The sequence below is a fragment of the Marinobacterium litorale DSM 23545 genome (assembly GCF_000428985.1).
GTDB classification, from domain to species: domain Bacteria; phylum Pseudomonadota; class Gammaproteobacteria; order Pseudomonadales; family Balneatricaceae; genus Marinobacterium_D; species Marinobacterium_D litorale.
The window spans coordinates 115343-173013 of sequence record NZ_AUAZ01000002.1 but is presented as its reverse complement, the minus strand read 5'-3'; the positions used below and the strand labels follow the sequence as shown (position 1 = coordinate 173013).

At 56.6% G+C, this 57671-nt stretch carries 56 protein-coding genes (2 of these 56 running past the window's edge); 15 read left to right on the top strand and 41 right to left on the bottom strand.

Annotation, left to right across the window (positions count from 1 at the left end; translation table 11 throughout):
• From prpC to G403_RS0102350, 4 genes are all read right to left on the bottom strand, one after another.
• Window positions 1-411, bottom strand: the start of a protein-coding gene (gene prpC, locus G403_RS0102365; RefSeq protein ID WP_027852568.1) for a bifunctional 2-methylcitrate synthase/citrate synthase. It extends 720 nt beyond the left edge of the window; 411 of the gene's 1131 nt are visible here — the first part of the coding sequence; it begins with the start codon at window positions 409-411; its stop codon lies off the left edge, out of view.
• Window positions 412-477: 66 nt separating this feature from the next.
• The gene (gene prpB, locus G403_RS0102360) at window positions 478-1371 is read right to left on the bottom strand and encodes a methylisocitrate lyase (protein ID WP_027852567.1); all 894 of its coding nucleotides are present in this window, start codon (window positions 1369-1371) and stop codon (window positions 478-480) included.
• Window positions 1364-2086: a GntR family transcriptional regulator gene (locus G403_RS0102355; protein WP_027852566.1), complete on the bottom strand. Its 723-nt coding sequence runs from the start codon at window positions 2084-2086 to the stop codon at window positions 1364-1366. The genes prpB and G403_RS0102355 overlap by 8 nt, the downstream gene beginning before the upstream one ends.
• 129 nt (window positions 2087-2215) lie before the next feature.
• Entirely contained in the window at window positions 2216-3082 is an 867-nt protein-coding gene (locus G403_RS0102350) for an alpha/beta fold hydrolase (protein WP_027852565.1), read from the bottom strand.
• 128 nt (window positions 3083-3210) lie between these two features.
• Here G403_RS0102350 and pabB point away from each other — a divergent pair, with 128 nt between their 5' ends.
• On the top strand, window positions 3211-4584 hold the full coding sequence (pabB, locus tag G403_RS0102345; protein WP_036232248.1) for an aminodeoxychorismate synthase component I: 1374 nt from the start codon (window positions 3211-3213) through the stop codon (window positions 4582-4584).
• A gap of 85 nt (window positions 4585-4669) precedes the next feature.
• On the opposite strand, the gene thrH is transcribed toward pabB, so the two are convergent.
• Both thrH and G403_RS21895 read right to left on the bottom strand, forming a co-directional pair.
• Entirely contained in the window at window positions 4670-5287 is a 618-nt protein-coding gene (gene thrH / locus G403_RS0102340) for a bifunctional phosphoserine phosphatase/homoserine phosphotransferase ThrH (RefSeq protein ID WP_027852563.1), read from the bottom strand.
• A gap of 106 nt (window positions 5288-5393) precedes the next feature.
• A complete protein-coding gene (locus tag G403_RS21895; protein WP_036232245.1) occupies window positions 5394-6716 on the bottom strand; it encodes a DUF2252 family protein in 1323 nt (440 codons plus the stop codon).
• A 181-nt stretch (window positions 6717-6897) separates the two neighbouring features.
• Here G403_RS21895 and G403_RS0102330 point away from each other — a divergent pair, with 181 nt between their 5' ends.
• Both G403_RS0102330 and G403_RS21890 read left to right on the top strand, forming a co-directional pair.
• On the top strand, window positions 6898-7290 hold the full coding sequence (locus G403_RS0102330; RefSeq protein ID WP_027852562.1) for a GlcG/HbpS family heme-binding protein: 393 nt from the start codon (window positions 6898-6900) through the stop codon (window positions 7288-7290).
• Window positions 7290-8342, top strand: a complete 1053-nt coding sequence (locus G403_RS21890; protein ID WP_051298415.1) for an LLM class flavin-dependent oxidoreductase — start codon at window positions 7290-7292, stop codon at window positions 8340-8342. The genes G403_RS0102330 and G403_RS21890 overlap by 1 nt, the downstream gene beginning before the upstream one ends.
• 27 nt (window positions 8343-8369) lie before the next feature.
• Here G403_RS21890 and cysB read toward each other — a convergent pair whose 3' ends face one another.
• The 3 genes from cysB to rluC form a co-directional block, all read right to left on the bottom strand.
• Window positions 8370-9344 (bottom strand): HTH-type transcriptional regulator CysB, encoded by a 975-nt coding sequence (cysB, locus tag G403_RS0102320; RefSeq protein WP_027852561.1) that lies wholly within the window; start codon window positions 9342-9344, stop codon window positions 8370-8372.
• A 116-nt stretch (window positions 9345-9460) separates the two neighbouring features.
• Window positions 9461-10558 (bottom strand): DNA-binding protein, encoded by a 1098-nt coding sequence (locus G403_RS0102315; protein ID WP_169719876.1) that lies wholly within the window; start codon window positions 10556-10558, stop codon window positions 9461-9463.
• Window positions 10551-11546 carry a 23S rRNA pseudouridine(955/2504/2580) synthase RluC gene (gene rluC, locus G403_RS21885; RefSeq protein WP_051298413.1) on the bottom strand — a complete coding sequence of 332 codons (996 nt, stop codon included), beginning with the start codon at window positions 11544-11546 and terminating at the stop codon, window positions 10551-10553. The genes G403_RS0102315 and rluC overlap by 8 nt, the downstream gene beginning before the upstream one ends.
• Window positions 11547-12068: 522 nt before the next feature.
• Here rluC and rne point away from each other — a divergent pair.
• Window positions 12069-15272, top strand: coding sequence for a ribonuclease E (gene rne, locus G403_RS21880; RefSeq protein WP_051298412.1), 3204 nt, complete (start codon window positions 12069-12071; stop codon window positions 15270-15272).
• A 109-nt stretch (window positions 15273-15381) separates the two neighbouring features.
• On the opposite strand, the gene murB is transcribed toward rne, so the two are convergent.
• From murB to G403_RS0102265, 8 genes are all read right to left on the bottom strand, one after another.
• Window positions 15382-16395 (bottom strand): UDP-N-acetylmuramate dehydrogenase, encoded by a 1014-nt coding sequence (murB, locus tag G403_RS0102300; protein ID WP_027852559.1) that lies wholly within the window; start codon window positions 16393-16395, stop codon window positions 15382-15384.
• On the bottom strand, window positions 16392-16877 hold the full coding sequence (locus G403_RS0102295; RefSeq protein WP_036232242.1) for a low molecular weight protein-tyrosine-phosphatase: 486 nt from the start codon (window positions 16875-16877) through the stop codon (window positions 16392-16394). The genes murB and G403_RS0102295 overlap by 4 nt, the downstream gene beginning before the upstream one ends.
• Window positions 16877-17647 (bottom strand): 3-deoxy-manno-octulosonate cytidylyltransferase, encoded by a 771-nt coding sequence (kdsB, locus tag G403_RS0102290; RefSeq protein ID WP_027852557.1) that lies wholly within the window; start codon window positions 17645-17647, stop codon window positions 16877-16879. The genes G403_RS0102295 and kdsB overlap by 1 nt, the downstream gene beginning before the upstream one ends.
• On the bottom strand, window positions 17644-17841 hold the full coding sequence (locus G403_RS0102285; RefSeq protein ID WP_027852556.1) for a Trm112 family protein: 198 nt from the start codon (window positions 17839-17841) through the stop codon (window positions 17644-17646). The genes kdsB and G403_RS0102285 overlap by 4 nt, the downstream gene beginning before the upstream one ends.
• Window positions 17842-17855: 14 nt before the next feature.
• Complete coding sequence (gene lpxK, locus G403_RS0102280; protein WP_036232237.1) at window positions 17856-18842, bottom strand: tetraacyldisaccharide 4'-kinase; 987 nt, start codon at window positions 18840-18842, stop codon at window positions 17856-17858.
• A complete protein-coding gene (locus tag G403_RS0102275; protein ID WP_027852554.1) occupies window positions 18842-19261 on the bottom strand; it encodes an ExbD/TolR family protein in 420 nt (139 codons plus the stop codon). The genes lpxK and G403_RS0102275 overlap by 1 nt, the downstream gene beginning before the upstream one ends.
• Before the next feature lie 16 nt (window positions 19262-19277).
• Complete coding sequence (locus G403_RS0102270) at window positions 19278-19898, bottom strand: MotA/TolQ/ExbB proton channel family protein (protein ID WP_027852553.1); 621 nt, start codon at window positions 19896-19898, stop codon at window positions 19278-19280.
• Between the two features lie 80 nt (window positions 19899-19978).
• Window positions 19979-22210 (bottom strand): DNA internalization-related competence protein ComEC/Rec2, encoded by a 2232-nt coding sequence (locus tag G403_RS0102265; protein ID WP_027852552.1) that lies wholly within the window; start codon window positions 22208-22210, stop codon window positions 19979-19981.
• A 104-nt stretch (window positions 22211-22314) separates the two neighbouring features.
• Between G403_RS0102265 and G403_RS0102260 the strand changes: the two genes are divergently transcribed.
• Entirely contained in the window at window positions 22315-22827 is a 513-nt protein-coding gene (locus tag G403_RS0102260; protein WP_245578182.1) for a DUF2062 domain-containing protein, read from the top strand.
• Here G403_RS0102260 and lolD read toward each other — a convergent pair.
• Both lolD and G403_RS0102250 read right to left on the bottom strand, forming a co-directional pair.
• Complete coding sequence (gene lolD / locus G403_RS0102255; RefSeq protein WP_027852550.1) at window positions 22821-23513, bottom strand: lipoprotein-releasing ABC transporter ATP-binding protein LolD; 693 nt, start codon at window positions 23511-23513, stop codon at window positions 22821-22823. The two genes, G403_RS0102260 and lolD, sit on opposite strands and share 7 nt — an antisense overlap.
• Window positions 23506-24753 (bottom strand): lipoprotein-releasing ABC transporter permease subunit, encoded by a 1248-nt coding sequence (locus tag G403_RS0102250; protein ID WP_027852549.1) that lies wholly within the window; start codon window positions 24751-24753, stop codon window positions 23506-23508. The genes lolD and G403_RS0102250 overlap by 8 nt, the downstream gene beginning before the upstream one ends.
• Before the next feature lie 90 nt (window positions 24754-24843).
• On the opposite strand from G403_RS0102250, the gene G403_RS0102245 reads away from it, so the two are divergent.
• The gene (locus G403_RS0102245) at window positions 24844-25404 is read left to right on the top strand and encodes a PilZ domain-containing protein (protein ID WP_027852548.1); all 561 of its coding nucleotides are present in this window, start codon (window positions 24844-24846) and stop codon (window positions 25402-25404) included.
• A complete protein-coding gene (locus G403_RS0102240) occupies window positions 25401-25691 on the top strand; it encodes a hypothetical protein (protein ID WP_027852547.1) in 291 nt (96 codons plus the stop codon). The genes G403_RS0102245 and G403_RS0102240 overlap by 4 nt, the downstream gene beginning before the upstream one ends.
• 74 nt (window positions 25692-25765) lie before the next feature.
• Here G403_RS0102240 and sthA read toward each other — a convergent pair whose 3' ends face one another.
• The 10 genes from sthA to G403_RS0102190 form a co-directional block, all read right to left on the bottom strand.
• A complete protein-coding gene (sthA, locus tag G403_RS0102235; RefSeq protein ID WP_027852546.1) occupies window positions 25766-27166 on the bottom strand; it encodes a Si-specific NAD(P)(+) transhydrogenase in 1401 nt (466 codons plus the stop codon).
• An 86-nt stretch (window positions 27167-27252) separates the two neighbouring features.
• Window positions 27253-27501, bottom strand: coding sequence for a (Na+)-NQR maturation NqrM (nqrM, locus tag G403_RS0102230; protein ID WP_027852545.1), 249 nt, complete (start codon window positions 27499-27501; stop codon window positions 27253-27255).
• Window positions 27501-28532, bottom strand: coding sequence for an FAD:protein FMN transferase (locus G403_RS0102225; RefSeq protein WP_027852544.1), 1032 nt, complete (start codon window positions 28530-28532; stop codon window positions 27501-27503). The genes nqrM and G403_RS0102225 overlap by 1 nt, the downstream gene beginning before the upstream one ends.
• A gap of 5 nt (window positions 28533-28537) precedes the next feature.
• Window positions 28538-29770, bottom strand: a complete 1233-nt coding sequence (gene nqrF / locus G403_RS0102220; RefSeq protein WP_027852543.1) for an NADH:ubiquinone reductase (Na(+)-transporting) subunit F — start codon at window positions 29768-29770, stop codon at window positions 28538-28540.
• Window positions 29771-29808: 38 nt separating this feature from the next.
• A complete protein-coding gene (gene nqrE, locus G403_RS0102215) occupies window positions 29809-30417 on the bottom strand; it encodes an NADH:ubiquinone reductase (Na(+)-transporting) subunit E (RefSeq protein ID WP_027852542.1) in 609 nt (202 codons plus the stop codon).
• A gap of 3 nt (window positions 30418-30420) precedes the next feature.
• Window positions 30421-31080, bottom strand: a complete 660-nt coding sequence (locus tag G403_RS0102210; RefSeq protein ID WP_027852541.1) for an NADH:ubiquinone reductase (Na(+)-transporting) subunit D — start codon at window positions 31078-31080, stop codon at window positions 30421-30423.
• A 2-nt stretch (window positions 31081-31082) separates the two neighbouring features.
• Window positions 31083-31862, bottom strand: coding sequence for a Na(+)-translocating NADH-quinone reductase subunit C (locus tag G403_RS0102205; RefSeq protein WP_027852540.1), 780 nt, complete (start codon window positions 31860-31862; stop codon window positions 31083-31085).
• A complete protein-coding gene (locus tag G403_RS0102200) occupies window positions 31852-33060 on the bottom strand; it encodes an NADH:ubiquinone reductase (Na(+)-transporting) subunit B (RefSeq protein WP_027852539.1) in 1209 nt (402 codons plus the stop codon). Before G403_RS0102200 ends, G403_RS0102205 begins: the two co-directional genes overlap by 11 nt.
• A 12-nt stretch (window positions 33061-33072) precedes the next feature.
• Window positions 33073-34413 carry a Na(+)-translocating NADH-quinone reductase subunit A gene (locus G403_RS0102195; protein WP_027852538.1) on the bottom strand — a complete coding sequence of 447 codons (1341 nt, stop codon included), beginning with the start codon at window positions 34411-34413 and terminating at the stop codon, window positions 33073-33075.
• Window positions 34414-34759: 346 nt separating this feature from the next.
• Window positions 34760-36202 (bottom strand): glyceraldehyde-3-phosphate dehydrogenase, encoded by a 1443-nt coding sequence (locus G403_RS0102190; RefSeq protein ID WP_027852537.1) that lies wholly within the window; start codon window positions 36200-36202, stop codon window positions 34760-34762.
• Between the two features lie 224 nt (window positions 36203-36426).
• Between G403_RS0102190 and mfd the strand changes: the two genes are divergently transcribed.
• Window positions 36427-39882 (top strand): transcription-repair coupling factor, encoded by a 3456-nt coding sequence (gene mfd, locus G403_RS0102185; RefSeq protein WP_027852536.1) that lies wholly within the window; start codon window positions 36427-36429, stop codon window positions 39880-39882.
• A complete protein-coding gene (locus tag G403_RS0102180; protein ID WP_027852535.1) occupies window positions 39879-40451 on the top strand; it encodes a CsiV family protein in 573 nt (190 codons plus the stop codon). Before mfd ends, G403_RS0102180 begins: the two co-directional genes overlap by 4 nt.
• 7 nt (window positions 40452-40458) lie before the next feature.
• Here G403_RS0102180 and G403_RS0102175 read toward each other — a convergent pair whose 3' ends face one another.
• The 8 genes from G403_RS0102175 to sohB form a co-directional block, all read right to left on the bottom strand.
• Window positions 40459-40674 (bottom strand): hypothetical protein, encoded by a 216-nt coding sequence (locus G403_RS0102175; protein ID WP_027852534.1) that lies wholly within the window; start codon window positions 40672-40674, stop codon window positions 40459-40461.
• A gap of 97 nt (window positions 40675-40771) precedes the next feature.
• On the bottom strand, window positions 40772-42445 hold the full coding sequence (gene cydC / locus G403_RS21875) for a thiol reductant ABC exporter subunit CydC (protein ID WP_051298409.1): 1674 nt from the start codon (window positions 42443-42445) through the stop codon (window positions 40772-40774).
• Window positions 42442-44172, bottom strand: a complete 1731-nt coding sequence (gene cydD, locus G403_RS21870; RefSeq protein WP_036232231.1) for a thiol reductant ABC exporter subunit CydD — start codon at window positions 44170-44172, stop codon at window positions 42442-42444. The genes cydC and cydD overlap by 4 nt, the downstream gene beginning before the upstream one ends.
• Before the next feature lie 56 nt (window positions 44173-44228).
• On the bottom strand, window positions 44229-45335 hold the full coding sequence (locus tag G403_RS0102160) for a mechanosensitive ion channel family protein (protein ID WP_027852533.1): 1107 nt from the start codon (window positions 45333-45335) through the stop codon (window positions 44229-44231).
• A 15-nt stretch (window positions 45336-45350) separates the two neighbouring features.
• Window positions 45351-46358 carry a beta-N-acetylhexosaminidase gene (gene nagZ, locus G403_RS0102155; RefSeq protein WP_027852532.1) on the bottom strand — a complete coding sequence of 336 codons (1008 nt, stop codon included), beginning with the start codon at window positions 46356-46358 and terminating at the stop codon, window positions 45351-45353.
• Window positions 46359-46360: 2 nt separating this feature from the next.
• Window positions 46361-46840 carry a L,D-transpeptidase gene (locus G403_RS0102150; protein WP_027852531.1) on the bottom strand — a complete coding sequence of 160 codons (480 nt, stop codon included), beginning with the start codon at window positions 46838-46840 and terminating at the stop codon, window positions 46361-46363.
• A gap of 1 nt (window position 46841) precedes the next feature.
• Window positions 46842-47510, bottom strand: coding sequence for a TetR/AcrR family transcriptional regulator (locus G403_RS0102145; RefSeq protein WP_027852530.1), 669 nt, complete (start codon window positions 47508-47510; stop codon window positions 46842-46844).
• Window positions 47511-47549: 39 nt separating this feature from the next.
• Window positions 47550-48614 (bottom strand): protease SohB, encoded by a 1065-nt coding sequence (sohB, locus tag G403_RS0102140; RefSeq protein WP_027852529.1) that lies wholly within the window; start codon window positions 48612-48614, stop codon window positions 47550-47552.
• A gap of 103 nt (window positions 48615-48717) precedes the next feature.
• On the opposite strand from sohB, the gene G403_RS0102135 reads away from it, so the two are divergent.
• Window positions 48718-49050 (top strand): SCP2 sterol-binding domain-containing protein, encoded by a 333-nt coding sequence (locus tag G403_RS0102135; RefSeq protein WP_084403896.1) that lies wholly within the window; start codon window positions 48718-48720, stop codon window positions 49048-49050.
• Here the strand turns inward: G403_RS0102135 and nudC are convergent.
• On the bottom strand, window positions 49042-49899 hold the full coding sequence (nudC, locus tag G403_RS21865) for an NAD(+) diphosphatase (RefSeq protein WP_051298407.1): 858 nt from the start codon (window positions 49897-49899) through the stop codon (window positions 49042-49044). The genes G403_RS0102135 and nudC overlap by 9 nt on opposite strands.
• Window positions 49900-50033: 134 nt before the next feature.
• Between nudC and nhaB the strand changes: the two genes are divergently transcribed.
• Entirely contained in the window at window positions 50034-51542 is a 1509-nt protein-coding gene (nhaB, locus tag G403_RS0102125; RefSeq protein ID WP_027852527.1) for a sodium/proton antiporter NhaB, read from the top strand.
• A gap of 38 nt (window positions 51543-51580) precedes the next feature.
• Here nhaB and dnaQ read toward each other — a convergent pair whose 3' ends face one another.
• The 3 genes from dnaQ to G403_RS21860 are packed head-to-tail and all read right to left on the bottom strand — an operon-like array spanning window position 51581 to window position 53597.
• Window positions 51581-52306 (bottom strand): DNA polymerase III subunit epsilon, encoded by a 726-nt coding sequence (gene dnaQ / locus G403_RS0102120; protein WP_027852526.1) that lies wholly within the window; start codon window positions 52304-52306, stop codon window positions 51581-51583.
• Window positions 52303-52743 carry a ribonuclease HI gene (rnhA, locus tag G403_RS0102115; RefSeq protein WP_027852525.1) on the bottom strand — a complete coding sequence of 147 codons (441 nt, stop codon included), beginning with the start codon at window positions 52741-52743 and terminating at the stop codon, window positions 52303-52305. Before rnhA ends, dnaQ begins: the two co-directional genes overlap by 4 nt.
• 59 nt (window positions 52744-52802) lie before the next feature.
• The gene (locus tag G403_RS21860) at window positions 52803-53597 is read right to left on the bottom strand and encodes a class I SAM-dependent methyltransferase (RefSeq protein WP_036232222.1); all 795 of its coding nucleotides are present in this window, start codon (window positions 53595-53597) and stop codon (window positions 52803-52805) included.
• Window positions 53598-53826: 229 nt separating this feature from the next.
• Between G403_RS21860 and gloB the strand changes: the two genes are divergently transcribed.
• The 4 genes from gloB to G403_RS0102090 all read left to right on the top strand — a co-directional run.
• The gene (gene gloB, locus G403_RS0102105; RefSeq protein ID WP_027852524.1) at window positions 53827-54600 is read left to right on the top strand and encodes a hydroxyacylglutathione hydrolase; all 774 of its coding nucleotides are present in this window, start codon (window positions 53827-53829) and stop codon (window positions 54598-54600) included.
• A 72-nt stretch (window positions 54601-54672) separates the two neighbouring features.
• Window positions 54673-56010 carry a LysM peptidoglycan-binding domain-containing protein gene (locus G403_RS21855; protein ID WP_051298406.1) on the top strand — a complete coding sequence of 446 codons (1338 nt, stop codon included), beginning with the start codon at window positions 54673-54675 and terminating at the stop codon, window positions 56008-56010.
• A gap of 22 nt (window positions 56011-56032) precedes the next feature.
• Window positions 56033-56287 (top strand): hypothetical protein, encoded by a 255-nt coding sequence (locus G403_RS21850; protein ID WP_036232219.1) that lies wholly within the window; start codon window positions 56033-56035, stop codon window positions 56285-56287.
• 34 nt (window positions 56288-56321) lie between these two features.
• Window positions 56322-57671, top strand: partial view of an extracellular solute-binding protein gene (locus tag G403_RS0102090; protein WP_245578181.1) — the 5' portion only. The gene runs 459 nt beyond the window's last position; the window shows 1350 of its 1809 coding nt (coding positions 1-1350); the start codon lies at window positions 56322-56324; its stop codon lies beyond the right edge, outside the window.

Below are 57671 nucleotides of genomic sequence, written 5' to 3'. Positions count from 1 at the left end.
CCAGTAGTTAATGATGGACGGGAACACCGCCAGCATCCGGTCGATGTGGTCGCTCTGCTCGTCAAAGCTCTCTTCGGTCTCCAGGTTGCCCAGCATAGAGCAGCCTGTGCGCATCACATCCATGGGGTGGGCGTTGGCCGGAATCTGCTCGAGTACGGTTTTCAGCGCATCCGGCAGACCACGCATGCTCTTGAGCTTGGCCTTGTACGCATCCAGTTCAGCCTGGTTGGGGAGCTTGCCGTAAAGCAGCAGGTAAGCCACTTCTTCGAACTGAGCGTTATCAGCCAGTTCCTGAATATCATAACCACGGTAGGTCAGACCGGCACCGGTCTTGCCAACGGTACAGAGTGCGGTTTCACCTGCGGACTGTCCACGCAGGCCGGCACCACCGAGTTTCTTCGCTTCTGCCATTGTTATCTCCTTTCGTTATGTCTCGGGCCTCTATCGAACCCGTTGATAGCGGTTTGGACGTGGTTGTTATTTGTTTTTGCCTTCAGCGAAGAGCGCGTCCAGTTTCTGTTCGAAATCGTGATAGTTGAGGAAATCGTACAGCTCCATGCGCGTCTGCATGGTGTCGACAACCGCCTTCTGGTCACCATCTTTCAGCAGGTGTTCGTAGACATTCAACGCGGCCTTGTTTGCAGCACGGAACGCTGAAAGCGGATACAGCACCATGGTTGCGCCGGCCTCAGCCAGTTCCGCTTTGTTGAACAGCGGGGTAGCGCCAAACTCGGTGATGTTCGCCAATAGGTGGGCACCGTTGATACCTTTGGAAAACGCCTGATAGTCCTCCAGGGTATGAACAGCCTCAGCGAAGATACCGTCTGCGCCAGCTTCCAGGCAGGCCTGAGCGCGCTCAACGGCGGCGTTCAGCCCTTCCATCTGGAACGCATCGGTGCGTGCCATAATAAAGAAGCTGTCGTCGGTCTTGGCATCTACCGCTGCCTTAACGCGATCCACCATCTCCGCCAGGGAAACAATCTCTTTATTGGGACGGTGACCACAGCGCTTTTGCGCAACCTGATCTTCAATATGAACAGCAGCCGCGCCCCCTTTGGTCATCTCCTTGATGGTTCGGGCGATATTGAACGCGCCACCCCAACCGGTATCGATATCGACCATCAGCGGAGTCTCGACCGCGCTGGTGATACGGCACACATCTTCCAGCACATCGTTCATGGAGGTCATGCCCAGGTCGGGCAGGCCGTATGAGGCATTGGCCACGCCACCACCAGACAGGTAGATCGCCTGGTGTCCGACGCGTGAAGCCATCATTGCGTTGTAAGCATTGACGGTACCAACGATCTGCAGCGGCTGGTTCTCAGCCAACGCTTTACGGAAGCGTGCACCCGCAGTCAGTTTCTCAGCCATTATTTTCCCCTTGAGGTTTAGTCACGGCGTTCAGCTTATCCTCGATATTCTGGCGGGCCGCGCTGATATGGCGACGCATCAGCATCTCGGCCAGTTCTGCATCGCGGGACTCAATCGCATCGATAATCTGGCGATGTTCTTTAAGTGCCCGCTTGGGACGCGAACTGGATACGCTGAACTGGTATCGGTACATCCGTACCAGGTGATAGAGATCGGCACCGAGCAACTCCTGCAATTTCGCATTCTTGCTGCCCTGTACGATCCTGTAATGAAAGTCCAGGTCGCCCTCTTTCTGAAAGTAGGAACGCCCTTCCTGTTGTTCGATAGACAGCTCATGGCTATCAAGCAGCGCCTTGAGACTCGCGATCTCCTCGGCCGTCATATGCTCTGCTGCCAGACGGCATGCCATACCTTCAAGTGCTTCCCTGACCCGGTAGATCTCGATCAGCTCTCGCGCAGAGAGTTGCACCACACGAGCCCCCACATGGGGTTTTCGCTCGATCAGACGCCAGCCTTCGAGACGGCGGATTGCCTCACGCAAGGGTCCGCGGCTGATGCCATAAAGCTTGGCAAGGCCGGGCTCACTGATTTTCTGGCCGGGTAGCAATTCACCGGTAACGATAGAGGTGACGATCTGTTTACATACCCGGTCCGCCAATGTGCGGCTTTCCTGGTCGATCTCGAGTGCTGTGGTTTGCTTTACGTCGGTGTTCATCGCAACCCTTCAAGATTGTCGACAATGTTAGATTGTCGACACCTTACAATCGCGAATTAGGGCCGTCAACCGAACATGCCGGAAAAATTGTCAACATCATACAAAAGTCTAGCGGATAAAAACGCGCTGTCATCCGTGAACGAGGTAACGTTCCAGCTCCTGGTTCATGATGCGCGCTATCTGCCGCGGTTTTTGAAATGGCAGTGAGTGATCCGTGCCGGAAATGGCAAAGTAGTGCCAGTTCGGCAGCCGCTCGGCCAGCCCCAGATGCAGCTGATGCATCAGTTCCACGCTCTGACCGCCGATAAAGCTGGTGACATCGCCCTGAGCCGCCAACACCCTGTCGCGATCAACGGTTCGAATCGCCCGCGTCACGGCATCGAGCGCATGAGCAAAACCCATAGGGCGCTGCCCCAGCCGATTCACAGTCAGACGTTCGGTTTGCGCGCTGACTTTTCGGTTGGGTGAGATAGTATCGAGAAACTGGCGTATTCCGGTCTCTTTGTCTTCGGTTTTCAAGAATACGGCGGCTTCAGAGTAGCGCTCACGTAATTGAACCGTGCTATGCCAGTCGGGCCGATCCAGCGCGGCCGACTCAAGCAAAAACTGTTTCTGCACCCGGTCCGGATGCTGTTGTTTGAAAAGCATGCAGACCAAACCGCCAAGGGAGTAACCACCCAGATCAAAGGTCCACCAGCCAAGCTGGTCGACCAACCGGTTCAGATCACCCACCAGATCAGTGACGGTAAAAGGGGCCTCTTCCCCGTCAGGGTACTGCGTCTCTCCGGTCCCCCTCATATCCGGCACCAGAATCTCCCCCCAATGAAGCAAAAAGGATTGCAGCATCTCCCAGGTATCCTGGCCGCCTACACCTGCACCGTGAACTAACACCAACCGCCGGCCGTTGCCCGCGTCGGAATGACGGTAAATCCGGTATTTCAGATGCTGATCCGGCAGATTCAAGGTCCGCTGCTCGACACTGTAATTCGGCTTCATCCTCTCTCCATGAAGGCATCAATAAAAGAAAAGCCGCATTATAACGCTGCTGTCGCGCTCGGGCTCGCACGGCTGAGCGCGCATCGGTAAAATGTCCGTTTCTCGAACCAGCCAGGAAGCAACCCGGTTTGACCACCATCTATCCGCTGCCCTACCCACTTGATACTCACAACGCGCTTGAGCAACTGCGCCCGCTGGGCGATGCTGTTTTACTCGACAGCGCCCACCCAAAATCGGACCTGCGCTTTGGCCGGTATGACATCATCAGCGCGGCACCGGACCGCGTGCTGAAGTTTAATCGGGGGGAGGTCAGTCTGCGACTGGACGGTCTCTGGCAACGCCTCACGGGAGATCCGGTCGAGCATTTAAAATCACTTCAGCAAGAGATCGCCATCCCGGCGGATAACGCCAACCTGCCCTTCTGCGGCGGCCTTATCGGCTATTTCAGCTACGATCTGGGCCGTGCCTTCGAACAACTCCCCGTCATCGCTGACGATGATTTAGGACTCGCCGAACTGCGCGTGGGTCGCTATCTATGGGCCGTGGTGATCGACCATCAGTGCAAAACCAGCCAATTGGTCGCCCATGAGCGTGCCGACGCTGGCCTTGTCCAACAGTTGCACAGCCTGTTAAATGACTCTCAATCAGGCAGCCAGGCGGCCCCCTTCAAACTCAAAGCCGATTTTCTGAGCAACCTCTCACGACCGGCTTATATGGCAGCGTTTGATCAGGTCCAGGCCTACATTCTTGCCGGAGATTGCTACCAGATTAACCTGACTCAGCGTTTTAGCGCCCCATGCGAAGGTGATCCATTCGCTGCTTTTCGCGCTTTGCGTGCCCGAGCGACCACCCCCTTCAGCGCCTACCTGGAATCGGAAGAAGGCGCGTTACTCTCGCTATCGCCTGAGCGCTTTCTCAAGGTTTCGGCGCTGGGAGACGTGGAAACCCGTCCAATCAAAGGGACCCGCCCACGCGGATCAGACTCGGCCGAGGATCGTGCACAAGCCGAGGCCCTGGCGGCTTCAGAGAAGGATCGCGCTGAAAACCTGATGATTGTGGATCTGCTGCGTAATGACCTGGGTAAAGTCTGTGAGCCCGGCAGTGTCCGTGTCCCAGAGCTTTTCGCAATTGAGACCTACCCTAACGTCCACCATCTGGTCAGCGCGGTCACTGGACGGCTTGCCGATAACTACACAAGCCTGGATCTGCTTAAACAGTGTTTTCCGGGCGGTTCGATTACAGGGGCTCCAAAGATCCGCGCGATGGAGATTATCGATGAACTCGAACCCCATCGTCGCTCCATTTATTGCGGCTCCATCGGTTACATCAGCGCCGACGGCTCAATGGATACCAGTATCTGCATTCGCACTCTGCTGGTTCGTGATGGCAAGATTCACTGCTGGGCGGGCGGTGGTGTGGTGGCTGACTCAGAGGGTGAAGCGGAATATCAGGAGTCATTCGACAAAGTCGACAATCTGCTTAACACCCTTCGCGACCTCTAAACTGGCCGAGCACAGTTCGGCACCGGTAGACAAAAAAAGCCCAGGCAGATCGCTGGGCTTTTTTCTTGATAAATGCGCAGGCCGATCAAAGAGTCAGGTCGCGGTTACTCGCCTTGATGAACTCTTTTTTCAGATCGTCATAGCTGTGCACCGCCGGGAACTGCGGAAACTCGGCGATCACGTTATCCGGTGCGTGAAACAGGATGCCCGCTTCGGCCTGCTTGAGCATGGTCGTATCGTTATAGGAATCACCGGCCGCAATAACCCGGTAGTTTAACAGTTGGAACGCACGCACCGACTGGCGCTTGGGATCTCGCTGACGCAGGGTGTAATCGGTGATGCGACCCTCGCCGTTGACTTCGAGTTTATGGCACAGCAGCGTCGGAAATCCGAGCTGCTTCATCAGCGGAGCCGCGAACTCGTAGAAAGTATCCGACAGAATCACCACCTGGAAACGTTCCCGCAGCCAATCAACAAACTCAGCCGCACCTTCTAGCGGGCTCAGCCGGCTGATGGTGTCCTGAATCTGCGGCAGCGTCAGTCCATGCTGGTCCAGAATCGACAGCCGCTGCTTCATCAGCACATCGTAATCGGGAATATCGCGGGTCGTTGCTTTGAGGGCTTCAATGCCGGTTTCCTCGGCAAAAGCGATCCAGATTTCGGGGATAAGTACACCTTCCAGGTCAAGACAAGCCAGTTCCACGCTCTATTCTCCGCTATTGTTATGAAATCGGCGGAAACTGTACCCCGAAGGCCCTACCCTTTCAACGGCCATGCATGCCGACACCGGGAAGGGCCACACCGATGGTTCAGGATGTTCCCTGTTCCCGCCCGCGCTCCAGATAGACACGCAGCGCTTGATAATCCTGCTCAACGCAGTCGGCATAGGCGCGCGACAAGTTCAGCAGCAGCGCCTTAAAGTCGTCACGACGCTCACCGACCTGCTCGCAGACCGCTCGGGCAAACGGCTCGGCATCCCCGTCATTCAGCGCACGGGCACCGCGCAAATGGGACGCAGCCAGAATGTACCCCCAGTTGTTTGCCATCTCCTCCCAGTGTTTCGTTTTGGTGAGCTTGTGAACGGGGAAATCTGCTTTAAAGGGAGAGCGTTCGCGCACGGAGAACACCTGATTATCCAGCTCCAGCCAACCCACGTACGGGTCCGGGTGGCGGGCCAGCGCCTGAAAAGCGCGACAGTGACGTTCACCCTCATGCTGGAACAGATGGTTGTACTCGCTTTGCTCCCGGTCGGTCATGGCATGCCAGGCCGCCGGTTTTTGCTGGGCCTTGATATCCAGGATCACATCGTCGTGATCGTCAGTCGCAGCGCCCTCGATCAGCGCATAATAACGGTCACAGCCCAACGAGCCGGTACCCGCGTTGACGCGCCGGGCCACCGCTTTAACCCGAAAATGTTGATGGCTGTGACCCGGTACATGATCATCCAGGGTGGCTTGATAATCACTCAGCGCTTCAGTCAGCGCGTCGCTGGTTACACTGTCGAGCACGGCAAGCTTGGGATGGCCCGGTTTGAAAACCCGTTCACCGGAGCCATCAAGATCGGTCCACTTCTCCAGCATTTTTTCCCGGCTCTTTTTTCGCTCTGTCTTTTCGAGAAATTTACGCAGAAGCCCATCACTGCTATCAGGGCGCGCCACCCAATCCGCGACCCGCTCTATGTCCTGAGAGAAGGCACCAAGATATGCGTCAGCCAGGGTATCAATCACTTGATCCGCCTTTTTTCGCTTTACCTTTTGCTCACGGAGGGCCAGCTCAAGGCTGATGGTCAGGCGCCACAGGTCATACTGATAATCACCGATCACTCCGTCGTCAAAATCATCCAGCCCAAAGCGAAGCACCCGGTCGTGGCTACCGTAAGCGCCGTAATTGTGAACATGCACATCCCCCAGCAACCAGGTTTGCGTATCCTCTAAGCCACCAAACAGCGAAAACTGCCAGTCTCGATACACGTCGTGCCAATAGAGGTGATTACTCCCCCGGTAGAAACTGAACGCCGACTCCGCCATCTTGGTATACTTTTCACATTTCAAATTTTGCGTCAGGTCTGCGTTAAATCGCTCCAGTGACTGGATAACCTGATCCGCCCTGTGATGCGCTGTGCGAATTTTCATCGGCTCTTCTCCCGTCGCATTTGAGGTCCGGCGATTGTTTACAACACCTTACGGATCGTCGAAAGCCGTGTCGATAGGCTCCCATTAGCGGGATTTGGTCTTCCTGTTATAGAGTGCAGGCAAATCACAAGGAATCACTTAACATCTTCACAAGACAACCAGAGAACCGGACTTAGTAGCTATGGTATTGGATACAGCGACCTGTGATCGCCTGATGGCTGCCGCCCGTGAGGCCGCAGCGTCTATAAACTGCCGTATGAGCATTGCCCTGTGCGACCCCGGCGGCCACCTTCTTCAATTCTGCCGCATGGATGGCACCTTCGCGGGCTCTGTCGATATCTGCCAACGCAAAGCCCACTGCTCCGCCATGTTTCGAGCCCCCAGTAACGCCATTGGCGATATTGTGAGAGAACGCCAGCTGACCGGTTTTGAGTTGAGCAATGGCGGGTTGATGATGTTTGGCGGCGGCTTCCCGATCGAGGTCGACGGTGAACTGATCGGCGCTATTGGCGTATCCGGAGGCTCGGCAGATCAGGATGTCATCGTCGCCAAGAAAGCACTGGAGGCGCTGTAATGAGTCAAACACTCAGGATCGGTGTAGTCGATCAGTCACCGATTCATGATGGCCGACCCGGCAGTGATGCGTTATTACGCAGCCTGGAACTGGCCCAGTTCTGTGATCAGGCTGGCTTCAGCCGTTACTGGATCGCTGAGCATCACAACACGCCGAGCTATGCCAGTCCCGCCCCAGAGATTCTGATCGCCGCTATCGCTGCTAACACCCAACAGATCCGCGTCGGTTCCGGTGGCGTCATGCTCTCCCACTACAGCCCACTGAAGGTTGCCGAGACCTTTAGCTCACTTGAGGCGCTCTACCCCGGTCGAATCGATCTGGGCGTAGGCCGTGCCCCGGGGGGGAGCAGCCTCTCGACTCACGCGCTGGCCTACCCCGGATACCCATCCGGCGCCGAACTCTATCCCGAGCAGCTCAACGACTTGCTCTCGATGCTTAAAGGCCGGTTACCGGAAGGGCATCAGTATGGCGGCCTGATGGCCATGCCCGGAACCAACCCGCCACCGGCACCCTGGGTTCTCGGGTCAGGTAGCGGTTCCACCGAGCTTGCCGGTGCTCTGGGGGCGGGGTTTGTCCTGGCCCTGTTTATCGGCACAGACCACCGCGGGCCGGACATCATCCAGCATTACCGCAAGTGTTTCCGTAGTGGCGGCTTCAGCCACCGACCCGAAGCGATGATTGCCAGCGCCGTCATCTGTGCCGATAGCGAAGAGGAAGCGCGTTTTATCGCGGGGACCCATACCTACTGGAAACTGCAGTCAGTTTTAAAAGGTAACCGGGAATCACTGCGCAGCCCCGAGCAGGTGGCCGACCTCTATCAAAAGCTCTCACCCTCCGAGCAGAGCTACTTTGATCAGACGCGTAATTCAATGATTCTGGGTACACCAGAGCAATGCCGGGAGCGCATAGAGCAGTTAGCTGGCTATCATGGCGTGGAGGAGGTACTTGCGATCAACGTGACATATCGGTTCCAGGATCGGATCACCAGCTATCGCAAGCTTGCCCGGATTATGGAGCTTGAGCAGCCCGCGCTGAACGCAAAAGCAAGCTGATCTAAATGGAACAAAACGGAGCGCCGGTCAGTGTACCGGCAGCTCTAAGCCCTCGAACAATGCATCAACCTCCGCCCGGTTGGCGCACTCCTGAACTCGATGCACCATATCGGGGGTGAGATGGGGCGCAAACAAGCGGATGAAGTCGTACATATAACCACGCAGAAAGGTTCCCTTGCGAAACCCGATCTTGGTGGTACTTGGCTCAAACAGATGGCTTGCATCCAGCGCCACCAGGTCATCATCAACACCCGGTTCATGGGCCATGCTGGCGACAATCCCAACGCCCAGACCAAGACGTACGTAGGTTTTAATCACGTCGGAATCCACCGCTGTAAACACCACCTTGGGCTCCAGCCCTTGCCGACGGAAGGCCTCATCCAGCTTGGAGCGACCGGTAAAACCGAACACGTAAGTGACAATCGGCCAGGCCGCCACATCTTCCAGTGTAAGCCTGGAAACCTGCGTCAAGGGATGATCCTTGGGCACCATCACCGCTCGGTTCCAGCGATAGCAGGGCATCATGATCAGATCATTAAAGTGCTGCAGTGCTTCGGTCGCGATAGCGAAATCCACGCTACCGTCAGCGGCCATCTCCGAAATCTGCATCGGCGTCCCCTGATGCATATGTAGAGACACATCCGGATACGCCTTTATGAATTCATTGATCGGCCCCGGCAACGCATAGCGCGCCTGGGTATGGGTGGTCGCCAGGGTCAGACTGCCCTTCTTTTCGTCGCTGAACTCCTGTGCGACCTGACGAATACTGTCCACTTTCTGCATGATCTCACCGGCGATACCCAATATCGCCTCCCCCGCCGGCGTAATGCGCGTCAGGTGCTTTCCACTGCGGGCAAACACCTCAACACCCAGCTCATCTTCCAGCAGACGTATCTGCTTGCTGATGCCGGGCTGCGAGGTAAACAGGCTCTGTGCAGTCGCGGAGACGTTGAGGTCGTGACGGGCGACTTCACAGATGTATCGGAGTTGCTGGAGTTTCATTGCAGCGTTCTACCTGATCCTTGTAATCAAAACCTTGGGCCGATATAACCTTCATCTATATATAGCAGGCGCCTTTCGCGGCGTCCATCGACAGCGCGGATTCCTTGGGAATCACTTCAAAGCCTGGCACTCAGTCGGCGAATCTCTTCATCCTGTGTCACCAACCGCTTCTCCAGCGCGTTGTTACGGGCCTGAAGCTTCAGCATCGCCTCTTCACTCTCTTTCAGCTGGGTGCGCAGCGCATTTTCTCGCCGGGTGGAGTCTGCAGAGGCGGTCATCGCGCGTTGATTCAACCGCTGAATCTCCTCATTCAGCTCCTTCATTTTATCCTCCAAGCGCTTGTTTTTATTACGCTCTGAAAGAAGATTGCTATTGATTTTTGTGAGATCTCGATGCTGTACACCCACATCCTGCTTCATGGCAGTGATCTCTTCTTCGAGCCCTTTGATCTGGTTTGCCTGGGTGTCCAGCTTCACATCCCGGCGCGCCAGCTGCGCCTGAAGATCATGCAAATCACGCGTCAGCGCCGCCTCTTTGCGACCCGCCTCGTCCCTGACCTTATCGAGCATGCTGCGGTAATGGCGAACCTCAACATCAGCTTTCGCGGCTGCATCGATACTGCGACGCTGCTCGTCCTTGAGACGCTGCTCGGCCGTGCGGCGAAAATCGTCGAACTGTTTGCGGAGCTGGTTCAGATCATGCTCAAGATTGGAGCGCAACTGCTCTTCACGTTTGCGCTCATTGGTCTCGGAAGATAGATTGTTCTTCAAGACCGCAATCTCGGCTTCGAGTGACTTGGCTTGCTGTTTCGCTTCATCAAGTTTGGCTGTCTGCTCGCGGTAGCGGCTTTCGAGCTCTTGATACACCCCCTGAGACTGTCGCAGCGCCTCTTCATTGATTCGACGCGACTCCTCTTCACCGACATCATGCTGCTGGCGGTAAAAATTGACACTTGATTGCGCCTCCTGCACCGCCTGCTGCCAGATCCGCATAAACGACTGAGCCAGTGAGTCCGGAATGTCAGGCAGTGCAGCCTGCTTGCTGGTGATATGAATCCGGCCCGGCAGCGCCTGCCACCATTGTTCAAGCCCCTCTTCCACCGCATCCGGTGAAAGGTCCAGCTGTGCCGCCAACGCATCGGTCCGCGGCATTACACCGGTCATCAACTGGGTATCAGCGGTCGAAAAAATGCGGTTAAGATCCCGCTCACTCACATTCAGCATCCTGGTCCTGTTTCACTCCCGTCGTGGATGACAAGGTATTCAATGCACGTTCGATTTCCGGCTCCATCGGCGCTTCCACCCGAAGCGGCGATCCATCCGGCAAGTCAAATTCCAACGCTGCGGCATGCAGCATCAGGCGACGAAAGCCCAGCTCTCGAAAGCCACTATTAACTTCATCACTGCCGTATTTTGGATCGCCGATAATGGGGTGCCCGGTAAACTGTGTGTGAACCCGGATTTGATGGGTACGCCCGGTCCTTGGTCGCGCTTCCACTAGCGTAGCGGAGCTGCCAAAGCGCCTCAATACACGGAAGTCGGTTTGTGATGCTTTGCCATCCTCTGCCACTCGCACCATACGCTCGCCCGATTTAAGTTCAAACCGCTTCAAGGGCGCATCCACACGCTTGTCTTTAGCCTGCCATCGCCCCTGCACCAAAGCGTGATAGATCTTCTGTACCCGCCTTTCACGCAGAATCTCATGCAGATAGCGCAGCATGGAGCGTTTTTTTGCCAGCAGGATACAGCCCGAGGTATCCCGATCCAGTCGATGAACAAGTTCGAGAAAACGCGCGTCCGGGCGTAGTTTGCGTGCCGCCTCGATCAGCCCCAGAGAAACACCGCTGCCGCCGTGGACCGCGAGGCCCGATGGTTTGTTGATAATAAGAAGTTTGTCATCCTCATACAGAATTGCCTGTTCGAGGTGCTCCAGCAACTGCTGCCCGACGACGGGGCGATCCCCTTTTTCCGGCAGGCGCAGCGGAGCAACGCGGATCACATCCCCGCCGTTGAGTTTGTAGTCAGGTTTGGTGCGCTTTTTATTAACCCGGATTTCGCCTTTGCGCAGCAGACGATAGATAAGGCTTTTAGGCGCACCTTTCAGCGCCGTGCGCAGAAAATTGTCGATTCGCTGCCCACCCTGATCTTCGTCAACGGTAAAAAACTGCACGCCATTCTGGGTGCCGGTGCGTTGTTCTGCCATCTGTTACAAGAGTGTCCGTTCGTTGATGCGTATAGGGTTAGCTGTTATATTCTACCGATGCCGCAGGCGGTTGGCTTTAGCAATTTGAAAATCCATGTCGCCGGCCCCTCCACATACACTCCGTAGCGTGGCCGCGCACGATCCGACCGACGGCATTTTTGATGGTTTCATACGAAATCAAACCTGTTTTTACGTAACGCTTTCACGGCCTTCGCCCGACAGTCGAAGGCCCAGTTGCAGATGGAGACGCACGCTGACCCGGAACCTGCCAGTTGATTGGCAGCCACAGCCAGCAAGTATAACGACAGAGGTCTGCGTTTCCTCCATCGACGATATTCGTACTACCGGTGCCGTTTGTTCCGGTGGTCACGGCTCGCTGAGAGCCCGGTCAGGCGCATTTGGTCGCCGCCCGCAGGCTGTACACAGCGAGTAAACAATCAGAAAGACTGGGCGTCATGTTACCACTCCAGACCGGTGCTCTGGTGGTGAGGCGTTGCGTTTTTGTTGAGAACGCAAAACAACATGAAAAGAATGCTCATCAACGCAACTCAGCGAGAAGAGTTGCGCGTTGCGCTGGTCGATGGCCAGCGTCTGTTCGACCTGGATATCGAATCCGACAGCCGGGAACAGAAGAAAGCCAACATCTATAAAGGCCGCATTACGCGTGTGGAACCCAGCCTTGAAGCGGCCTTTGTCGACTATGGCGCCGAACGCCACGGTTTCCTGCCCCTTAAAGAGATCTCCCGCGAGTACTTCAGCAAGCAGCCTGAACGTGGGCAGCGTCCCAGTATCAAAGACGTTGTCAAAGAAGGTACTGAGGTTATCGTTCAGGTCGACAAGGAGGAACGTGGTAACAAAGGCGCGGCGCTGACCACCTTTGTAAGCCTGGCCGGCCGTTACCTGGTCCTGATGCCGAACAACCCGCGCGCCGGGGGCATCTCCCGTCGCATTGAAGGCGACGAACGCACCCAGCTTAAAGAAGCGCTCGCCGGCGTCAATATTCCCGATCAGATGGGCGCCATCGTGCGTACCGCAGGTATTGGCCGCAGCAGCGAAGAGCTGCAGTGGGATCTGGATTACCTGCTTACTTTGTGGGATGCCATCACAGGCAGTAGCAAAGAACGTACAGCGCCCTTCCTGATCTATCAGGAAAGCAACGTGGTTATCCGCGCGATCCGTGACTATCTGCGCTCGGATATCGGCGAAGTACTGATCGATGACCCCACCGTCTATGACCAGGCGCAGCTATTTGCACGCCAGGTGATGCCAAGCTACGAGAGCCGCATCAAGCTCTATAAAGAGCAGGTACCGCTGTTCAACCGCTTCCAGATCGAAACTCAGATCGAGACCGCGTTTGAGCGCGAGGTCAAACTTCCCTCCGGTGGATCCATCGTGATCGACCCGACCGAAGCACTGGTCTCCATCGATATTAACTCGGCGCGAGCGACTCGCGGTGGTGATATTGAGGAAACGGCCCTCAACACCAACCTGGAAGCGGCTGATGAGATCGCCCGCCAACTGCGCCTGCGTGACATTGGCGGCCTGATCGTTATCGACTTTATCGACATGACTCCGATCAAGCACCAGCGCGAAGTGGAAAACCGTCTGCGGGATGCACTCAAGCTGGATCGCGCCCGCGTCCAGATGGGCCGCATCTCCCGCTTCGGTCTGCTTGAGATGTCCCGTCAACGTCTACGTCCGTCGCTGGCAGAGTCCCGCGGCCATGTGTGCCCGCGCTGTAGCGGACAGGGTACGATTCGCGATACCGAGTCCCTCGCCCTTTCCATCCTTCGCTTGATCGAAGAGGAATCGGCCAAGGAACGGACCGCTCAGATCCGCGCAATTCTGCCGGTCAGCGTCGCCACCTTCCTGCTCAACGAGAAGCGCCGGGAAGTACATGCCGTTGAGTTGCGTCATGATGTTCGTGTCGTGATCGTCCCGAACCCGAATATGGAGACACCTCACTATGAGGTTGTCCGTCTGCGTGATGACCACACCGTTGCCACCACCCACGACCCGAGCTACACCCTGCAGCCCGAAGCAGTCGAGGAGGAGGAAGAAACAGCCAGCCAGCCTGTGAAACGGGAAAAGGCGGCTGTCGAAGCCGTTATTCCGACGGCTCGCGCGCCTCAGACGGTGGAAGCCGAGCCCGCAGCACAGGATCCAAAACCGACGACTGCGCCTGCACAGACGAGCAAACCCAACCAGCCGGCTCCGTCCTTGGGTGAGCGCATTATCGCCTCCCTGGGTCGCCTGTTTGGCAAAAAAGATGTGCCTCAAGCGGGCACGCAGAACGACGCCAAAAAACAGGATGCCAGCGATACGGATAAGGAGCGTTCTGAACGTTCCGGCTCTGAGCGTAACCGCTCGCGCAATAACAACAGCAACCAAAACGGACGTCGCTCGCGCCGTCGCGATGGTGACCGTCGCCGCTCCGGCCGTGATAGTGACGAGGTGATCACGGTAGAGCAGGAAACCGCCCTGCCCCCGATTGGCGATAAGGACACAAAAGAGAACGCCAAGGATAGCCAGAAAGACAGCGCTAAAGAGAGTGACAAGGAGAACCGCGACAAATCTGAAGGCCGCTCCCGCCGCCGCCGTCGCAGCCGCCGTCGCAGCAACGATTCTGACAAGCAGCAGTCAAACGATCAGAATCAAAGCACCGATCAGTCAGAGGGTAGCTCAAACAAGAGTGCTCAAAGTGACGATGACCGCAATAACGGGCGCCAAAAGCGAAAGCCAGAGCAGGATTCAGACTCCAGTTCAAACAACGCCGAGTCTGATGAACAGAAGCAGAGCCGGGGTCGCGGCCGCCGTCGTCGCGCCAACTCCGAGCGCGTTGCCACACGCACTCCGGTCGAAGATACCGCGAGCGCAGCGGCAAATACACAGAACGACGACGCTCAGGAGCGGGCCACCCAGTCTGCACCAGACCAAAACGCCGAGCCCGAAGTAAAAGCCGAGGCGAAACCGGAGACCCCGGTAGCGGAGCAGCCCAACGTTCAGGAAGACGCAACTGAACAGCAGAGCGGCGCCGATAGTCGCCAGGAAGGCGAACAGCCGGCACCGCAGTCTTTGGATGAGAGCCTACCCAAAGTCGAACCGGCGGCTGACCCGGCTGAAGCGGCGGACAACAAAGCCGATGCAAGCTCAGATATCGGTGATCGCTCAGCGCAGGATGAGCAACCCGCTACTGATAATGCCGCTGTCGCTCAGTCTACTGAGTCCGCTGAAGAGCAGGCTCAAGTGACATCCGAAGAGAAGAGCACTGCGACATCAGTGGCGGAACAGAGCGCAGAGGACGCGGCCGACGAGCAGCCTGCAACCGAATCGGTCGATACCGAGACTACAGAGGAAAGCGCTGCTGTTGATGCAACCAATCAGGAGAACGCGAACTCTGGCGATCAGCTACCGTTATTGGAAACTGAAGAGTCTGCCGCCTCGACTGAACCGGCAACGTCTGAGCCATCCAAGTCAGCCTCTGCGGAATCCGAGGCGGTAGAAACCGGCGCGGATAAAGCGGAGGACGGTACGCAGGATAGCGATACGTCGGACTCAGACACACCGGCAGAAGAACCGGCCAAGCCGGCGCGGCGCCGACGTGCACGCCGAGCGCCTAATGACCCCCGTGAGGTGCGTCGTCGAGAGTTGCAGGAAGAAGCTGACCAGGCAAGCGGCGCTGACGCGGATAAGCCAGGCTCCAATGCCAGTGAAAGTGACAACTAAGCGCATCTCCTGAACGGGAAGGCGCCCCATAAAAAACCCGGCACTGAGCCGGGTTTTTTTTATATCCGCGGGTTAACTGACAGTCGGATTTACCTGATTCAAGCCGAACTTATCGGGGATAGAAAACCGGTTCTATCTCAAGCATCACCCCGAATGCCCGATCCACATCACTCCGAATCGCCTGAGCCAAGGCTTCAACGGCGGCGCGATCCGCACCGCCATGATTAACCAGAACCAGTGCCTGCTCCTCATGGACACCCACAGGTCCAATCCGGCGACCCTTCCAGCCCAGATGATCGATTAACCACCCTGAGGCCAGTTTGTAACCGGCCGGATCAGGAAACGCAACGATATCCGGATAACGCGACTGTAGGTGTTTGTAGTGATCGACACTGATAACCGGGTTCTTGAAAAAGCTTCCGGCATTACCAAGTCTGGATGGATCAGGCAGCTTACTGCGCCGTATCCGGCAGACAGCCTCAAACACAGCCCGATGATCGACAACCTTACCCTCAAGCGCTTCACGCAGTGGTCGATAGGTCACCACAGGCTCGATGTGACGGGAAAGCCGAAAGCGTACCGCCAAAATCAGGTAGCGCCCGGACAGACGCTTGAAAACGCTATCGCGATACGCGAACCCACACTGCGCCCTGGATAGCCACTCGTAACGCCCCGCTTGCCAGTCGTAGACCTCAACCGCATCGATAAACTGCCCCGCCTCAACCCCGTAAGCACCGATATTCTGTACCGGGGCCGCACCGACGGAGCCGGGGATCAACGCCAGGTTTTCCAAGCCATGAATCCCTTGCTCGAGCAACCAACACACTGTTTCGTGCCAGTTTTCACCGGCCGCGACGGTAACGCCTACCCTGTGATCACCGAGCTCTTCCAGCTCAATGCCGGTCAATGCGACTCTGGCCACAAGACCGGGAACCCGGGGCGCGAGTAAAAGATTGCTGCCCCCACCGATAACCAGTAACGCCTCTCCATTGCGGGCCTGCCGGGCGATCAGCGCTTCTATATCCGCTCGTTCCCTGAGCTCACAGTATTGCCGGGCAATCGAATGAAAGCCGAAAGTATTGTACGCCTGCAGATCAACGTCGTTTCTGATCAGCAGACTCAATCCAACAGCTCCCGACGCAGATGCGTGATCAAGCCATCGGAGGCCCGTTCAACCAGATCCAGCACCTCCTCAAAACCCGCTTCGCCGTGGGTGTAGTAAGGATCAGGGACCTCCGCATTATCGAGGCCTGCAAAATCCAGGAACAGACTCAGGTGGCCATCAAATGACGACGGACAGCCTGCACGCAGGTTGGCAAAGTTCTGCTGATCCATGGCGAGGATGTAACGGTATCGTCGATAATCCTCAGCACTCACCGCCCGGGCGCGCAAGGCGCTCAGATCATACCCGCGACGTCCGGCAATTTCCGCACTGCGCGCATCGGGCGGATTGCCCACGTGATAGGCGGCCGTTCCGGCCGAATCGACCTCCAGCTGCTCAGCCAGGTCGGGATGCTCCGAGAGCTTTTTCAGAAATACACCATGAGCCGTGGGCGAACGGCATATATTCCCCAGGCAGACAAACAAAATGCCGGTCTTCTCCATCAACCGTTCTCCAATATTTTCTGCAGCCTCTCCAGATCCTCAGGGGTATCGACACCCGCCGGCGGTGCCTCAAGGGCAGGCTCGACATGGATCCCCACGCCATTATGCAGGGCGCGCAGCTGCTCGAGACACTCAGTCAGCTCCAGCGGTGCAGGTGCCCAGGAGACGAAGTCATTGAGCAGCTTGACGCGATAGGCATACAATCCAATATGTCGCTGCCAGTTAAATCCTTTGGGCAGCGCGGTCATCGCCTCCCCTGCGGCCAGGGCGGCATCGCGGGGCCAGGGAATCGGTGCGCGGCTGAAATACAGCGCCATACCCCGGTGATCCGATACCACCTTGACCACGTTGGGATTTAGCAGAGCGTCAACGGTCTCTATCGGCTCAGACAGGGTCGCGATGCCCGCTTCGGGGACCGCCATCAGGTTGTGCGCCACCTGATTAATGATCTTCGGCGGGATCATCGGCTCATCGCCCTGAACGTTGACCACAATATCATCCGCATAAAAGCCCAGGGTTTTGACCACTTCCTGCAGACGATCAGTGCCCGAGGGGTGGTCCGGCGAGGTCAGGCAGACCTCGGCACCAAAGCGCTCCGCGGTTGAAGCGATACGCGCATCATCCGTTGCGACGACCACACGCTTCGCTTCGCTTTCACACGCCCGCCGGTAAACATGCTCCAGCATCGGCTTACCTTCAAGAAGCGCCAGCGGTTTACCGGGAAAGCGGCTCGACGCGTACCGGGCTGGAATCACGATAGAGAAGCTCATGACTTGCGCTTCTCCGGCAACCGCTCCTCGGCAGTCAACGTGCGCGCTTCACTTTCCAGCATCACAGGAATATCGTCGCGAATCGGATAAGCCAGGCCACTGGTCCGACAGATCAGCTCATTGGTCTCCCGGTTCCACTCCACCGGCGCCTTGGATACCGGACAGACAATAATATCTAACAGCTTCTGGTCCATTCTCGGACTCCCGTTCATGTTTGTTTCAGTTGCTTGAGCCGTGACGACAGCCAATCACGGAATGCTGGGTCCGGACAGGCATCAACGCGCAACGCCCAGCCTTCACCTAAAGCCCCAGCGGGACACTTAACCGCGTCTTTTTCGGTCATGATCACTGGACGTTCATCGCTGAATTTTAACATCTCCGGCCCAAGTTCGGCGTGATCTGGTAACGGATGTTCGATGGGTTCAAAGCCGAGCTGTCGCAATGTCTCGAAAAAGCGGGACGGATTACCGATACCTGCAATCGCATGCACCTCACGCGGGCCTTTCCAGAGCGAGGGTGACAACGCGCGACCATCGCTCAGGGAGACCAGAGCCCCCGGTTTCAGCTCAAAACGAAACGCACCCGGATAGTCGAAACGACCCCGCCCATTGATGATGACGGCGTCCACCTCCTCCAGCCGATCCGGCGGTTCTCGCAGCGGTCCTTCCGGCAGGCACTGGCCGTTTCCCAGACCGCGAGCACCGTCGATCACAGCCAGCTCCAGGTCTCGACCGAGCGCATAGTGCTGCAAGCCGTCATCACTCAGGATGACATCACAGTCGGTCTGACTCAGAAGCGCCTGGGCGGCCGCGACACGGTCCGGGTCAATATAAAGCGGAACGCCGGTGCGCCTTACAATCAGCAGCGGTTCGTCACCACCTTCGTAAGCCGTCGAATCAGGATCAACACGAAAAGGAGTTTCAGGCGGGTGGGCGGCATAACCACGACTTACGACGCCCGGGCGATACCCCTGCTCCCGGAGCCAGTCGATCAGGTACAGGGTCAACGGGGTTTTTCCGCTGCCGCCAACACTGATATTGCCAACGATGATGACAGGAACCGGCGCTTTCCAGATACGTCCTGACCGCGCAAAACGCCGACGCCGCCGAGCTGCCAGGTAGCGAAATAAACGTGAAAACGGCCGGAGCAATAGCGTCCAGCGGCTGCCATCGTACCAGTATCGCTCCAACCCCATCAGCGCGCTTCCGGCTCCCGGGTAGTTATACTCAATTTGGAAAAGCCAAGCTGGCCAGCCACATCCATGGCCGTTACGACCGACTGATGCGGTGTGCTTGCATCCGCAGTGATCATCACCGGCAGGTCGCTTTTGCCGCCGGCTAACTCTTTGATCGCACGCCGCAACGTATTCGCCTGGGTATTAACCAGCGACTGACCGTTGACGCGATAGTGCCCATCAGCAGTGATCAATATGTCGATCCCCTGACTATCGCTTACCGCCTCACCGGCCGCCGCCTCGGGAAGATCGACCTCCAGGTGGGTTTCCCTGGTAAACGTGGTGGAGACCATAAAAAAAATCAGCAGCAGGAAAACCACGTCAATCAGTGGTGTCAGGTTAACGTTCACCTCTTCCCGCTGACGGCGATGAAAGCGCATCTGTTTCTCCTGCCGTCTACCGGAAATCCACGTCGCGTTCGCCGTGAACCATTTCCACGAGTTTGATCGCCTCCTGCTCCATAGTCAGCACCAGAGTATCGACCTTGCGCTGAAAATAGCGGTGTAATACCAGGGCCGGGATCGCAACGGAGAGACCTGCTGCGGTGGTGATCAGCGCTTCTGAAATCCCACCGGCAAGCACGTTGGCATTTCCGGTCCCTTGGATCATGATCTCGGTAAAAACCTTGATCATTCCAATAACCGTACCCAGCAGGCCCAGCAGCGGGGTGATTGCGGCGACAGTGCCGAGGCTGTTGAGGAACCGCTCCAACTCATGCACAACCAATGTCGCGGCTTCCTGAATGCTTTCCTTCATCACCTCGCGACCATGACCCGAACTGTTCAAGCCCGCCACAATAATACTGCCCAGCGGACTCTCCTGCTTTATCGCCCGCATCCGCTCAGGTGTCATTTCGCCACCGCGGACCAGCTCCCACACCTGAGCCAGCAGGCCTTTCGGAACAACACGGCTGTCCCGCAAGGTGATAAAACGCTCGATCACAATGGCTAATGCCAGAATGGAGCAGCCGAGAATCGGCACCATCAACCAGCCACCGGCCTGTATCAATTCGAACACGACTGTTACTCCTTAAGTCGAGGGCTTACTCTACCACACCCCTGGCAAAGCTGAGTAGCGGCGGCCCGCACCGTCAGCTGTCATGGGACCTGCCAATAGCGCCTATGCGCAGCCCGATATCCTGCCACCGGACACCCTGGCCTGTCTGAAAGCCGTAGCGCGCCCTCCAAGGCAGTATCGCGCACGTTAGCGCCCTGCGCTTTAACACGGGCCAGCACCTCGGGATGGGGGTGACCAAAATGATTGAACCGGCCCCGGCTGACAATCACGGTTGACGGTTCAAGGGCGTCAAGCCAAGTGTCACCGCTGGAGGTATTACTGCCATGATGACCCGCAACCATCCAAGTAACAGGGCCGATATCATACTGCGTGAGCAAGGCGCGCTCGCCACCTCTCCCCAGATCCCCCGTGACGACCAGGCTACAGTGTTTCCCTCGCACGACCATAACGCAGGAGCTGCCGTTATCATCCTGACCGGTCAATCGATAAAGTCGGAAGGAGACACCATCTGCCACGAAGTGTTTATCATGACAGGATTGCGCCGAAAGCGTCTTCGTCATCCGTCCGGGTTGGCCCGCAAGCACCTGTTCGGTCTCCACTTTCTTGAGTAGCGCCGAGACTCCGCCGGCATGATCAGAGTCACTGTGGCTGATTACCAGCCAATCCAGCCTTTGCAGGTTCTTCGCATCAAAGGTAGGTGCAACGGTGTATGAGAAAGCCGAGCCACCATTACGATAACCGGGCCCGGTATCGTACATCAGATAATTGTTCTCCGTTTCAACGAGCATCGCCAATCCCTGCCCTACATCGAAAACCTGCGCCTGAAAGGAGTGATATTCGGGCCGGTCACTGTTAGCGGCCAGCAGAGGCAGAATCAGGGCTAGCGCAGCCCAGCGCCAATAGCTCGGCCCCGGCAAAAACCACCCCATCAATCCCGCCAGGCATAAAACGAACGCCAACGGCACAGGGCTTGCCACATCGATCATCGGATTCCAGGCCCGATCGACACTCTGTAGCCCCAGCCACATTGACTGGACCACCCAATCCACCCCCATCACGACCCAGTCGGCCGGATAAAGCAGCAGGAACGGAAGCAAGGCCGGCAGTGACAGAACAAATAATGAAACGACTGGGATCGCGACCAGATTGATGATCGGCGCAAGCGGAACAACACGGTTAAACAGTCCAACCGACAGGGGGAGCATGCCCACAAACAAGCTGACCTGAACCCGGCCCCAAAGTCGCCAAGGTTCACGCCGGGGCCCGCCCGATCCACCGATCCAAAGCAGAAGGGCTACCGCGGTGAACGACAACCAGGCCCCGGGTGCGAGCAGCGCCAGGGGCTGCCAGGACAAGACCGCCACGAGCGCCCAGCGCCATCGCGTCCAGCCGGACACCGGCTGCAACATCCACTCCCCGCCCAGAAATACCGCGACCATCAGCAGTGCACGTTGAACCGGGACCCCCATTCCAGCCAAGGCCGCATAGACAACTGCAAAGACGAGCGACAATAGAATGGCAACACGCCGTCTCGACAACGCGCCGACACCCAGCACGCCCAAAGGCAGTGCGATCAGCCGGGCAAGCAGAAATCCCAGCGCCGACAGCACAGCGACGTGTAATCCGCTGACTACCATGAGATGAGAGGTGCCGGTGCTCGCCAACAGCTCCCACTGCCATGATTCAAAGTCGGTCCGCGTTCCCAGGACCAATGCTTTAAGAGTGCCCGCCGCCAGCGATGATAAAGTACCGTCCAACCGGTCGGCCATGCTCTGGCGCACCTGTGCCAGGCTAACGCCCCCCGGACTGTGCTGTATGAGCTGACGGATATAGCCTCTGGCATCAAGTCCGTCGACCAGCGCGGCACGTTCAATATCATAAGCATGAGGGTTACTCAGCCCCCGCACCGGGAATAAGCGTACCCGGGCCTGTATTCGGTCACCCGCTTTTAATAAAGGCTCGGTAGCGTAAAAGGACAGGTTTATGCGCCGCAGTTTTTTCAAAGCACCCGTTGTGCTGTTAACCTCATCCACTGAGAGAATAAACCGCTGACGGTGACTTTGAACCTCGACCAGGCTATCGATTTGGCCAACCACTTCGACATCCGTGCGGGCCAGCGAGTTAGGAAGACGGTGGGCAAGCTGCCAGGCGCCCCAAACACCTGAAACGGAAGCACCAAGGAGAAACAACAGCAGCGTGCGCCGCCAGGTTGCAACAACCAGCAACGGACATAGTGTCGCCACCATAAGCGGGAGATATTCAAGCCTGGGCAGCAATACAACTGCACAAAGGCCCAGCAGATATGTGATCATCCTTGATCTGAATTATTGGCTTATACGGGTTCACCCGGCATAATTGCCCCACCAGAACGGAGTCAAACGCCAAACGTATGCCGCGCAAAATTTTTAAGAAGTACATGCCGGATCAACACAAATTGCGCGAACATCGCTCACTGCGTTGGTTGGGGGAACATCTGCATAACCCGAACCTGTGGCACTTGACTCGAAAGTCCGTCTCGCGAGCATTTTTCATTGGTGTGTTCTGCGCATTCCTGCCTATCCCTGGGCAGATGTTTGTGGCGGCAGCACTGGCTTTTTGGTTGGCAGGCAATCTGGCCGTTTCCATAGGGCTGGTTTGGCTGACCAACCCGATTACCATACCACCGATATTCTATTTCACCTACCGTATAGGAGCCTGGCTGCTGGACGACCGGGTCCGAGAGGGGGTCGCCTTCCATTGGGACCTGGCATCGCTGCAAAGCGAAATTTCGGCGATCTGGTGGCCCCTGCTGCTCGGGTCTCTGGTGTGTGGAATCATTCTGTCCACGATCAGCTATTTCGCCATACGCTGGTTCTGGATCTGGCACGTCAACAGGAGCTGGCGCAAACGAGGCGAACGGCGATCTCGCCTGCGCCGTAAGCGTCACTGAGCGACTGTAACCGGCTCCACACACCCGTCACGTATCTCAAGCACCCTGTCCATCCGCTGCGCCAACGCCATATCGTGGGTTACCGTCACGAAAGCCGTACCCTGCTCACGATTAAGCCGCTCCAGCAGCCTCTCCACCTCTTCCGCGGTATGCCGGTCAAGATTCCCGGTTGGTTCGTCCATCAACACACAGGCAGGCTCACATACCAGCGCCCGTGCAATCGCAACGCGTTGACGCTCACCGCCGCTGAGTTGGCCCGGTTTATGGCTCAGGCGATGCTCCAGACCGACCTGCGACAACAGATGACAGGCTCTTTTCCGGGCCTCTTTAGGCGCGGTCCGGGCAATCAACAGGGGCATGGCTACATTTTCCAACGCCGAGAACTCATTAAGCAGGTGGTGAAACTGGTAGACAAAACCGAGCGCCCGGTTGCGCAGCGCCGCTCGACGCCGTTCCGACAGCATGTAGAGCGAATCGCCGGATACGCTCACCTGCCCACTGTCAGGTTTATCCAACCCGCCAAGGATATTGAGTAACGTACTCTTGCCGCTACCGGATGCACCTATAATAGCCACCCGCTCACCGGCAGCCACGCTGAGCGAAACCTCATCAATAATTGTCATGGTCTGCCCGGCCTCGACGAAACTTTTCCGGAGCCCTTGAGCGTCTAACACCACTTTATTCATACCGAAGAGCCTCCGCTGGCTGAGTTCGAGATGCCCGCCAGGCCGGGTAGATCGTCGCCAGAAAACTAATCGACAATGCAGCCGTGGTGATGAGCGTCACATCCGGCCACTGTAACTGCGAGGGAAGATAACTGATGAAATAAACATCAGCCGAGAGGAACTGTATGCCCAGCGCCTGCTCAAGCCAGGCCACCAGATCGGTGACAGTCAGCGCAAGAACCACCCCAAGCGCCGTCCCCAACAGCGTACCGACAACACCGATTACCACACCCTGAACCATGAATATCCGCATAATCAATGAAGGCGTCGCGCCCATGGTACGTAAGATCGCGATGTCGGACTGTTTATCGGTAACAACCATCACCAGTGTTGAAACTATGTTGAAAGCGGCCACAAAGACGATTAAAAACAGCAGCAGACCGATCATCCGCTTTTCCAGCTGAATCGCCTGGAACAGATTTCCGTGAGTGCGTGTCCAGTCACTGGCACTGATCGGCTGAGACTGTTGACTGGCCAGTTCCCTGACTCGCATCGGGGCACTGAACAGATCATCAAAGCGCAGCCTGAGGCCCTCCACACTCCCGGCCGGCAGGCGTTTAAGGCGGGCTGCATCGGCAATGTGGATATAGGCGAGGTTGGCATCAAGCTCCGCCCCCACAGAAAAAATCCCGCTGACCGTGAAACGTTTCAGACGGGGCGTTATACCTGCGACACTGACCGACGCCTCTGGCAAAACCAGCGTGACCTTATCGCCGACACCAATGGCCAGATAGCGCGCCAACAGCGAGCCGAGGATGATGTTGTAATCCCGGTCGGCCAAGTCGTTAAGCGATCCACGCTCCAGGTGCTCCCCGATGATGGAGACCCGGGGCTCCAGCTCGGGTTCGATACCGTTGACAAGTACTGCCCGGACCCGACCCGCATGGGTCAGCATACCCTGCGCCTGCACAAAGGGTGCGCTACCTTCCAGTCCCTCACTCCCTGAGATACGCTCGGACAACGCCTGCCAGTCTCTCAGCGGCTCGCCATAGGCCTGTAACATCGCATGGGGAACCATGCCAAGGATGCGCTGCTTCAGCTCCCGGTCGAAACCGTTCATCACCGACAGCACGACGATAAGCGCCGCCACGCCAAGCATTAAGCCGAGCATCGAAACCAGAGAGATAAAGGAGATGAAATGGTTACCGCGTTTGGCGGCGGTATACCTTAATCCAACGAAAACCGATAACGGCTTGTACATGAAAGACTCTTAATCCGGTCGATCGGCTAAACCCCGATCGTTTCTTTGTTTATACTCTGCTGACGACCCTGAGCGAACAAGGAGCCCGCTGTGGAACAGGAGCGCCGACAATTCTACCGTATCGACCAACCCGTTGTACTGGACTACCAGATCGTCTCCGAAAACGACGTCAAACGTTCTTCGCAGCCCCACCAGTTCAATGTATCCCCCTATTTCCTGCTGCAGAGCCAGTTAGCGGAGATTGATTCGGAGTGCCAGCATCTGATCTACAAGATCGCAGAGTCTACCCCACATCTGGCCACGTATCTGCAACACCTGAACAAAAAAATCGACCTGATCGGCAGTGCACTGTCTGACAAGCAGGTCGATAGCGATACCAGTCGTCAGCAGACTATCAACCTGAGCGAAGGGGGCCTTTCGTTTTTTGCCCCCGAGAAACTCGACCTTGGCGTCTGCCTGGCGATCAAACTGATCTTCCCGGAGAACGGTATGGGGCTGCTTTTATACGCCCGCGTCCAACGCTGCGAAGCGGTTGCCGATCACTATGAGATCGGCATCGAGTTCCTAAAGATGCCGGAGAGTTGCCGGACCTTACTCGCCCGCTTGATTCTTGAAGCGCAGGCAAAAGAACGACAGGCCCACCTGGAATGAGCAATCAGCAGAAATGCACCAATTTCCTCCACCACCTGGGGGTTGGTGGCGCTGTTTTGGGCATGATCATCTGGTTCTGGTTTGTGCGTGAGCTGGGCTTTCTGGATTGGGCGACGGCCCTGGCTCCGGAGAAATATGCCGGTGCAGCGCTGATGGTGGCGATTATGGTTATGATGCTGCCCGCCCTGTTGGCGTGGAAACTGTTTAACCGCTGGCTTGAGAAGCGCCTGGAAATAAAGGGACGCTACTACGAAGACGACTTCTACAAGAAAGAAGGCGATCGTTAGCAGGCATGTCAAGAAGGCGATAAAAAACCGTGGCCGAGCTTTCGCTGCCACGGTTTTTTAGGTGAAGAATAACGTTACAGGTTATCGATGCGGTTTAGTCCGGCAATGGCGGCTACGCGATACGCTTCTGCCATCGTCGGGTAGTTGAAGGTGGTATTGATGAAGTACTTCAGGGTATTTGCCGAACCTTCCTGCGCCATAATTGCCTGACCGATATGAACGATCTCAGACGCCTGGTCGCCGAAGCAGTGGATACCCAGGATCTCGAGGCTTTCACGATCGAACAGTAACTTAAGCATCCCCACCGGCTCACCGGAGATCTGTGCCCGCGCGGTGTCCTTGAAGAACGCCTGCGCAACCTCATACGGCACCTTCTCAGCGGTCAACTCCTCTTCGGTTTTGCCCACTGAACTGATCTCGGGAATCGTATAGATACCGGTAGGCACTTCGTTGATATAACGGAAGTCTTCACCGTTCAGCATATCCGCTGCCGCTGCGCGCCCCTGATCCAGAGCCGCGGACGCAAGGCTTGGCCAGCCCACGACATCGCCCACCGCGTAGACACCCTCACACTCGGTACGATAGTGCTCATCAACCGCCAGCTGGCCACGCCCGTTAGCGGTCAGTCCGATATTCTCCAGCCCCAAGTGTGCCGTATTGCCGGAACGCCCGTTACACCACAGAAAGGCGTCCGCGCGCATCCGCTTACCCGACTTCAGGTTGATAATGACCCCATGAGCGTCACCTTCGACTGATTCATACTCTTCGTTGTGACGAATTTTCACGGCGTTGTTGCGCAGGTGATAGCTCAACGCATCGGAAATTTCCCCATCCAGGAACGACAGCAGGCGATCGCGGTTATCGATCAGGTCAACCTTAACGCCCAGCCCGCTGAAGATCGATGCATACTCGCACCCGATAACACCCGCCCCATAAATCACCAGGGTCCGCGGCGTATGATTGAGCTTGAGAATGGTATCGGAGTTGTAAATGCGCGGGTGGTCAAAATCGATATCGGCTGGTTTGTAGGGGCTGGAACCGGTCGCGATCACGAAGTTTGGCGCACGCAGCACCTCACGCGCATCAGAACGCCCCTCGATTACAATCTCACCCTTATTCTGAAATTTGGCACGGCCGAAGAACACATCCACGCGGTTGCGCGCGTAAAAGTTGGTGCGCAGCATCACCTGATTGGAGATAACCTTTTCGGCGCGATTGAGCACCTTGGGGAAAGAAAACCAGCGTGGTTCACCAATGTCACGGAACATCGGGTTGGTGTTGAACTCGATGATCTGCTTGACCGAGTGTCGCAGTGCCTTGGAGGGGATTGTCCCCTTGTGAGTGCAGTTACCCCCTACGGTGTCCTGCTCCTCTACAACCGCAACGCGCTTACCCTTTTTGGCCGCGCTCATTGCCGCGCCCTCACCGGCAGGCCCGGAGCCGATTACCACGACATCATAGTCATATACAGCCATTCATCTCCCCTTAATTGCATCCAATCGCGAGCAAATAAAGGGCGAGGATACGCCTCCCCGCCCAACACGCCCATTACCCTTTAGATTTAACTTTTCGTACTGACTTCGTAAGCCAGCTCTTCCTCAATCTTCTTGCGCTTGTCACAATCGTCGCGACGTTTCTCTTTCTCGCAACGCTCTTTATCACCGCCACAGATATCACAAGCGGTATCCATGCCCAACGCGCTCATGCCGCCGCAGGAACCCGCAATCGGTTTACGACCGAGCAACACGCCCACAGACATCGCGATGATGATGATCAACAACGCTACAAAAGTCAGGATCATAATGTCCATCAGTTACCCCCTTGCAGGTATTTATTAAATGCCGGGGTTGCACGATCCACAAACCCCTCACCCTGCTTACTGATAAAAAATGCGGCAATTCCCTGTTCGACAGCGAACGCATAGCCCGCCTCGTCGCCCATAACCATAATCGCCGTTGCCAAGGCATCCGCTTCGGCACAGGTATCACGCAGGACCGTAACAGACGCCAGGCGGTGATTGATCGGATACCCGGTTCGAGGATCAATGGTGTGAGAAAAACGTCTGCCATTCTCTTCGAAATAGTTCCGGTAATCACCGGAGGTCGCGACACCGGCACCACTGACGCTGATCACGCGTTCAACGGCCCGCTCCCCAGCCCTGGGTGTCTCAATGGCGATACGCCAGGGATCTCCATTGGGCTTGAGACCGGATGCTCGGAGCTCTCCCCCTATTTCCACCAGGTAACTTTTGACGCCCTCGGCTTCCAAAAGTGCCGCAACACGGTCAACACCATAGCCTTTGGCTATTGCGGACAGGTCAACGTATTGATCACCTTTCTTGGCAATTCGATGACCTTCGACACTGATATTGCTGAACCCGGTTAACCCCTTGAGCTCATCAATCTTTGCCTCAGGCGGCGCTTCCATGATACGCCCGTTAGGGCCGAACCCCCAAAGGTTAACCAGAGGACCGACCGTGACATCAAAAGCGCCCCCGCTGACTTCGCTGATCCGTAGGGCTTCGCGAACGACTTCGGCCAAACCCGCCGAAACCTCCATCTGCGTACCCGCGGCAGCCTGATTAAACCGGGACAGCTCAGAGTCCTCAATATAGGTGGACATCTGCTGATTGATTGCCGACAACAGCGCACCGACTTTGGGACGCAACACTTCAACCTGCGCAGCATCGGTACCGATCCATTGCAGGCTGAAACTGGTTCCCATGGTTAAGCCATTAAACCCGAGCATTTTGGGCTCAGGAGCCTGCTGGCAACCCGTCAGAACGAAAACGGCCAGCAGCAGAGCTGCCGGCCATTTCATGTAGTGTTTAACTACGGCCATCCTGATTAACCACCGAAGTCGTCGAGCAGGATATTGTCCGGTTCAACACCGAGGTCTTCCAGCATCTTGATGACCGCAGCGTTCATCATGGGAGGCCCACACATGTAGTACTCGCAATCTTCCGGCGCGTCGTGATCCTTCAGATAGTTTTCGTACAGTACGTTGTGGATGAAGCCAGTGTAGCCGGTCCAGTTATCCTCCGGTTGCGGATCGGACAGAGCCAGATGCCACTTAAAGTTCTCGTTTTCTTCCGCCAGCTTATCGAACTCTTCCACGTAGAACGCTTCGCGCATCGAACGAGCGCCGTACCAGAACGAGATCTTGCGCTTGGAGTTCAGACGCTTGAGCTGGTCGAAGATGTGTGAACGCATCGGTGCCATACCGGCGCCACCACCCACAAAGACCATTTCGTTATCGGTATCCTTGGCAAAGAACTCACCGAAGGGGCCGTAAACAGTGATCTTGTCGCCCGGCGTCAAGCTGAACACATAGGAGGACATCTGTCCCGGCGGAATACCCTCGCTGCCCGGAGGCGGCGACGCGATACGGATGTTGAATTTAACAACACCCTTCTCTTCCGGGTAGTTTGCCATGGAATACGCACGGATCACCGGCTCGTCGACCTTGGATACATACTGCCAGAGGTTGAACTTATCCCAGTCGCCCCGGAACTCTTCCTGGATATCGAAATCCTTGTAGTGCACTTCATGAGGCGGCGCTTCCAACTGAACATAGCCGCCTGCACGGAAGTCAACATTCTCGCCTTCCGGAAGCTTCAGAGTCAGCTCCTTGATGAAGGTAGCCACGTTCGGGTTGGACTCAACCGTACACTCCCACTTCTTCACACCGAAAACATCGTCTTCGACATGGATTTTCATATCCTGCTTTACGGATACCTGGCAGGAGAGGCGCCAGCCTTCCTTGCCCTCACGCAGCGTAAAGTGAGACTCCTCGGTGGGCAGCATGGAACCACCCCCTTCGGTTACCTGACACTTGCACTGCGCGCAGGTACCACCACCACCACAGGCGGAGGCCAGGAAAATACCACGATCGGCAAGTGTCTGTAGCAGCTTGCCACCGGCCGGCACGGTGATCGACTTTTCGGGATCTTCGTTGATCTCGATGGTCACATCACCGGAGCTGACCATCTTGGCGCGAGCGGCGAGGATCACGGCGACCAGTGCAAGCACCACCACCGTAAACATCACCACGCCCAGAATAATCACTTCAATATTCATCGATTTATTCCATCCTTTAGCTGTTCATGCCCGCCGAATTACAGCTGAACACCGGAGAAGGACATGAAGCCCAGGGACATAAGGCCAACAGTGATGAAGGTAATACCCAGACCACGCAGACCTTCCGGCACATCACTGTACTTGAGCTTCTCGCGGATACCCGCCAGAGCGGTAATTGCGAATGCCCAACCTAGGCCGGCACCGGCACCGTATACAACGCTTTCACCGAAGGTGTAGTCGCGCTCAACCATGAACAGAGCCGCACCCATGATTGCGCAGTTAACGGTGATCAACGGCAGGAACACGCCCAGCGCGTTGTACAGCGCAGGAACGAACTTATCGAGGAACATCTCCAGGATCTGTACGATCGCCGCGATTACGCCGATGTAGGAGATATAACCCAGGAAGCTCAGATCAACGTCAGGGTAACCGGCCCAGGCCAGCGCACCTTCACGCAGCAGATAGTTAAAGATCAGGTTGTTGACGGGGACAGTGATGACAAGCACCACAACAACGGCAACACCCAGACCGATGGCGGTCTGAACCTTCTTGGAGATCGCCAGAAACGTACACATCCCCAGGAAGAAGGCCAGCGCCATGTTTTCGACGAAAATCGCCTTAACAGCAAGACTGATATACTGTTCCATGACTTACGCAGCCCCCTTCTTGGAATTCGGCGCCATCACGTACTCCGGCTTTTCTACCTGTTCCTTGCGCAGTGCGCGCAGACCCCAGATAAACAGACCGATGATGAAGAACGCACTCGGCGGCAGCAGCAGCAGGCCGTTACCCTGGTACCAGCCACCGTTGTTGATCAGCGGCAGGATTTCGATACCGAACAGGGAACCGGAGCCAAACAGTTCGCGGATAAAGCCGACAAACATCAGCACCAGCGCATAACCCAGGCCGTTACCCACGCCATCAAAGAAACTCGGGATCGGCGGGTTCTTCATGGCGAAGGCTTCCGCACGGCCCATAACGATACAGTTGGTGATAATCAGACCAACGAATACCGAGAGCTGCTTCGAGATTTCGTAAGCAAAAGCTTTCAGGAACTGGTCAACCACGATTACCAGAGAGGCGATGATCGTCATCTGAACGATGATACGAATATTACCCGGAATGTGGTTGCGGATCAGCGAGACGAAGAAGTTCGAAAACGCTGTGACCGTAATAACCGCAAGGCTCATGACAAATGCGGTTGCAAGGTTAGACGTTACCGCCAGAGCAGAACAGATACCCAGAATCTGCAGTGCGATTGGGTTGTTCTTCAGGATTGGCGTCGTCAGGACATCTTTAGTCTGTGACATGATTAAGCCTCCCCGGCACGCAGGTTTTGCAGGAACGGCGCGTACCCGTTTTCACCCATCCAGTAATGGATCAGGTTGGTTACACCGTTGCTGGTCAAAGTGGCCCCTGACAGTCCGTCCACCTTATGCTCGGCATTCGGTGTTTCCGGGCCAACGCTACCCTTGATCAGCTGCAGCTGCGGATCAGTTTTATCATCTCCGTACACCTCTTTACCGGGCCAGAGTGCTTTCCAGGCGGGGTTATCAACCTCGCCGCCAAGACCCGGTGTTTCGGCGTGGGAGTAAAAGCCCAGCCCCACCACGGTGTTCAGGTCGCCTTCCAGCGCCAGAAAACCGTACAGTGTAGACCAAAGCCCATAACCGTGAACCGGCAGGATCACTTTCTCGAGGTCGCCGCTGTCCGTGCGCACTACATATACCGGCATCACGTCTGCCTGATATTTGATTGATGCGATATCCTGGCTACGCGGAACAGCTTCGCCCAATTGAGGATCTTTAGCCGCTTTGCGCGCATCGTAGTTGGCAACAGGCTCTTCCACAAACTTGCCACTGTCCAGATCCACGTAGCGTGTTTCGATCTGCGCGAACAGTTCGTCAACCGACTTGGACGGATCGGAAATACCCGCCGCTGCCAGAATATTGGACTTACGGTCCAGCTCTTTGTTGGCAACCTGCTTGGGTTTGAGTATTACGGCCGCAGCCGAGACCACAACGGAGCAGATCACGCAAAGCAGAACCGTCACCGTAATGGTTTTGCCGATAGAATCGTTATTAGACGACATTGCGCTTCATCCTCCGTTTTATGTTCGCCTGAACCACGAAGTTATCGATCAGCGGCGCAAAGAGGTTGGCGAACAGAATCGCCAGCATCATCCCTTCCGGGAACGCCGGGTTGACCACGCGGATCAGAATCACCATGACACCGATCAGGGCGCCAAATACCCATTTGCCGGTATTGGTCATGGACGCGGAAATGGGATCCGTGGCCATGAAGAACATACCGAATGCAAATCCTCCCAGCACCAGATGCCAGTAGAAGGGTACGGAGAACATGGGATTGGTATCGGAACCGATCATGTTAAGCAGGGTCGACATCGCCACCATACCCAGGAACACCCCGGTTACAATGCGCCAGGATGCGATACCCGCAAACATGATAATGGCACCACCGATCATGATTGCCAGTGTGGAGGTTTCGCCCACGGAACCCTGAATGGTGCCCAGGAAGGCATCAAACCAGGTCAGGTTATTGGCAAGAATGTTATCGACACCCCCCATAGCCGCGAGGCCCAGCGGCGTAGCGCCGGAGAAGCCGTCAACCGCAGTCCAGATAGAGTCGCCGGACATCTGTGCCGGGTAGGCGAAGAACAGGAACGCACGCCCCGTCAGAGCCGGGTTGAGGAAGTTCTTACCGGTGCCGCCGAACACTTCCTTGCCGATCACCACACCAAAGCTGATACCCAGCGCTACCTGCCACAGCGGAACTGTCGGCGGAAGAATCAGGGAGAACAGGATGGAGGTAACGAAGAAGCCTTCGTTGACTTCATGGCCGCGCTTCATCGCGAACAGGACTTCCCAGAAGCCACCCACGATGAACGTTGTCATGTAGATCGGCAGCCAGTAGGCCGCACCGTGGATGATATTATCCCAGACGCTGTTCGGGTCAAACCCGGTTAGTGCAGCGGCTATTGCACCCTGCCAGGTACCGGGATCGGTGATGCCCAGATCAGCCATCGCCGTGTTGGCCTGGTAGCCCACGTTATAAAGCCCGGCGAATACGGCCGGGAATGTGCACATCCACACCAGGATCATGATCCGCTTGAGGTCAACGCCGTCGCGTACATGCGCCGCGCTCTTGGTCACAGAACCGGGTGTGTAGAAGATGGTATCGACCGCTTCGTAAAGCGCGTACCAGTTCTCGTATTTACCGCCCTTGTGAAAGTGCGGCTCGAGATTATCAAGAATAGATCTCAAACTCATGGCCAGCCTCGCTTACGCCTCTTTCTCGATGCGCGTCAGGTTGTCACGCAGGATCGGACCGTATTCATACTTACCCGGGCACGCGAACGTACACAGGGCGAGGTCCTCTTCATCGAGCTCCAGACAGCCCAGTTGCATCGCCGTGACGATATCGCCAGTGACCAGTGCACGCAGCAACTGGGTGGGCAGGATATCCAGCGGCATCAGCGATTCGAACTGACCCACCGGAACCATGGCACGCTCGGAGCCGTTGGTGGTGGTGGTGAAGTCGAACTTCTTGCCCGGAGACATAACAGAGGCGAACATGCGCAGAACAGAGAATTTGTTGCCGCCGGGGGCAACCCATCCCATGAATTCGCGCTTATCACCCTCTTCCAGCACACTGACCTGAGCGTGATAACGCCCCAGATAGGCAAGCGGTCCACCGGCATTGCGGCCATTCCATACGGAACCGCTGATAACACGGTTATTATCTCCGTTGAGGCGACCTTCAGTGAGTTCATCCAGTGAAACACCAACGCGAGTGCGCAACAGCGTCGGCTGTTTCACCTGAGGACCACCCAGAGCAACGACGCGATCTACAGCGAGTTTCCCGGTGGTAAACAGCTTACCAATAGCGATGACATCCTGATAACCGACGAACCACGCGGTTTTGTTTTGCGAAACCGGGTCGAGGAAATGGATGTGAGTGCCGGGGTTACCGGCCGGGTGTTTACCCGCAAACTCCTCAGTGGTCACGCCATCAACGCTCGGCACATCCGCACCGGACGCTTTGCACAGGAAAACCTTGCTCGCACCCATTCGGGTCAGAACAGTCAAACCCTGCTTGAACGCTTCCGTATCCTCCTGAATAACCAGGGCGGGATCGGCAGCCAGCGGATTGGTATCCATAGCGGTGACGAAAATGGAGCTCGGCATACTGCCCAGTTGCGGTACACGGCTGAATGGACGAGTCCGCAACGCGGTCCACAACCCCGATGCGACCAGATTTTCTTCAATCTGCTCACGGGTCAGACCGGACAGTTCCGAAGCCGGGTAGCTGGCGAAGGTCTCTGCCTCTTCTTGTTCATCCAGCTCGATGACGACCGACTGCAGTACTCGGCGTTCACCACGATTAACGGCGCGAACAACGCCCGCTCCCGGCGCGGTGTGCTGGACACCCGGTGTTTTTTTATCGGTAAAGATCACCTGCCCGAGTTTGACCCGGTCTCCCTCTTTGACCATCATCGTCGGCTTCATGCCCACGTAATCCAGGCCAACAAGGGCTACAGTACGCGCATTCGCGGTCGCCGAAACAACCTGCTCAGGTGCGCCTGTAATAGGTAGATCCAGACCTTTATTGATCTTGATCATACGCCTCACCTAATAGAGTAAACTTTTCTGGCGCCTGAATGCCGATCTGAACGCTCCCCCCTTCTCCGGTCTTGCCCAATCGGCGACCGGAACGTCTTTCAGATTTGCTTCCCAGGCCCCACCTAAAAATCCGCACAAGTATAACTGAGCAGGCTGTCATTTTTCTACAAAGTACCTTTACGATCAGGTACTTTCAGTGGCAATTAACCTGCCTGCCTTCACTTTCAGTTACTTTCTTATTCCCATTCGCTATAACTGATTAGGCCTGCGGTTGCTACATCCACCGCCGCTGGCAAATCACAGGCATAAAAAAACCGCCTCGAGGGCGGTTTTTTTACAGGTGCAGTTAAGCCTCAACCGGGTAGGCCGGCAAGGTGCACTTGGCCAGTCGCTGCGCCATGCGAACAACCTGACAGCTATATCCGTACTCGTTGTCGTACCAGACATAAAGTACACAGCTATTACCACCACTGGCGATGGTAGCCAGGCCGTCAACGACACCGGCAGCGCGCGAGCCAACAAAATCGCTGGATACCGCTTCCGGAGAGTTACTGTAGTCCACTTGCTTCTGCAGCACAGAGTGCAACGCAACATTACGCAGGTAGTCGTTAAGCTCGTCTTTGTTTACATCCCGACCCAGGTTCAGGTTCAGAATGGCCATAGAGACGTTTGGCGTCGGCACGCGAATGGCGTTACCTGTCAACTTGCCTTCCAGTTCCGGCAACGCCTTGGCCACAGCTTTGGCGGCACCGGTTTCTGTCAACACCATGTTGAGGCCGGCAGCGCGGCCACGACGATCACCTTTGTGGTAGTTGTCGATCAGATTCTGGTCGTTGGTGTAGGAATGCACCGTTTCAACATGACCGTTAATCACACCGTACTCATCATTCAGCGCTTTCAGCACCGGGGTGATGGCATTGGTGGTACAGGATGCCGCGGACAGGACCTTGTCCTCGTCCGAGATATCACCGTCATTCACGCCCATGACGATGTTCTTAACACCTTTGCCCGGAGCCGTCAGAATAACACGGGCAACGCCCTGGGATTTCAGGTGCAGGGAGAGCCCTGCCTCATCACGCCACTTACCGGTGTTATCGATAACCAGCGCATCTTTGATGCCGTACTGGGTGTAATCGATGGAATCGGGGGAGTCGGCGAAGATAACCTTGATCAGGTTGCCATTAACAACCAGCGCCTGTGCTTCCTCATCCACCTGAATGGTGCCTTTGAAGGAACCGTGAACCGAGTCACGACGCAGCAGGCTCGCACGCTTCTCCAGATCGTTCGGGGCGCTCCCCTTACGAACGACAATCGCTTTCAGACTCAGGGAATGACCAGCGCCGGAACGGTCGATCATCAGGCGCGCCAGCAGACGTCCGATACGACCGAAGCCATACAGCACCACATCAGTGGAGGGCGTACCCTCATCTTCTTCGCTCAGGGCGCCAGCGAGCTCCTCGTCCAGGAATGCCTGCAGTGTGCGGCCATTACCTTCGCTACGGAATTTAACCGCGAGCTTACCGATATCGACGTGAGCATTGTTGACGGTCATTGCACTGACCGCCTCCAGGACCGGGAAAGTGTCCACGACGGACAACTCTTCACCTTCGACCTGGCGCACGAAACGGTGGGATTTAAGAATATCGATTACGGAACGCTTGACGATCAGGCGGCCGTAGATAGATATTTCAACGTTACGATCACGGTAGAGACGACCAACCAGCGGCACCATCGCTTCAGCAATCGCTTCACGGGCATTCCAGTCGGCTAAAATCAGTTCTTGGCTCACGGGTGGCAACTCCGAAATTGTGTCAGCTCAATTTGGGTGCGCGTATTATCCCTGTTTAAGGGGTGCTGGGCAAACTAACCCCGCTAGACTTTTGTACCAACCCGAAAGAGTGGATACAAAAAACGGTGCACGACCACGAACCTCCCCCACTAACGAGGCTGCGTTTGCCGTCATTGCTCGTTAGAATAGCGACCCTCCAATAAAGTCGATAAGGAGATTATCGCGTGCCCAGCCGTCTCAAGCCGACACTTCCGAACGGCCCCGGTGATATAAAACGGGTCGGCCAAGTAACCGGCAGCGCCACCGGACTGTTTATCGAACGCCTCAGTGCAACGTGCGACGCACCCATCGTTCTTATCTGCCAGGACAGTGAACGCGCCGCTCGCGCGTGCAGCGAAATCGGCTTTTATACGGATGACAGGCTCCCGCTGCAGTTGTTTCCGGACTGGGAAACCCTGCCCTACGACAATTTCTCGCCTCACCAGGATATTATCTCAACGCGCATTGAGACGCTGTATAAGCTGCCAGAGATGCAGCATGGGGTTCTGGTTATACCGGCGACGACCCTGATGCAGCGAATCGCCCCTGCCAGCTTTGTCAGCGGCAACTCGCTCTGGCTGGAAAAGGGCCAGACGATTGATCCCGACAAGATGCGCGAGCGGCTGGTCGACGCGGGTTACCAGCTGGTCGATACGGTTTACGAGCACGGCGAGTTTGCGATTCGAGGTGCGCTGATCGACCTGTTTCCCATGGGCAGCGATCACCCGTTCCGGATTGACCTGTTTGATGACGAAATCGATACGCTGCGCACCTTTGATCCGGAAACCCAGCGCTCCATCGATCATATCGACCGAATCAGGCTTCTGCCTGCCCGGGAATATCCATTCCAGAAAGAAGCGATCAACCGCTTCAAGCAGCGCTGGCGTGAAACCTTCGACGTGGACTACACCCGCTGCCCGGTGTACCAGGATATCTCCTCGGGCATCACGCCGGCCGGCATCGAATACTATCTACCCCTGTTTTTTGACCACAGCGCGACACTGTTCGACTATCTGCCTGAAAACACGATTGTGGTTCAGGAGGCCGGCCTGAATGAGGCCGCTCAACAATTCTGGCAAGAGATAAATACCCGGTATGACGAGCGTGCCTTCGATGTACAGCGACCGGTTCTCAAACCCGACTCGCTGTTCCTGCCGCCCGATCAGCTCGCCATCGCGCTACGCAGTTATCCGGCCGTTCGACTCAATGAGCAACCTGAAGAGCCGCGGCCGGGCCGGGAAAACCTGCCCTGCGATCCTCCCCCTTCACTGACGGCAGCACCCGGTGCCACGGACCCGCTCAAGCCGCTGGCGCAACTCGCGACACACACCGAGCAATCCCTGCTGATCTGTGCCGAATCCGCCGGCCGACGCGAATCTCTGCTTAATCTGGCTCGCCGGGCCGGCATAAAGCTGAAAGAGTTTGACAGCTGGTCTCAGTTCTGTGCATCACCTGCGCCGCTGGGTATCACCACCTATCCGCTGGAACGTGGTTTAAACCTGACCGGCTCCCTCCAGGTCATTACCGAGACCCAACTGTTTGGCCAGCAGGTATTCCAGCGCCGTCGCCGGGAACGAGAGCAGACGGATAGCGACCAGGCGATCCGGCACCTTTCCGAGCTGAACATCGGCTCGCCTGTGGTTCACATAGACCACGGCGTGGGGCGCTACCTGGGCCTGCAGACCATCGAAACTGAGGGCGAAGTCAACGAATTCCTGACGCTGGAATATGCCAACAACGCCAAACTGTATGTTCCGGTTTCATCGCTTCACCTGATCAGCCGCTATTCCGGCGCACCGGACGAGTCGGCCCCCCTGCACCGCCTGGGCACGGAGCAATGGAGCAAAGCGCGCAAGAAAGCGGCCGAGAAGGTCCGCGACAGTGCCGCAGAGCTGCTCGACATCTATGCGCGACGCGCAGCACGGGAGGGTTACAGCTTTGAGTGCCCGGACGAGGCTTACCAGCAATTCGCGGCAGGTTTCCCGTTTGAGGAGACACCCGATCAGGCTAACGCCATCGACTCTGTGGTACGGGATATGCGCTCCGGCCAGCCAATGGACCGCCTGGTGTGCGGCGACGTGGGTTTCGGCAAAACCGAAGTCGCCATGCGCGCCGCGTTTATAGCGGTCCAGGCCGGACGCCAGGTGGCGGTACTGGTGCCCACCACACTGCTCGCCCAGCAACATTTCGATAACTTCCGCGATCGGTTCGCTGACTGGCCGGTCAATGTCGAGCTGATCTCCCGGTTTCGTAGCGCCAAGCAACAACAACAGATCGCCGACCAGGTTCGTGAAGGCAAGGTCGACATTCTGATCGGCACCCATAAACTGCTGCAGGGCAGCCTGACCTACAAAGACTTGGGGCTGGTCATTATCGATGAAGAGCACCGTTTTGGCGTTCAGCAGAAAGAGCGGTTGAAATCTCTGCGGGCAGAGGTGGATATATTGACACTGACCGCAACGCCAATCCCTCGCACGTTGAACATGGCGATGTCCGGCATACGCGATCTCTCCATCATAGCGACGCCACCTGCTCGCCGCCTCTCTGTGAAAACCTTTGTGCGGGAATCTGACAAGCCGCTGCTTAAGGAAGCGATTCTGCGTGAACTGCTGCGTGGCGGCCAGGTTTATTACCTGCACAACGAGGTCAAGACAATCGAGAAAGTTGCCCGGGAGGTGAGCGAACTCGTGCCGGAGGCCCGCGTGGCGATAGGCCACGGACAGATGCGCGAGCGGGAGCTCGAACAGGTGATGTCCGATTTTTATCACAAGCGTTTCAACGTACTGGTCTGTACCACAATCATTGAAACCGGTATCGACGTCCCCAATGCCAACACCATCATTATTGAGCGCGCAGATAAGTTTGGTTTGGCCCAGCTCCATCAGCTACGCGGGCGCGTGGGGCGCTCGCATCACCAAGCTTACGCCTACCTGCTGACGCCGCCGCCCAAAGCAATGACCCCGGATGCAGTCAAACGACTCGAAGCAATCAGCGAATCCAGCACACTGGGCGCCGGCTTCACACTGGCCACCCACGATCTGGAGATTCGCGGTGCCGGGGAGCTCCTGGGCGAAGAACAAAGCGGCCAGATGCAAAGCATCGGCTTCAGTCTTTACATGGAAATGCTCGACCAGGCGATCAAGGCGATCCGAGAAGGCAAAACCCCCAACCCGGACCAACCGATCAATCACGGCAGCGAAATCAACCTGCGGGTACCGGCCTTGATACCGGACGATTACTTGCCGGATGTCCATAATCGGCTGATCATGTATAAGCGGATCGCCAGCGCCGAAAACAAACGAGCACTTGAGGAGCTTCAGGTCGAGATGATTGACCGGTTCGGTCTCCTGCCGACACAGATTCAAAACCTGTTTCGCCTCACCGCCATCAAACTGGATGCAGAGCAACTGGGTATCGCCAAACTCGAAGCAGCCGATAAAGGGGGCCGCATTGAATTTGAAGGTGATACCTGTGTCGAGCCACTGACACTGGTCACACTGGTACAGCAGCAGCCTAACCGGTATAAACTGGACGGAGCCAATGCCCTTCGCTTTACCCTGCCAATGGTCACACCGCAGGAGCGCTTTAACTGTATCGAGGGACTGCTCGAACACCTTTCACCAACCGAGAGTAAAGGATGAAAAAGACACTGCAGAGCTTGCTCGCCACACTGGCCGTCGCCGCCAGCCTGAACGCTGCGGCTGCCGAGGGCGACTACACCATAGAATTGGTGATCTTTGATCAAAATGTACCCGGTGCAGGCGCCCTGCCCTTTGATCGCACAGCGTCAGAGGATGCTTTACAGATCGACCAGGGGCGAGGGCTTAGCTCCTATAACGGCCAGCCACTGACCCAGCTCGAAGCACTGCCGGCCTCCAAACTGACATTGGGCAACGAAGCCGCCCGACTGCGCCGACAAGGGTATCAAGTTCTCTGGCACGGCGGCTGGTTTCAGAACGTAAGCACGGGCAGCAATCCCTCTGTGCGATTGGTTACCGCCGATGGACGTGTAGAAGGGGTTGTGCGCGTGGATCGGGGGCGCTTCCTGCATCTGCGACCGGACCTGCTGCTCAGCCATCAAAGCGCGGTGGAGACAGCGGTTCCGCAATACCGCTTCCAGCAGTCACGCCGGATGCGCTCGGAAAAACTCCATTATCTCGACCACCCTCACTTTGGCATTCTGGCGATCATAAACCCCGTGGATTCCTGAACAGGCATCAATGAGCGGTACTTTGCCGCTCATACACCTGCTGCGCCACTTCATCGAAGATCAACTCAAGATCAGGCCGATATTCATCGCCGGGATAGTAGGTTTGATGGCGATAGCCGCCGGCGACATAGTCAACTCTGAGAAACTCCATCTCCTCAACGTACCGGGTATGAGCCTTCAGCAACCGGTTCAACTCGTCCAGCAGGTGATTACTGGTTTCCATGATGGCCCTCCCTGGGCATCTAAGCGCGCCAACATCAAATCAAACAACCGTTTAACGCTCTCAATAATGGCACCAGTCCACGGAAGGAACAAATGATTCAGGACAAATTATTTTCAACCAGCCGGCCCCTATCTAGCGTCACGACACGATCTGCCCAGCGAGGCGGCTGTCGGTGATGGGTGATTAACAGGAGCGTTTTTCCTTCTGTCGCCTGATCAATCATTCCGAGTACCGATTCAACCCGCTCCGGATCGAGACCTTCGGTGGGTTCATCCAGTATCAACACAGGCGCTTCCCGCAGCAGCGCGCGGGCCAGCGCAAGCCGTTTTTGCTGACCGCCGGACAAACGACAACCGGATTCGCCGATCCAGTATTCAAGACCCTGCCCATCCAGCTCCGCAGGCAAACCAAGCTGTACGAGCACATCCAACAGCTCTTGATCATCGGCATCCGGTGCCGCCAGCTTCAAATTATCCCGTAGCGTGCCAGCGAAAAGCTGGACCGGCTGCGCCATGACACTAAGCTGGGCACGCAGAGTCGATTCGTCGTACGCTTCTATGGGCTGGCCGCTCAGCTCAATCTCACCACAGTCAGGCGCCCAAAAGCGCGCCAACAGATTGATCAGCGAACTTTTTCCACTTCCTGAGTGCCCCTGAATAATCACCCGCTCACCGGCACCAATCTCCATGCTGAGCCGATCCAGCGCCGGAGATGCGCGGCCGTAACTGAGACTCACTTCATGAAAGCGGATCGCCCCCGGGGTTAGCGGCACAACGCCCCGGTCGGGATACGTGATAGCTGGCGATGCCTGAGCGACTTCATTGATCCGCCCGGCGGCGGCCAGCGTTTTCCCCATAAACTGGTACGCCTGCGGCAGCGGTAAGACCGCTTCGAACGCGGCAAACAGGCAGAAGACCACCATGACGATCTGGGCCGGCTCAAGCCTGCCATGGTGGAATAAATTCAGCGCCGGCACCAGTATCAGAATCAACGCTAATGCACTGAGGAACATCATCAAACTGGCGGTAAGTGCACTGATCGCCCCCATCCGGGCTTGAGCGGAAAGCAAAGCATGATCGAGCCGTTCAAGCCGCTGGCGGGTCGTTGCAAAACCGCCATATATACGCAGGTCTGGCATTCCCTTCAGAGCTGCCAGCATCTCGCTACGAAGGCGGGCAACGAGTTTCACCTGTGAAGCTCCCGGCCTCCGCCCCATCAGGAAACCCAGTCCGGGAATGACAAACCCGGTCGCCAGCAACGTACAGATCGCCAGAATACCCAGCTCGGGGGCGTACACCGACAGAAACAGACCAACCAGACCGATGCTGATGCCGGCCACGATGGTTGGCGATACAACACGGAGGAATAGCGTATCGAGTGCGGCCACATCACCGACCAAACGACTCAGGAGCTGCCCCGAGCCCAGCGCAGCGAGACGGGCGGGTTCCAAAGGCTCGAGACGCCTGTAAAACCAGACACGGATTTCGGTTATCAATCTGAACGTGGCCTCGTGAGACACAACGCGCTCTGCGTAGCGGCCCAGCGTGCGAAAGATCGCAAAGCCTCTGACGCCGGCCCCCGGCGTATAAAAATTAAAAGCCTGGCTACCGGCCAGCGTGGCACCCGCCAAGGCAGTCGCTGCTATAAACCAGCCAGACAGCGTCAGCAGACCGATACTGGAGCCCAGGGTCACTAACGCCAAAAGCGTGCCCAGCGCCACCCAGCCGGCTTGATACCGCATCCGCTTGAGGTAAGGATACAGCGCCCTCATCGCTCACCTCCCGTTTCGCCCGGGACGGGCAACAGCTTGCCTCTCTCCAACCGGTATACCTGCCCCGCCTGAGCCTGCGCCGCTTCCCGATGAGTCAGTGTTAATACGGTTTTACCTTTCGCAAGCTGCTCCAACCCCTCCAGCACCCAGCGCTCACTGTCATGATCCAGGTTCGCCGTGGGCTCATCCAGCAGCAGGACCGGCGCATTCTTCAGATACGCTCTCGCCAACGCAATGCGTTGCACCTGTCCACCAGACAGCCCACCATTTCCTTCATCGATGAGGGTATCAAGCCCTGCTGGCAACCGAGGCAGAAACTCACTCACATGCGCGAAGTCGCAGGCCTGCCTTAACATCGCGTCGGTAGCCTTGGGGCAGGCAAGCAGCAAATTATCCCGCAGCGTACCGGGGAACAGGACGGTGTTCTGGCTGACCCAGGCCAGCTTATCCAGCCAGAACTGCTGATCAAGTTGCTCCAAGGGCGTTCCATTCACCCGGATCTGCCCTGCCGACGACGGGTAAAATCCCTGCAACAAACTGAGTAACGAGGATTTACCGGAACCGCTGGGGCCGATAATCGCCACGTGTTCGCCAGGCTCAATCGAAAACCGAATGTCCGACAACGCAGGCTGACTACGCCCAGGATAAGTGAGACTAACGGCTTCAAAGCGAATAGCGATACCCTCTGCGCACCCGACCCGCTCAACCCCCTGTTGCAATGCAGGCTCTGGCTCGGCCATCAGATCCTGTAAGGGTTCCGCAGCGGCAACCGCTTCCTGTTTGGCATGGTAATGGGTGCCCAATTCGCGCAGCGGTTGATAAAACTCCGGCGCGAGAAGCAGCAGGAATAAAGCCTGCTCCAGCGTCACTCCCCCCTCCCAACTGCCAAAGTTGAGCTCCCCCAGAAAACTGAAGCCCAGATAGACCGCGGTTACAGCGATGGAGACTGACGCGAAGAACTCCAACACCGCTGACGACAGGAAAGCAACGCGTAATACCTCCATGGTTCTCACCCGAAACGCTTCGGATGACACCTCGATATGACGTACTTGCTCGGCGCTGCGCTGAAATAGTTTGAGCGTTACAAGCCCCTGAACAACATCTAGAAACTGGGCACTGAGATCAGCCAGTGCCTGGAAATTGCGCCGATTCGCATCAGCAGCCCGGCGCCCCACCAGTGCCATAAACAGTGGCACCAGCGGTGCAGTCATTAGAAATATGGCCGCCACGGCCCAGTTTCGGGGAAAAACAAACAGCAGGATAATCAGTGGAACAGCGACCGCCATCACCATCTGCGGCAAATAGCGCGCGATATATCCATCCAGCGCCTCAACCTGCTCGATAAGCAGGCTGGCCTGTCCACCCGCCCGGGCATTCGCGCTATAAGCAGGGCCAAGGCGCTCCAGTTTGCTAAGCAACGAGGCCCTCAGGTGTCGACGAACACGGATTGATGCACGCTGACCAAACCACTCTTTGAGCCAGGAAAAAAGGGCCCGAAAGGCAACAGCTATCAGAAAACCGACTAACATGGGCTGTATCTGGCTTAACGTCGCCCCCGCGACGGCAGCAGCGATAGCCTGGGCGAGCTGATCCGCCTGAGCGACAAGCGCAAGCGCACCCAGTACGCCGGCTGCCGTTGCCAAACTCAGGTTTCGGCGCGCCACCGCCGCCTGCTGCTTGAGCCATGCCGACCTGGCTTTACGCTCCCCTGTTGTCAGATCCCGCATTCACAGCTCCCGGCATATCATATTCAGGCGAGCGCACTTTATTAGATATATCTAATTTATTCAACCGGGGGCTGCGCCGCTTCTTGATGGAGATGTACCGTCGTTGTCGGGAACGCAATTTCCGCCCCGGCTTCATCCACGATATCCATGATTTTCAGCAACACATCTTCCCGAACCGCCAGGTAATGGCCCCAGTTCGTGGTATGGGTAAAGGTGTACACCATGATATCCAAGGAGGACGGACCGAACCGGTTGAGCTGGACAAACAGGGTATTGTTTTCATCGATCTCGGGATGGTTGACAAGCATCTCGCGAATACGATCTACAATGGACTTTACCACCTTGCCGTCAGCGTAACGCACACCCACATATTCAAAGATCCGGCGGTGAGTCATCCGTGACGGGTTTTCCACCGAGATGTTGTTGAAGGTCGCGTTGGGGACGTACAGCGGCCTTAAGTCGAAGGTACGTATAATCGTCAAACGCCAACCGACATGTTCAACCACCCCCTCGATATTCTTGTCAGGCGAGCGCACCCAGTCACCAACCTTGAATGGTCGATCCAGATAGATCATCAACCCACCAAAAAAGTTTGCCAGCAGATCCTTGGCTGCAAAGCCAACGGCCAGCCCCCCGATGCCGCCGAAGGCAAGAATACCGGATACGCTGACGCCGAGATTCTGCAGCAGAACCAGCGCAGTCAGGACAACAATGACCAGGCGCGCCAATTTCGCGATCGCGTTAGCCGTGGTTCTGTCGATATTGCTGTTGCGCCGCAAGATCAGGTTTTCGGCACGCCCCACGAAACGCATAAATGCCCAGGCGAGCAGAACAATGAAGCCGAGTTCCCTCACCATGGCGGGGAGCGTTTTAGTCACTAACTCCAGGTGAGGCGCTGACAGCCTTAGCGCAAAACTCAAACCATAGACGATAACCAAAACCATCAGAGGCTTTCGCAACGCATCGATCAGCAAATCGTCCCAGACCGGAGCGGTCTTTGACAGCGAGCGCACCAACCGACGTACAATGCGATCAATCACCCAGGCCAAAACCAAGGTCAGACAGATAACCGCCAGTACATTAATCTGCCAGCGATAACCCTCCAGCACCGGCACTAACTGAAACAGCGGCTCCAGTAGCCCGGTAATCTGCCCCTCACTCATTAACCCTCCGTCCGTTTACTCTGAGAGCTGTTCAGCCCAGCCCCGCGCCTGAGCCGCGCGCGCCGAATCGGGTTCCGCGGCAATCCCTCGAGCGCGCATCCCGGCCAACCGGTTAGACACCGGCCAGTGAGATTGTTTCAAGTAGTCCAACACCTCCAGCGCACCCTGGCGATGATTACACACAAGCACCATGTCGCAGCCTGCGCCCAGCGCCACCTCCGCACGTTCTGCGAAGCCACCAGCAACACTGGCGCCTTCCATGGTCAAGTCGTCACTGAAAATAACGCCATTAAAACCCAGCCGCTGACGCAGCTGTGTTTGAAGCCAGAACGGCGAAAAGCCTGCCGGCTCCCCGTTAACGGCCGAGTAGATGACATGCGCCGGCATAATGCCGTCCAGACCCTGCTCGATCAAAGCACCAAACGGCTGCATATCATCCGCCTGAATTGCGTCGACTTCGCGCTCGTCAACCGGTATCGCAACGTGCGAATCCGCCTGAACCCAGCCATGACCGGGAAAGTGTTTTCCAGTCGCAGGCATGCCCGCCTCGTGCATACCCGCCATAAAAGCACCGGACAGCTCGGCTACCACCGGGGCGCTGGCGCCAAAAGCACGATCTCCGATCACGCCACTGCGCCCCCAGTCCAGGTCCAGCACAGGCGCAAAGCTAAAGTCGATATCAAACTGGCGCAGCTCGGCCGCCATCAACCAGCCTAACTCACGGGCAGCCACCCGCGCCTGCTCCGGCTGAGACTGGTAAAAACGCCCCAGTGCCGCCATCGGAGGAAGACGGGTCAAGCCCGCCCGAAACCGCTGCACGCGCCCCCCTTCCTGATCAACCGCGACTAAGATATCCGGCCTTAACTGCCGGACCTGAGCCATCAACGCGTGTAACTGAGCGGGGCTTTCGTAGTTACGAGCAAACAGGATTAAACCACCGACTTCGGGCTGAACCAGCAACTCTTTTTCTGTCTGGCTCAAAACCAGACCGTCCAGATCCAGCATCAACGGACCAGTCGCCATTTTTACTCCTTAATTGTTACAGGGGTACCCGCTTTCACCTGCGCGAAGAGCTCCAGCAGATCGGTGTTTCGCATTCGGATACATCCATGCGAGCGGGGCGCCCCCATAGGTTCCGAGTCCGGGGTCCCGTGAATATAGATATAACGCCGTTGACTGTCGCGATCACCTCCGCGATTTAACCCCGGCTCACACCCACACAGCCAGAGTATACGCGTAAGAATCCAGTCACGATCAGGGAAGGCAAGGGCCAATTCCGGGGAGTAAATTTCGCCGGTGGGGCGCCGGCCGACAAACACGGCACCTTCTGGCTGCCCATCACCAATGCAGGCTCGAATTCTGTGCTCGCCCCGCGGGGTACAGCCGCTCCCCTCATACTCGCCGGGACCGGCAGCCGCCGTTGATATGGGCCAGTCAGCCACTTGCCCGTGTTGATCAAAAAGCCTCAACCGCTGATCGGCAATGGAGACCTGAATCCGCTTCATATTACACCCGGCTGAACCAGGACACCTCGCCCCGCGCCTGAAAACCGGCCACCAGCACCGGGATCATCCGATGCAGGATCCGCTCGATATCCGGCGCACCGGCATCCCCGTCCCGCAAACTGCTGAGCGTCGACTGGTTCGAGAGGGTAAAAATCAACGCGCCAAGCAGAAAATGCAAGCGCCAGAAAAACTCATCCTTCGACATGGGTGCCGAATCCGCCTGCAACAGTTCGATGTAGGGTGCGACACGCTGACCATAGCCATCGATCAGAAACTGGCGTAACTCCCCTTGATCCGGGGTGTAAGCAAGATCAAGCAGTCGCATAAAAAGCGCCAGTGCATGGGGATTCTCGTCTTCCACGAGCAAGAGCGCACGCATCAGCATCTCGATCAGTTCGTCGAGCGCGGCCTGACTCTCACCTTCACCCATGGCCCGCTCCGCAAGCATCGACTCCAGACGTTGACACAGCGGGTCCATAAACCGGCGAGCCACCGCTTCAATCAACCCGCTTTTGGAACCGTAGTGGTAGTTGACTGCAGCCAGATTCACCTCGGCTCGAGCCGTTATCTGGCGCATAGTCGTTTCGGCAAACCCCTGCTCGGCAAACAGCGCTTCTGCTGCGCCGATGATGCGGGTCGCCGTGTTTGATTCCTTTACTGCATCCTTCACCGGATTACCTAACTCCGCTATTGGAAAACATTCAGCCGGTTATCGCGACCAGAATTGACTGTTATGGACCTTTTCCGCAAGTCGTTTAGCGGCAGCGTCCACCACCGACATGGAGAAGTCACTGAGGCGCTCTTGCAGCCCCTTCTTGTGTTCATAGTTGACCTTGAATACGTCGGCATTCTCCACGGCCTCACAGAGATAATCATCACTGGTCGTAATGCCATCGACAAGCCCTTTATCCAGGGCCCGGCGGCCAAACCAGACTTCGCCGGTTGCCACACTTTTCACGTCCAACTCGGGGCGATACTCAGCCACAAACTCCTTAAACAGGGTATGCGTGTCCTCCAGTTCCTCGATGAACTTACGCCGGCCATGCTCGGTATTTTCACCAAACAGGGTCAGTGTGCGTTTATATTCACCGGCGGTCAGCACCTCATAGTCCACATCATGTTTCTTAAGCAGTTTATGAAAATTGGGTAATTGAGCAACGACACCAATGGACCCGATCAATGCAAAAGGTGCCGCGAGAACCTTATCGGCGATGCATGCCATCATATAACCGCCACTGGCAGCGACCTTGTCAACGCACACCGTTAACGGTATCTCGCGTTGGCGAATACGCTCAAGCTGGGAAGCCGCCAACCCATATGAGTGCACGAGCCCGCCGCCGCTTTCCAGGCGCACCAATACCTCGTCCTCTTTACGCGCCAGGGTGAGCACGGCGCTAATCTCCTCACGTAACCAATCGACCTGGGAGGCATGCAGGTCCCCATCAAAGTCGATAACATACACGCGCTTGCGCGGCTCTTCAGCCTTGTCACCCTTTTTCAGCGCTTTCTTGCGCGCTTTGGCTTCCTGCTTGTCACGCTTCTTTTGCTCTTTGTGCTGCTGTTTCAGGGTTTCCTGATCAAGCACTTCAGACTCCAGCTCTTCACGCATCTGCTCAAGATGGTCATTCAGATTCTGTACTTCCACATGGCCGTCACGAGCATCCCGCCGCCGCGCCACAACAGAGCCGATGCCTGCGAACAACACCAGAACCCCAATAATCAATGTGAGGGTCTTCGCCAGAAAAAGACCATATTCAGCCAAAAATTCAGTCACTCTTCTCTCCCATCAAGCCTGCTCGCGATTCTCAAGACAGGGCCGCGTACTGTACCATAACCCGAACTTAAAACATTGATTTCAGACCGAGGTCCTCACGGACATGAGCGCCAGCATTACCGTTGAACAGATCATCGAAAAACTTCCAGCCCGTTTTAACCCGGAGCAGGCAGCAGACCTCAATGCGACCTTCCAGTTCCGTCTTAGCGACGCCGCTCCCTTCTATATCCATATCAACGAGGGGCAGTGCCGGGCACTTAAGGGAGAGCACGACGACCCAACGATCACACTCCTGATGGATGAGGCAACGTTGATACGCGTGGTCAGCGGCGAGCAGGATGGAATGAGCGCGTTTATGAAAGGCCAGTTACGCGCCGAAGGTAATGTAATGCTTGCCACGCGGCTGGGCAAACTGTTCAGCATGCGCTCAAAGTGATTCGAGAAAGCGATCGATCAGGTAGCGGGAGATCGCAAACGGAGGCGGCAGGTCAGGTAGATTATCCCGCGTAAACCAACCCGCTTCGGTAATCTCATCACCATCCGGCACCAGCTCTCCCCCGGCATACTCTGCGAAGAAGCCCAGCATCAGCGAGTGAGGGAAAGGCCAGGACTGACTCTTGGCGTAGCGAATATTTCGCACGCGAATACCCACCTCCTCTTCCACCTCTCGCGCGACAGCCATCTCCGCTGTTTCACCGGCCTCGATAAACCCGGCCAGGGTGCTGAAGCGTCCTTTCGGAAACCGGGGATTGTGGGCCAGTAAGCAGCGCTCGCCATCAGTCACCAGGACAATGATACAGGGCGATATTCTGGGGTACACGGACAACCCGCACTGGCTGCAGTTCTTGGCGAGCTCAGTGGCGTCGCTTTCCAGTTGCGCACCGCAGCGGCCACAGAAACGGTGTCGGTCATACCAAACGGATATCTGGGCAGCACGTGCATAGAGGACGAACAAAGCCTCATCGACCTGAGCAAGCAGTCCTCGAAGATCCAGCCACTGCACTGCCCTGTCGGGCAGCTCACTGAGTATCAGCAGTTCCAACGCTTCATTCAGCCGATAGGCTGCTTCAACCCGCAATTTTTGACGGCAGGAGCTCGGATAAAACGGATCAATTTCGGTCTGATTGGCAATAATCCTGCCACCGTATGCCAAAATGTATTGCACTTTCTGCGCCCTGTTCTGGTACTCGCGTAGCAACACCATATCACAGCTTTTACCGAACCCCGGCAACTGGTAGGATTGCGCGGCCCTGTCGAGGACACTCCAGGCCGCACGGCCAGCCACGCAAACGCCCCTCATCAATGAGGCGACTGTAAGTTACCGCAGCTGCCCGGAGCCTCCTTGGACCCAAAACAACCAAAGATAGGCGGGTTGCATAGCCAGGGCTTATTCCAAGCACCAGACAGGACCCAGTGTTGATGAGCCAAAGTATTCCCCAGGCGTTAACGCGCAACTTCCTCGGCAATTCGCCGCGATGGTATAAACAGACCATTATCGGCTTTCTGATTCTCAACCCCCTGATTCTCTATACCCTCGGACCCGCCACGACAGGCTGGATTCTGATCTTCGAATTTATCTTCACCCTTGCCCTCGCACTCAAGTGCTACCCGCTGCAGCCAGGTGGATTACTGGCGCTGGAAGCCGTGGCGATTGGTCTGGCGTCTCCGGAAACGGTCTACCACGAGGTTGCAGGTAATCTGGAGGTCATTCTGCTGTTGATGTTCATGGTGGCCGGTATCTTCTTTATGAAGAGCATGTTGCTGTGGGTCTTTACTCGCATATTGATCAAAGTACGCTCGAAATCGGTTTTGGCCCTTCTGTTTTCTATTTCGGCCGCCTTTCTCTCCGCGTTTCTGGACGCGTTGACGGTTACGGCGGTGCTGATCAGTGTCGGCGTCGGCTTTTATGCGGTCTATCACCAGGTTGCGTCCGGAAAGAATGCGGGTCAGTCAGACCACGACCACTCCAATGATCAACATATTCTGGAGGAGAAGCGGCAGGACCTGGAATCGTTCCGTGCATTCCTGCGCAGCCTGCTGATGCATGGTGCCGTAGGTACAGCGCTCGGTGGCGTCTGCACGCTGGTGGGAGAGCCGCAAAACCTGCTGATTGCTCAGAAAGCCGGTTGGGATTTCGTGCAGTTCTTCAAATTAATGGCACCGATCACAATGCCGGTTCTGGTTGCCGGGTTAATCACCTGTTTTGTACTGGAAAAGACTCGGACCTTTGGGTACGGCGGCAAGCTGCCGGCCTCGGTACGCAACATTCTGCTGGACCACGCACGTCAGCAGGATGAACGCCAGACCGGCCGTGACCGAGCGGCCCTGATGGTCCAGGCGGTCGTGGCGGTATTTTTGGTGTTGGCGCTTGCATTCCACCTGGCCGAAGTGGGCCTGATCGGCCTGACAGTGATCGTGCTCCTAACCGCTTTTAATGGGATCACGGAAGAACACCAGATCGGAAAGGCATTCGAAGAGGCGCTACCGTTTACCGCATTGCTGGTGGTCTTTTTCACCATCGTTTCGGTCATTCATGAACAGCACCTGTTCCAACCGATTATTCATGCGGTTCTGGCGATGGAAGAGTCGCGGCAGCCGGGTGTCTTTTTCATCGCCAACGGACTGCTGTCAGCGATCAGCGATAATGTTTTTGTCGCGACCGTTTACATCAATGAGGTTGTTGGTGCACTGCAAGCGGGAGAGATTACTCGCGAGCATTTCGATAGCCTCGCAATCGCCATCAACACCGGCACCAACATTCCCAGCGTTGCGACACCCAACGGCCAGGCGGCGTTCCTGTTCCTGCTGACCTCAGCCCTGGCACCGTTAATCCGCCTTTCATACGGTCGCATGGTCTGGATGGCATTACCATACACCGTGATCATGAGTGCGGTGGCCATGACCATGGTTCTCCTTAAGCTGCATTGATATCTATGGGCGGGGTGTGCGAAACCCCGCCCAATAGATCATTCTGTTGCAGTATCGCCCTGCCGCCAGAGACAGGCCCCGCCCACTTTCTTGTCCAGCAGGTTTAAAAACGCCTCATGCGCTTCAAGCTCCGCCTGACCTGCGGTGATAATGGGCAGGTCGGCTGCGCCCTCAACCCGGCGTATCGGCTCGTCCCCGCCTTCATCATCCGAATGGTCACCGTGCCCCAGCTGCAGACTGGTTTGCCCGCCGGTTAAAGCAAGATAGACGTCGGCCAGGATCTCCGAATCAAGTAACGCGCCGTGAAGCTCTCGGTGAGAGTTATCGATCTCGTAGCGCCGACACAATGCATCCAGATTGTTTTTCTGGCCCGGATGCTTGCGGCGGGCCAGCAGCAGGGAGTCGGTAACGGTGCATATTTCCGCAATCCGTTCCGCATAGCCGTTGCGCTCCAGCTCCTTATCCAGAAATCCCACATCGAAGGCGGCATTATGGATAATCAGCTCGGCGCCGCGCACAAATTCGAGGAACGCATCGGCCACCTCGGCAAACCGGGGTTTGTCAGCCAGGTATTCATTGGTAATACCGTGAACTTCGATAGCTTCGGCATCAATATCCCGGTCAGGCTTGATATATTGGTGGTATGTGTTGCCGGTCAGCTTGCGCTTCACCATCTCAACACACCCGATCTCGATGATATTATGCCCTTCGTTGACTTCCAGGCCGGTGGTTTCCGTATCCAGCACAATCTGCCGCTGACTCATGCCTTACCAAACTCCTCTACTCCACGGTTCGCCAATTGATCGGCACGCTCGTTCTCCGGATGACCACTATGTCCCTTGACCCACTTCCAATCGACCTGGTGCGCCTGCACCAGCTGATCGAGTCGCTGCCACAGTTCCGCATTCTTGACCGGCTGACGCGACGCGGTTTTCCACCCCTTACGCTTCCAGCCCGCCAGCCACTCGGTAATGCCCTTGCGCAGGTATTGAGAATCCGTGGTCAAGGTGACCCTGCAGGGCTGATTGAGGGCCTCTAGCGCACAGATCGCGGCCATCATCTCCATCCGGTTGTTGGTTGTATGGGGATCACCTCCGTACAACTCTTTCTCATGGGAGCCACTACGCATGATGGCACCCCAGCCCCCCGGGCCCGGATTACCTTTACACGCCCCGTCGGTAAATATCTCAACTTCTTTCAACGCCTGTCCTTAACATTCATAAAACCGTTCACTGGCCCCGGCGGACCGGTGCTGTATTTCTATCGTTCGCGGAAGATTCGCAGGTATCGTACTCGATGGCGATGTCGCGCGGTCGGCTTGGGCTCTATCACGGGGAGACTTATCAGCTTGCGCCGCCAGGGCTGTCTGAGCGGCGTCATCCCCGGCACATCCTTACGCGCCACCAGAAGCAGGGCCGCACCCGAATGGGCCGGCGCACCGCGAGCCAGAACCCGAAGCCAGCTACAACGCCGACGGCGCTTGGGATTTTCCAGCGGCGCCGCATACAGGGCGGAGAGTGATCGAGTTTCCGTCATCTCCAGCAGACTTATCCAGTCCTGCAGGCGACCGTGTCGGATAAAATGTCCTGACCAGGGTGCGTGACGCCGACGCGTCAGGCGACGGTATATCCCCCAGAGGCTGGCGGGATTGAAACTCAGATTCACCAGATGCCCACCGGGGCGCAGTATACGTGCCGCTTCCCTGAGCACCTGGTGAGGATTATCACTGAAATCCAGCGCATGGTGCAGCAGAACAACGTCAATGCTGTCACTCTGCACCGGTAGCTCATCGCTGCGTGCGATGATCGAGCGTTTTTCCATCCCCAGCTCCAGGCTCGGGCCGAGCATGATACGGTGCGGTACCGGACTGGCGGTAAACATGGGATAACGACTGTCGACCCCGACCTGAAGCAGGTGATAACCAAAAAGCTCAGGCAGCACCTGTTCCAACAGCCGGTGTTCAGCGTCCAATAGTTCCCTGCCCAGTGGCGAGTCGAACCACTGCTTAAGCTGTTCGTTAAGTTCACCAGGCTGTGGCAGTTGCTGAAAGGTCATGTGTCGGCTCTTAAATCCCGCTGTTCCGGCCGGATCTCCGGTTAAGATTTATTACAGCGTGTCGACGCTGATTTGTCACTCGCACGGGGACCGCAGACCTGGCCACCCTGGAATATTTAGAGCCTGACATGATGCCAGAGTTCGACGCCGGCAACAGCCCCGAACCTTGCAAAAACCACCTTGGTTGGCATAACGTTCTGGGCAATTAAACCGTCAGGAGGCTCCAGCAATGTTTAAGGTTACCCCGATTCCGGCATTTACCGACAACTATATCTGGGCGCTGGAGGGTTCCGAAAAAGGACGGATCGCGGTGGTCGACCCCGGTGATGCAGAGCCTGTCAAAGCCTATCTGGCTGAAAACGACCTGGAGCTAGCAGCGATCCTGATCACCCACCACCACCAGGACCACACAGGTGGGGTTGCGGCGCTTCTCGCCCGCTATCCGGTGCCAGTCTATGGCCCCCTCGACTCCCCATTTGGCGGGATAACCGATCCACTGCGGCACAACAGTGAGATTCGCCTGCTGGGGCACCGGCTTCAGATCAGAGCCGTGCCCGGGCATACGCTTGACCATATCAGTTATTTCCAACCGGATGAGGGACCGCAGCTATTTTGCGGTGATACGTTGTTCCTCGCCGGTTGCGGTCGATTGTTTGAGGGCACAGCTCGCCAGATGCTCGACGCAATGCACTATTTTTCATCGCTACCGGAGACAACTGAAGTTTACTGCACGCACGAGTACTCTCTCGCAAACCTCGCTTTTGCGGCCGCCGTGGAGCCTCAGAACACTGAAATTGAGCATGTACGCCATGCATGTGAGGCATTGAGGAGCGCTGATAAGCCCACCCTGCCCTCGACAATTGGCCAGGAACTGCGGATCAACCCCTTTATGCGCACAGACCAGACGAGTATCAGACACTCGGCCGAGGCGTTCGTCGGCCGCAAGCTCGACAACGAGATCGAGGTCATGGCCGCGGTCCGTGAATGGAAGAACCAGTTTTGATGCATTTGACCGACACCCCGCCCCCCAATAAAATGCTGCAAAAATTTTTCAGTATCAGGGGGTTGGTATTTGATGCCGGGTCATCACAAGGCTGTAGTCGCGATCATGTGCGGCTTGTTTTTGGCGGGGTGCCAAACCGACACGATTAAGCCATCCCCGGATACCTCTGCCCAGGTCGCTCCCACGACGCTGCCGGACCGGTGGCGTCAGGCCCTCAACCAGCCTGCCACCAAAACCAGAAAGCCGCAGCAGGCGGAAGCGACTGACCTGTGGCAGGTTACCCGAGAGCATCTGACACTGGAGCCCGATGCGAACAATGAACGGATCGACCGACAGCTTCAGTGGTTCCTCCGCCATCACCGTTACATGGAGCACGCTTCGGAACGTGCCCGATTCTATTACTACTATGTACTTTCCAGCGTTCTGGAACGGGACTTGCCGGCAGAGTTAGCCCTTCTGCCCTTTGTGGAAAGCAGCTTTAACCCGTTCGCGGAATCGCCCAGCCGGGCTTCGGGTCCCTGGCAGTTCATACCCAGCACCGCCGACCTGTTCGGCCTGAAAAGCACTTGGTGGTACGACGGCCGCCGCGACATCATAGAATCCACCCAGGCCGCCCTCGACTACCTCACCTACCTGAACAAACGCTTCGACGGTGACTGGCTGCTCTCTCTGGCCGCTTACAACTGTGGCGAGGGCTGTGTCGCTCGAGCCGTCAAGAAAAACCGGCAGTCTGGCCAGCCCAGCGACTACTGGCATTTGGATCTACCGCGTGAAACGCAGCGTTATGTGCCCAAGATTTTGGCCGTAGCCCGCTACATTCGCCAAGCGGAGTCGCTGGAAGTGGCACTGCCGACGATACCCAATGAACCCTACTTTGAAGTGGTATCGATAAAAGGGCAGATTGAGCTGGCAAAAGCGGCCCAACTGGCCCAGGTAGATCTGGACCTGTTAAAGCAACTCAATCCGGGGTTCAATCAGTGGGCGACAGACCCTGCCGGCCCCCACCGCTTGCTTTTACCCACCGATGCGACAGAGCCATTCCGACTTGCATTGAGCGAACTCCCGGCGTCAGAGCGGGTTAGCTGGGCGCGCTATACCATCCGTCGCGGCGACACGCTGTCGGCTATAGCGTCACGCTTTGGCACCAATGTAGCCGCCCTGCGGACCAGTAACAATCTGGGGTCAAATCGAATTCGCGCGGGACGTACCCTGCTGATTCCCGCCGGCGCCAAGGCGCGGCAGTCGGTCGATCAGCAGGAGGAGCGTCGCGTTCACCGTGTAGCCAGTGGCGATAATCTCTGGAGTATCGCCCGTCGCTACGGTGTCAGCACAGAGCAACTCGCTGATTGGAACGGCATTACTGACGTGCGCGCTCTGCGCCCGGGTCAGGATCTGGTACTCTACCCCTAATCAGATCGCTTGAGTGGAACTAATGGACAATCTGAACCTCTTTATTATCGCGATATCAGTGATCTTAGCGGTGGTGTTCAAGTGGTATCTGTTCCGCCGCATTCAGCGCTGGATTGATCAAGACCTGATCAAAGGGTTAGCGGATGGCGATCACCGTCTGCTTGATCGCCTTCACCAGGCGGATCATGCGCTACGCGAACAAGGCAGAAAGCGCGCCCAGCGCCATAAAGAGCTTGAGAGGATAGCCGCTGATTTTTCTTCGGAGGCACATCGATAGCGAATTAGCCATTTGACTGACAGGGGGAAACGGAGTGCCAGTATCCAGCAAGGCAAGCAGTGTCGGGCGATTTGTTGCAGGCCTGGCCCTTTCACTCACCTGCTCCATCGGTTTTGCGTCCACGGCGGCGCAACCGAGCCATGGCATCGCCATGCACGGCGATCTCAAGTACGGCCCGCAGTTTACCCATTTCGACTATACCAACCCCTCGGCCCCCAAAGGCGGAGACGTAAGACGTGCCTCCATCGGCACGTTTGATAGCTTCAATCCTTTTATCATCAAGGGTACCGACGCAGAAGGCGTTGGATTGATCTACGACACCCTGACCACCCGTTCGGACGACGAACCGTTCTCCGAGTATGGTCTCCTCGCAAAGGAGATATACCTGCCTGAAGACCGGCGCTGGATCGAGTTTGAGCTCCATGAATCTGCGCGTTTCAGTGACGGAGAGCCAGTACGCGCCGACGACGTGGTATACACCTTTAAACTGCTTCGTGAACAGGGTAGTCCGTTTTACAAGGCATACTATGCTGGCATCAGCAGTATTGAGGCACGCTCTGACACCCGGGTTCGATTTGAGTTTGGCGAAAGCGAGAACCGCGAGCTGCCGCTTATTGTCGGCCAGGTGCCGATTTTACCCAAACACTACTGGGAAGGTCGCGATTTCAGTAAACCTTCGCTGGATATTCCGGTGGGCTCGGGGCCCTACACAATCGAAAGCTACGATGCCGGCCGTTCAGTGACTTATACCCGTAACCCTCAGTACTGGGGCTCTGAGCTACCGGTTAACCGGGGACGCTACAACTTCGATCACATCACCTATGATTACTACCGTGACAGCACGGTGGCGCTGGAAGCGTTCAAGGCGGGCGAATACGACTTCCGTCAGGAAAATGCATCCAAAGCCTGGGCAACGGGCTATACCGGAGCGCCGTTCGACGACGGCCGGATCGTTAAACAGACCATCCCTCACGACAATCCCACGGGAATGCAGGCGTTCGTGATGAACACACGACGTCCGATCTTCGAGGATGCCCGGGTGAGAGAAGCGCTGGCCTATGCTTTCGATTTCGAGTGGACCAATAAAAACCTGTTTTACAGCGCCTACACCCGCAGCCACAGCTACTTTTCCAACTCAGAAATGGCTGCCCGCGAACTTCCGACGCCCGCAGAACTGAAGATTCTGGAGCCGGTCCGCGATCAGGTCCCCCCGGAAGTGTTCACCGAGGTGTATAACGCACCGACCACCAATGGCGACGGCCGGATCCGCTCGCACCTGCGCGAAGCGCTGCGGCTTCTGCGTTCGGCTGGCTGGACGCTGGATGACGGGACGCTACGCAATGCCGACGGTGAAACAATGCAGTTTGAGATTCTATTGGTCCAA

Bases quoted from the DNA above. Each gene is read 5' to 3' on its own strand.
- G403_RS0102210 (WP_027852541.1), bottom strand. From the start codon at position 31,080: ATGTCACAGACTAAAGATGTCCTGACGACGCCAATCCTGAAGAACAAC.
- G403_RS0102180 (WP_027852535.1), top strand. From the start codon at position 39,879: ATGAAAAAGACACTGCAGAGCTTGCTCGCCACACTGGCCGTCGCCGCC.
- nqrM (WP_027852545.1), bottom strand. From the start codon at position 27,501: ATGGACATTATGATCCTGACTTTTGTAGCGTTGTTGATCATCATCATC.
- G403_RS0102240 (WP_027852547.1), top strand. From the start codon at position 25,401: ATGAGCAATCAGCAGAAATGCACCAATTTCCTCCACCACCTGGGGGTT.
- G403_RS21895 (WP_036232245.1), bottom strand. From the start codon at position 6,716: ATGAAAATTCGCACAGCGCATCACAGGGCGGATCAGGTTATCCAGTCA.
- cysB (WP_027852561.1), bottom strand. From the start codon at position 9,344: ATGAAACTCCAGCAACTCCGATACATCTGTGAAGTCGCCCGTCACGAC.
- G403_RS0102350 (WP_027852565.1), bottom strand. From the start codon at position 3,082: ATGAAGCCGAATTACAGTGTCGAGCAGCGGACCTTGAATCTGCCGGAT.
- G403_RS0102135 (WP_084403896.1), top strand. From the start codon at position 48,718: ATGAGCGCCAGCATTACCGTTGAACAGATCATCGAAAAACTTCCAGCC.
- cydD (WP_036232231.1), bottom strand. From the start codon at position 44,172: ATGCGGGATCTGACAACAGGGGAGCGTAAAGCCAGGTCGGCATGGCTC.
- G403_RS21850 (WP_036232219.1), top strand. From the start codon at position 56,033: ATGGACAATCTGAACCTCTTTATTATCGCGATATCAGTGATCTTAGCG.
- G403_RS0102275 (WP_027852554.1), bottom strand. From the start codon at position 19,261: ATGCGCTTTCATCGCCGTCAGCGGGAAGAGGTGAACGTTAACCTGACA.
- lpxK (WP_036232237.1), bottom strand. From the start codon at position 18,842: ATGGGGTTGGAGCGATACTGGTACGATGGCAGCCGCTGGACGCTATTG.
- G403_RS21860 (WP_036232222.1), bottom strand. From the start codon at position 53,597: ATGACCTTTCAGCAACTGCCACAGCCTGGTGAACTTAACGAACAGCTT.
- G403_RS0102150 (WP_027852531.1), bottom strand. From the start codon at position 46,840: ATGAAGCGGATTCAGGTCTCCATTGCCGATCAGCGGTTGAGGCTTTTT.
- sthA (WP_027852546.1), bottom strand. From the start codon at position 27,166: ATGGCTGTATATGACTATGATGTCGTGGTAATCGGCTCCGGGCCTGCC.
- G403_RS0102200 (WP_027852539.1), bottom strand. From the start codon at position 33,060: ATGAGTTTGAGATCTATTCTTGATAATCTCGAGCCGCACTTTCACAAG.
- G403_RS0102225 (WP_027852544.1), bottom strand. From the start codon at position 28,532: ATGGCCGTAGTTAAACACTACATGAAATGGCCGGCAGCTCTGCTGCTG.
- G403_RS0102260 (WP_245578182.1), top strand. From the start codon at position 22,315: ATGCCGGATCAACACAAATTGCGCGAACATCGCTCACTGCGTTGGTTG.
- G403_RS21855 (WP_051298406.1), top strand. From the start codon at position 54,673: ATGCCGGGTCATCACAAGGCTGTAGTCGCGATCATGTGCGGCTTGTTT.
- nqrE (WP_027852542.1), bottom strand. From the start codon at position 30,417: ATGGAACAGTATATCAGTCTTGCTGTTAAGGCGATTTTCGTCGAAAAC.
- lolD (WP_027852550.1), bottom strand. From the start codon at position 23,513: ATGAATAAAGTGGTGTTAGACGCTCAAGGGCTCCGGAAAAGTTTCGTC.
- G403_RS0102330 (WP_027852562.1), top strand. From the start codon at position 6,898: ATGGTATTGGATACAGCGACCTGTGATCGCCTGATGGCTGCCGCCCGT.
- G403_RS0102285 (WP_027852556.1), bottom strand. From the start codon at position 17,841: ATGGACCAGAAGCTGTTAGATATTATTGTCTGTCCGGTATCCAAGGCG.
- rne (WP_051298412.1), top strand. From the start codon at position 12,069: ATGAAAAGAATGCTCATCAACGCAACTCAGCGAGAAGAGTTGCGCGTT.
- dnaQ (WP_027852526.1), bottom strand. From the start codon at position 52,306: ATGAGTCAGCGGCAGATTGTGCTGGATACGGAAACCACCGGCCTGGAA.
- G403_RS0102265 (WP_027852552.1), bottom strand. From the start codon at position 22,210: ATGATCACATATCTGCTGGGCCTTTGTGCAGTTGTATTGCTGCCCAGG.
- prpB (WP_027852567.1), bottom strand. From the start codon at position 1,371: ATGGCTGAGAAACTGACTGCGGGTGCACGCTTCCGTAAAGCGTTGGCT.
- G403_RS0102205 (WP_027852540.1), bottom strand. From the start codon at position 31,862: ATGTCGTCTAATAACGATTCTATCGGCAAAACCATTACGGTGACGGTT.
- G403_RS21890 (WP_051298415.1), top strand. From the start codon at position 7,290: ATGAGTCAAACACTCAGGATCGGTGTAGTCGATCAGTCACCGATTCAT.
- cydC (WP_051298409.1), bottom strand. From the start codon at position 42,445: ATGAGGGCGCTGTATCCTTACCTCAAGCGGATGCGGTATCAAGCCGGC.
- G403_RS0102295 (WP_036232242.1), bottom strand. From the start codon at position 16,877: ATGGAGAAGACCGGCATTTTGTTTGTCTGCCTGGGGAATATATGCCGT.
- nhaB (WP_027852527.1), top strand. From the start codon at position 50,034: ATGAGCCAAAGTATTCCCCAGGCGTTAACGCGCAACTTCCTCGGCAAT.
- G403_RS0102175 (WP_027852534.1), bottom strand. From the start codon at position 40,674: ATGGAAACCAGTAATCACCTGCTGGACGAGTTGAACCGGTTGCTGAAG.
- nqrF (WP_027852543.1), bottom strand. From the start codon at position 29,770: ATGAATATTGAAGTGATTATTCTGGGCGTGGTGATGTTTACGGTGGTG.
- nagZ (WP_027852532.1), bottom strand. From the start codon at position 46,358: ATGGCGACTGGTCCGTTGATGCTGGATCTGGACGGTCTGGTTTTGAGC.
- G403_RS0102355 (WP_027852566.1), bottom strand. From the start codon at position 2,086: ATGAACACCGACGTAAAGCAAACCACAGCACTCGAGATCGACCAGGAA.
- rluC (WP_051298413.1), bottom strand. From the start codon at position 11,546: ATGGCAGAACAACGCACCGGCACCCAGAATGGCGTGCAGTTTTTTACC.
- kdsB (WP_027852557.1), bottom strand. From the start codon at position 17,647: ATGAGCTTCTCTATCGTGATTCCAGCCCGGTACGCGTCGAGCCGCTTT.
- gloB (WP_027852524.1), top strand. From the start codon at position 53,827: ATGTTTAAGGTTACCCCGATTCCGGCATTTACCGACAACTATATCTGG.
- G403_RS0102250 (WP_027852549.1), bottom strand. From the start codon at position 24,753: ATGTACAAGCCGTTATCGGTTTTCGTTGGATTAAGGTATACCGCCGCC.
- G403_RS0102160 (WP_027852533.1), bottom strand. From the start codon at position 45,335: ATGAGTGAGGGGCAGATTACCGGGCTACTGGAGCCGCTGTTTCAGTTA.
- G403_RS0102195 (WP_027852538.1), bottom strand. From the start codon at position 34,413: ATGATCAAGATCAATAAAGGTCTGGATCTACCTATTACAGGCGCACCT.